Origin of the sequence: uncultured Cloacibacillus sp. (assembly GCF_963926575.1) — a bacterium.
Taxonomy (GTDB): Bacteria; Synergistota; Synergistia; order Synergistales; family Synergistaceae; genus Caccocola; species Caccocola faecigallinarum.
Window position 1 is genome coordinate 748283 of sequence record NZ_CAWUXW010000003.1, and the last position, 55525, is coordinate 803807.

Annotated in this window: 57 protein-coding genes and 1 pseudogene (2 of these 58 cut by a window edge); 6 read left to right on the plus strand and 52 right to left on the minus strand. The window is 61.3% G+C overall.

All coding sequences use genetic code 11. From position 1 onward, the window contains the following. The 3 genes in view from ABGT66_RS08665 to ABGT66_RS08675 are tightly spaced (at most 22 nt apart) and all read right to left on the minus strand, a layout consistent with a single transcriptional unit that may run on beyond the window. A protein-coding gene (locus tag ABGT66_RS08665) for a GNAT family N-acetyltransferase (protein WP_294195110.1) crosses the window boundary here: on the minus strand, positions 1–53 show its start. It extends 373 nt beyond the left edge of the window; 53 of the gene's 426 nt are visible here — the first part of the coding sequence; it begins with the start codon at positions 51–53; its stop codon lies off the left edge, out of view. Continuing rightward, a complete protein-coding gene (locus tag ABGT66_RS08670; RefSeq protein WP_346690167.1) occupies positions 37–291 on the minus strand; it encodes an alcohol dehydrogenase in 255 nt (84 codons plus the stop codon). Before ABGT66_RS08670 ends, ABGT66_RS08665 begins: the two co-directional genes overlap by 17 nt. A gap of 22 nt (positions 292–313) precedes the next feature. Beyond that, positions 314–1492, minus strand: coding sequence for a DUF3084 domain-containing protein (locus tag ABGT66_RS08675; protein ID WP_346690169.1), 1179 nt, complete (start codon positions 1490–1492; stop codon positions 314–316). 328 nt (positions 1493–1820) lie between these two features. Here ABGT66_RS08675 and ABGT66_RS08680 point away from each other — a divergent pair, with 328 nt between their 5' ends. After that, positions 1821–3491 (plus strand): diphosphate--fructose-6-phosphate 1-phosphotransferase, encoded by a 1671-nt coding sequence (locus tag ABGT66_RS08680; protein WP_346690171.1) that lies wholly within the window; start codon positions 1821–1823, stop codon positions 3489–3491. Between the two features lie 25 nt (positions 3492–3516). On the opposite strand, the gene ABGT66_RS08685 is transcribed toward ABGT66_RS08680, so the two are convergent. The 7 genes from ABGT66_RS08685 to ABGT66_RS08715 all read right to left on the minus strand — a co-directional run bounded on the left by ABGT66_RS08685 (position 3517) and on the right by ABGT66_RS08715 (position 10838). Further along, positions 3517–4734, minus strand: a complete 1218-nt coding sequence (locus tag ABGT66_RS08685) for an ABC transporter permease (protein WP_346690172.1) — start codon at positions 4732–4734, stop codon at positions 3517–3519. Continuing rightward, entirely contained in the window at positions 4731–5429 is a 699-nt protein-coding gene (locus tag ABGT66_RS08690; protein ID WP_346690174.1) for an ABC transporter ATP-binding protein, read from the minus strand. Before ABGT66_RS08690 ends, ABGT66_RS08685 begins: the two co-directional genes overlap by 4 nt. Positions 5430–5432: 3 nt before the next feature. Next, entirely contained in the window at positions 5433–6629 is a 1197-nt protein-coding gene (locus ABGT66_RS08695; protein WP_346690176.1) for an efflux RND transporter periplasmic adaptor subunit, read from the minus strand. Continuing rightward, on the minus strand, positions 6607–7872 hold the full coding sequence (locus tag ABGT66_RS08700) for a TolC family protein (protein ID WP_346690177.1): 1266 nt from the start codon (positions 7870–7872) through the stop codon (positions 6607–6609). Before ABGT66_RS08700 ends, ABGT66_RS08695 begins: the two co-directional genes overlap by 23 nt. A gap of 18 nt (positions 7873–7890) precedes the next feature. Further along, positions 7891–9279 carry a HAMP domain-containing sensor histidine kinase gene (locus ABGT66_RS08705; protein ID WP_346690178.1) on the minus strand — a complete coding sequence of 463 codons (1389 nt, stop codon included), beginning with the start codon at positions 9277–9279 and terminating at the stop codon, positions 7891–7893. 5 nt (positions 9280–9284) lie between these two features. Next, positions 9285–9986: a response regulator transcription factor gene (locus tag ABGT66_RS08710; protein ID WP_294195364.1), complete on the minus strand. Its 702-nt coding sequence runs from the start codon at positions 9984–9986 to the stop codon at positions 9285–9287. 147 nt (positions 9987–10133) lie between these two features. Further along, positions 10134–10838, minus strand: coding sequence for a hypothetical protein (locus ABGT66_RS08715; RefSeq protein WP_346690180.1), 705 nt, complete (start codon positions 10836–10838; stop codon positions 10134–10136). A gap of 319 nt (positions 10839–11157) precedes the next feature. On the opposite strand from ABGT66_RS08715, the gene ABGT66_RS08720 reads away from it, so the two are divergent. Both ABGT66_RS08720 and ABGT66_RS08725 read left to right on the plus strand, forming a co-directional pair. After that, the gene (locus ABGT66_RS08720) at positions 11158–11280 is read left to right on the plus strand and encodes a hypothetical protein (protein WP_346690182.1); all 123 of its coding nucleotides are present in this window, start codon (positions 11158–11160) and stop codon (positions 11278–11280) included. A 635-nt stretch (positions 11281–11915) separates the two neighbouring features. After that, a complete protein-coding gene (locus tag ABGT66_RS08725; protein ID WP_346690184.1) occupies positions 11916–12461 on the plus strand; it encodes a sigma-70 family RNA polymerase sigma factor in 546 nt (181 codons plus the stop codon). A 260-nt stretch (positions 12462–12721) separates the two neighbouring features. On the opposite strand, the pseudogene ABGT66_RS08730 reads toward ABGT66_RS08725, so the two are convergent. From ABGT66_RS08730 to ABGT66_RS08740, 3 genes and pseudogenes are all read right to left on the minus strand, one after another. Next, a pseudogene (locus ABGT66_RS08730) lies at positions 12722–13999 on the minus strand (IS256 family transposase). Positions 14000–14238: 239 nt separating this feature from the next. Further along, positions 14239–15147 (minus strand): IS3 family transposase, encoded by a 909-nt coding sequence (locus tag ABGT66_RS08735; protein ID WP_346688659.1) that lies wholly within the window; start codon positions 15145–15147, stop codon positions 14239–14241. Beyond that, positions 15114–15479: a hypothetical protein gene (locus ABGT66_RS08740; protein WP_346688532.1), complete on the minus strand. Its 366-nt coding sequence runs from the start codon at positions 15477–15479 to the stop codon at positions 15114–15116. Before ABGT66_RS08740 ends, ABGT66_RS08735 begins: the two co-directional genes overlap by 34 nt. A gap of 362 nt (positions 15480–15841) precedes the next feature. Between ABGT66_RS08740 and ABGT66_RS08745 the strand changes: the two genes are divergently transcribed. Both ABGT66_RS08745 and ABGT66_RS08750 read left to right on the plus strand, forming a co-directional pair. Further along, on the plus strand, positions 15842–16315 hold the full coding sequence (locus ABGT66_RS08745) for an OmpH family outer membrane protein (protein ID WP_346690186.1): 474 nt from the start codon (positions 15842–15844) through the stop codon (positions 16313–16315). A 253-nt stretch (positions 16316–16568) separates the two neighbouring features. After that, positions 16569–18707, plus strand: coding sequence for a YadA-like family protein (locus ABGT66_RS08750; protein ID WP_346690465.1), 2139 nt, complete (start codon positions 16569–16571; stop codon positions 18705–18707). A gap of 305 nt (positions 18708–19012) precedes the next feature. Here ABGT66_RS08750 and ABGT66_RS08755 read toward each other — a convergent pair whose 3' ends face one another. The 20 genes from ABGT66_RS08755 to ABGT66_RS08850 all read right to left on the minus strand — a co-directional run bounded on the left by ABGT66_RS08755 (position 19013) and on the right by ABGT66_RS08850 (position 37375). Continuing rightward, positions 19013–20302 (minus strand): amidohydrolase, encoded by a 1290-nt coding sequence (locus ABGT66_RS08755; RefSeq protein WP_346690188.1) that lies wholly within the window; start codon positions 20300–20302, stop codon positions 19013–19015. A 3-nt stretch (positions 20303–20305) separates the two neighbouring features. Beyond that, positions 20306–21553: an adenosylhomocysteinase gene (locus ABGT66_RS08760; protein ID WP_346690189.1), complete on the minus strand. Its 1248-nt coding sequence runs from the start codon at positions 21551–21553 to the stop codon at positions 20306–20308. Continuing rightward, positions 21553–22566 carry an S-methyl-5-thioribose-1-phosphate isomerase gene (mtnA, locus tag ABGT66_RS08765; RefSeq protein WP_346690190.1) on the minus strand — a complete coding sequence of 338 codons (1014 nt, stop codon included), beginning with the start codon at positions 22564–22566 and terminating at the stop codon, positions 21553–21555. Before mtnA ends, ABGT66_RS08760 begins: the two co-directional genes overlap by 1 nt. Further along, positions 22548–23801 (minus strand): exodeoxyribonuclease VII large subunit, encoded by a 1254-nt coding sequence (xseA, locus tag ABGT66_RS08770; RefSeq protein ID WP_346690192.1) that lies wholly within the window; start codon positions 23799–23801, stop codon positions 22548–22550. Before xseA ends, mtnA begins: the two co-directional genes overlap by 19 nt. Further along, positions 23785–24321: a transcription antitermination factor NusB gene (gene nusB, locus ABGT66_RS08775; protein ID WP_294193037.1), complete on the minus strand. Its 537-nt coding sequence runs from the start codon at positions 24319–24321 to the stop codon at positions 23785–23787. The genes xseA and nusB overlap by 17 nt, the downstream gene beginning before the upstream one ends. 10 nt (positions 24322–24331) lie before the next feature. Further along, the gene (locus tag ABGT66_RS08780) at positions 24332–24805 is read right to left on the minus strand and encodes a hypothetical protein (RefSeq protein ID WP_346690194.1); all 474 of its coding nucleotides are present in this window, start codon (positions 24803–24805) and stop codon (positions 24332–24334) included. Positions 24806–24880: 75 nt separating this feature from the next. Beyond that, positions 24881–25342, minus strand: coding sequence for an Asp23/Gls24 family envelope stress response protein (locus tag ABGT66_RS08785; protein WP_294193035.1), 462 nt, complete (start codon positions 25340–25342; stop codon positions 24881–24883). A 43-nt stretch (positions 25343–25385) separates the two neighbouring features. Continuing rightward, positions 25386–25799 (minus strand): CD1247 N-terminal domain-containing protein, encoded by a 414-nt coding sequence (locus ABGT66_RS08790; RefSeq protein ID WP_346690197.1) that lies wholly within the window; start codon positions 25797–25799, stop codon positions 25386–25388. A gap of 63 nt (positions 25800–25862) precedes the next feature. Further along, positions 25863–26435, minus strand: a complete 573-nt coding sequence (efp, locus tag ABGT66_RS08795; RefSeq protein ID WP_300262672.1) for an elongation factor P — start codon at positions 26433–26435, stop codon at positions 25863–25865. A gap of 134 nt (positions 26436–26569) precedes the next feature. Beyond that, entirely contained in the window at positions 26570–27511 is a 942-nt protein-coding gene (locus tag ABGT66_RS08800) for a prepilin-type N-terminal cleavage/methylation domain-containing protein (RefSeq protein ID WP_346690199.1), read from the minus strand. Next, positions 27483–27791, minus strand: coding sequence for a hypothetical protein (locus ABGT66_RS08805; protein ID WP_346690201.1), 309 nt, complete (start codon positions 27789–27791; stop codon positions 27483–27485). Before ABGT66_RS08805 ends, ABGT66_RS08800 begins: the two co-directional genes overlap by 29 nt. Then, positions 27788–28858 (minus strand): PilT/PilU family type 4a pilus ATPase, encoded by a 1071-nt coding sequence (locus ABGT66_RS08810; protein WP_346690203.1) that lies wholly within the window; start codon positions 28856–28858, stop codon positions 27788–27790. The genes ABGT66_RS08805 and ABGT66_RS08810 overlap by 4 nt, the downstream gene beginning before the upstream one ends. A gap of 19 nt (positions 28859–28877) precedes the next feature. After that, positions 28878–30539: a GspE/PulE family protein gene (locus ABGT66_RS08815; RefSeq protein ID WP_346690205.1), complete on the minus strand. Its 1662-nt coding sequence runs from the start codon at positions 30537–30539 to the stop codon at positions 28878–28880. Between the two features lie 31 nt (positions 30540–30570). Next, the gene (locus ABGT66_RS08820) at positions 30571–32289 is read right to left on the minus strand and encodes a hypothetical protein (RefSeq protein WP_346690206.1); all 1719 of its coding nucleotides are present in this window, start codon (positions 32287–32289) and stop codon (positions 30571–30573) included. 95 nt (positions 32290–32384) lie between these two features. After that, a complete protein-coding gene (locus ABGT66_RS08825) occupies positions 32385–32945 on the minus strand; it encodes a hypothetical protein (RefSeq protein ID WP_346690208.1) in 561 nt (186 codons plus the stop codon). A 2-nt stretch (positions 32946–32947) separates the two neighbouring features. Next, positions 32948–33466, minus strand: coding sequence for a hypothetical protein (locus ABGT66_RS08830; protein WP_346690210.1), 519 nt, complete (start codon positions 33464–33466; stop codon positions 32948–32950). Continuing rightward, positions 33466–33843, minus strand: coding sequence for a hypothetical protein (locus ABGT66_RS08835; protein ID WP_346690211.1), 378 nt, complete (start codon positions 33841–33843; stop codon positions 33466–33468). The genes ABGT66_RS08830 and ABGT66_RS08835 overlap by 1 nt, the downstream gene beginning before the upstream one ends. A gap of 217 nt (positions 33844–34060) precedes the next feature. Continuing rightward, the gene (locus ABGT66_RS08840) at positions 34061–34756 is read right to left on the minus strand and encodes a hypothetical protein (protein WP_346690213.1); all 696 of its coding nucleotides are present in this window, start codon (positions 34754–34756) and stop codon (positions 34061–34063) included. A 415-nt stretch (positions 34757–35171) separates the two neighbouring features. Further along, complete coding sequence (locus ABGT66_RS08845; RefSeq protein ID WP_346690214.1) at positions 35172–36587, minus strand: MATE family efflux transporter; 1416 nt, start codon at positions 36585–36587, stop codon at positions 35172–35174. A 128-nt stretch (positions 36588–36715) separates the two neighbouring features. After that, positions 36716–37375 carry a YitT family protein gene (locus ABGT66_RS08850; protein ID WP_346690215.1) on the minus strand — a complete coding sequence of 220 codons (660 nt, stop codon included), beginning with the start codon at positions 37373–37375 and terminating at the stop codon, positions 36716–36718. Positions 37376–37456: 81 nt separating this feature from the next. Here ABGT66_RS08850 and ABGT66_RS08855 point away from each other — a divergent pair, with 81 nt between their 5' ends. Then, entirely contained in the window at positions 37457–38302 is an 846-nt protein-coding gene (locus tag ABGT66_RS08855; RefSeq protein WP_346690217.1) for a MerR family transcriptional regulator, read from the plus strand. On the opposite strand, the gene ABGT66_RS08860 is transcribed toward ABGT66_RS08855, so the two are convergent. The 19 genes from ABGT66_RS08860 to trpD form a co-directional block, all read right to left on the minus strand. Next, a complete protein-coding gene (locus tag ABGT66_RS08860) occupies positions 38288–38887 on the minus strand; it encodes a DUF501 domain-containing protein (protein WP_346690218.1) in 600 nt (199 codons plus the stop codon). The two genes, ABGT66_RS08855 and ABGT66_RS08860, sit on opposite strands and share 15 nt — an antisense overlap. Positions 38888–38889: 2 nt before the next feature. Further along, the gene (locus tag ABGT66_RS08865) at positions 38890–39312 is read right to left on the minus strand and encodes a S1 RNA-binding domain-containing protein (protein WP_294193004.1); all 423 of its coding nucleotides are present in this window, start codon (positions 39310–39312) and stop codon (positions 38890–38892) included. Between the two features lie 115 nt (positions 39313–39427). Further along, a complete protein-coding gene (locus ABGT66_RS08870) occupies positions 39428–39793 on the minus strand; it encodes a response regulator (RefSeq protein WP_294193002.1) in 366 nt (121 codons plus the stop codon). Positions 39794–39814: 21 nt separating this feature from the next. After that, positions 39815–40648, minus strand: coding sequence for a GTP-sensing pleiotropic transcriptional regulator CodY (codY, locus tag ABGT66_RS08875; protein WP_346690221.1), 834 nt, complete (start codon positions 40646–40648; stop codon positions 39815–39817). A gap of 30 nt (positions 40649–40678) precedes the next feature. Further along, the gene (locus ABGT66_RS08880; RefSeq protein WP_346690223.1) at positions 40679–41593 is read right to left on the minus strand and encodes a tyrosine-type recombinase/integrase; all 915 of its coding nucleotides are present in this window, start codon (positions 41591–41593) and stop codon (positions 40679–40681) included. Positions 41594–41765: 172 nt separating this feature from the next. Continuing rightward, positions 41766–43109 carry a methylenetetrahydrofolate--tRNA-(uracil(54)-C(5))-methyltransferase (FADH(2)-oxidizing) TrmFO gene (gene trmFO, locus ABGT66_RS08885; RefSeq protein WP_346690225.1) on the minus strand — a complete coding sequence of 448 codons (1344 nt, stop codon included), beginning with the start codon at positions 43107–43109 and terminating at the stop codon, positions 41766–41768. After that, on the minus strand, positions 43093–45393 hold the full coding sequence (topA, locus tag ABGT66_RS08890; protein ID WP_346690227.1) for a type I DNA topoisomerase: 2301 nt from the start codon (positions 45391–45393) through the stop codon (positions 43093–43095). The genes trmFO and topA overlap by 17 nt, the downstream gene beginning before the upstream one ends. Positions 45394–45411: 18 nt before the next feature. Further along, on the minus strand, positions 45412–46509 hold the full coding sequence (gene dprA, locus ABGT66_RS08895) for a DNA-processing protein DprA (protein WP_346690228.1): 1098 nt from the start codon (positions 46507–46509) through the stop codon (positions 45412–45414). Beyond that, positions 46494–48008 carry a YifB family Mg chelatase-like AAA ATPase gene (locus tag ABGT66_RS08900; RefSeq protein ID WP_346690230.1) on the minus strand — a complete coding sequence of 505 codons (1515 nt, stop codon included), beginning with the start codon at positions 48006–48008 and terminating at the stop codon, positions 46494–46496. Before ABGT66_RS08900 ends, dprA begins: the two co-directional genes overlap by 16 nt. After that, positions 48005–48472 (minus strand): YraN family protein, encoded by a 468-nt coding sequence (locus ABGT66_RS08905; RefSeq protein ID WP_346690232.1) that lies wholly within the window; start codon positions 48470–48472, stop codon positions 48005–48007. The genes ABGT66_RS08900 and ABGT66_RS08905 overlap by 4 nt, the downstream gene beginning before the upstream one ends. After that, positions 48462–49046, minus strand: a complete 585-nt coding sequence (locus tag ABGT66_RS08910; protein WP_346690234.1) for a ribonuclease HII — start codon at positions 49044–49046, stop codon at positions 48462–48464. Before ABGT66_RS08910 ends, ABGT66_RS08905 begins: the two co-directional genes overlap by 11 nt. A gap of 2 nt (positions 49047–49048) precedes the next feature. Then, positions 49049–49882 carry a GTPase gene (locus tag ABGT66_RS08915; RefSeq protein WP_346690236.1) on the minus strand — a complete coding sequence of 278 codons (834 nt, stop codon included), beginning with the start codon at positions 49880–49882 and terminating at the stop codon, positions 49049–49051. A gap of 7 nt (positions 49883–49889) precedes the next feature. Continuing rightward, positions 49890–50405: a signal peptidase I gene (lepB, locus tag ABGT66_RS08920; protein ID WP_303147428.1), complete on the minus strand. Its 516-nt coding sequence runs from the start codon at positions 50403–50405 to the stop codon at positions 49890–49892. Between the two features lie 45 nt (positions 50406–50450). Next, positions 50451–51278 (minus strand): diaminopimelate epimerase, encoded by an 828-nt coding sequence (gene dapF / locus ABGT66_RS08925; RefSeq protein WP_346690237.1) that lies wholly within the window; start codon positions 51276–51278, stop codon positions 50451–50453. Positions 51279–51413: 135 nt separating this feature from the next. Continuing rightward, positions 51414–52190: a tryptophan synthase subunit alpha gene (gene trpA / locus ABGT66_RS08930; protein WP_346690239.1), complete on the minus strand. Its 777-nt coding sequence runs from the start codon at positions 52188–52190 to the stop codon at positions 51414–51416. Next, on the minus strand, positions 52183–53367 hold the full coding sequence (gene trpB, locus ABGT66_RS08935; protein ID WP_346690241.1) for a tryptophan synthase subunit beta: 1185 nt from the start codon (positions 53365–53367) through the stop codon (positions 52183–52185). The genes trpA and trpB overlap by 8 nt, the downstream gene beginning before the upstream one ends. Beyond that, positions 53368–53973 (minus strand): phosphoribosylanthranilate isomerase, encoded by a 606-nt coding sequence (locus ABGT66_RS08940; protein WP_346690243.1) that lies wholly within the window; start codon positions 53971–53973, stop codon positions 53368–53370. Next, the gene (trpC, locus tag ABGT66_RS08945) at positions 53966–54760 is read right to left on the minus strand and encodes an indole-3-glycerol phosphate synthase TrpC (protein WP_346690245.1); all 795 of its coding nucleotides are present in this window, start codon (positions 54758–54760) and stop codon (positions 53966–53968) included. The genes ABGT66_RS08940 and trpC overlap by 8 nt, the downstream gene beginning before the upstream one ends. Further along, positions 54757–55525, minus strand: partial view of an anthranilate phosphoribosyltransferase gene (gene trpD, locus ABGT66_RS08950; protein WP_346690247.1) — the 3' portion only. 242 nt of this gene lie beyond the right edge of the window; only the last 769 of its 1011 coding nucleotides appear in the window; the start codon falls outside the window, past its right edge; the stop codon is at positions 54757–54759. The genes trpC and trpD overlap by 4 nt, the downstream gene beginning before the upstream one ends.

Genomic DNA, 55525 nt, shown 5'->3' on the forward strand with positions numbered 1-55525 from the left:
GGGCTGACCGCGAGCTTGCTGTCGTAGAAGTAGTATTCAGGATTTAATTTCATCAGGAAGTCCTTCGCGTATGAAGCCGTATAAGCTTCTGCTCTTCGTCGGGACGAGCGCGAGGCCGCCGACTATTTTGCGGAGGTCGCCGCGCCTTGCGTCTTTAGCTACGTTCAGCTCCATGAGCTGCCCCGCGCCGCAGCGCGCGCACGTCCACATCGCGCGAGCTTTTCCGTCCGCGTCGGGCGATCCCGGGAGCACCTGTAGCTCGCCGCATTTCTGACATGCCAGTATCAACATCGTTTATGCTTCTTTCGTTGTGTTATTTCAATATGAATTTTACGCGCAGGGGGCCTTCGGTGTAGATGTCCCTCGCGGCGACGATTTCAAGGCTGATATTATTCTCCACTTCCGTTATGTGGTCAAGCGCGTCGAGGAATTCCGCCGTGTCTATAGAGCCGACGTTGCCGGAGATGGGGTCGCGAAGGATGCCGTGGCCTACGGCGTTCTGGTTGAGCGTTTTAAGGGCCTGGAATACGGTTTCCTCTATTTCCTGACGCGATGTGTCGGGCGTGAAGGTGTGAGAATAGAGCACTTCGTTCTCTTTGTATATGAGGCCGGAGGGATAGCATTCGAGCTTCGAGGCGACGGCCTCGCCCTCGACGGCGTTGCCTTCGGCGACGAGGCGCAGGAGCCATCGCCCGGGCTCGCGCGTCACGCGGTCTTTGACGTAGCGCTGGGATTCGACGGTCACGTTAGGCAGGCTGACGGCCTCCGGCCGCTTGCCGAAACGGTACGCCAGCAGCGCGCGCGCCTCGCTGCGCAGCCTGTATATGTACTGGTCCACCTGCGCGGGGTCTATTTCCGGCCCCGTGAGGACTCCCTGCGAGAGCACTTCGCCGGAGAGCGCCGCGATGCGCCCCTCGCGCAGCCGCTGCATTCCAGACTTCAGGTCGTCGGATTCTTTTTTGAGGCTCGCGACGGACTCGGCGAGATCTTTGCTCTCTTTCATGAGGCGGTCGTTTTCCTTCTGGAGCGCCGCCTGTTCCTTTTCCATCTTCGCGCGCGTCTTACTCATCTCTTCAAGCTGGCTGCGCGCGTCCTCGAGGCTCTTCGCTCCCTCGGCTAGCTGCGTCTCGATACGCGTCAGCTCCTCCTGCTTTTCCGCAAGGTCTCCGCGGCTTTCAAAGAGGTCTATCTCCATCTGCCCCATCGTGTCGCGGTTCTTCTGGAGCTCGACCGTCAGGTCGGTGAGCTGGCGCTGGACGAACTGCATGCTGAACAGAGCCGTCCGCACCTGTTCGGACGCTACACTGAGTATCAGCAGCGTGGCGACCGCTATGCCGACGCCCGTGACTACGGAGATTATCCTCGACGTGTATTTCGGGCGCAGGTTCAGGAACGTGATGCGCTTTTTGCCGAGGCGCATCCCGATGACGTCTCCGGCCCACGAGACGAGCGCGCTCACGACGATGAGCGAGCCGAGCAGTATCCAGTTCATTTCACGAAAAATCTCAAACAAAGAACGACCTCGCTGTCAATCTGTATTTTTAACGCATTACCAAAGGTATTATAACAGATGAATGTGTCGTCTTTGTGGAGATGGGCGGCCTGCGGCGCAAAATATTACAGTATCTTAAAATTTCGGGAAAATTATGAATTTAGTGGTAAAATTATGGCTTGGGCGGCTTCGCCGCCGCGTTCATGCGAATCGCTCATGGACGTAAGGTCCGACAAATTTTCCGGGGCAGCTCCCGCGCACCGCCGCAGCGCAGCGTATGCGCCGCCGTGCGGAGGCGCCGGAGAGGCCGCGCAAGGAGCAGAGATATATGGAATCCATTCTTTCGCCGCTTCAGACGGCACGATACGAGTATAAGCCGAAACTGCCGGAGATTTATACGCACGGCATGTGCGGCATCCTCGCCGCGGAGGGCGAGCCGTGCGTCCCGCCCGCGGACTGCGAGGCTATAAAGAACATCTTCCCCAACACCTTCGGGATGAACCGCGTCTATTTCCAGAAGGGCGAGAACTGCGCGCCGAAGAGGAAAATCAACGCCGGCGTCATACTTTCCGGCGGACAGGCCCCGGGCGGCCACAACGTCATTACGGGACTCTACGACGCGCTCAAGGAGGCCGACCCGTCGAACAAGCTCTTCGGCTTCAAGAACGGGCCTTCCGGGCTGATAGAGGACGACTGCGTCGAATTCACCGACGAGATGATAGACCGCTACAGGAACACCGGCGGCTTCGACATCATCGGCTCCGGAAGGACGAAGCTTGAAACGGAGGAGCAGTTCAAAATCGCCGCGGAGGTCTGCGCGAAGCGCGGGATATCCGCGATTGTGATAATCGGCGGCGACGACTCGAACACGAACGCAGCGATGCTCGCGGAGTATTTCGTGCGAGAGAAGACCGGCGTGCAGGTCATCGGCTGCCCGAAGACGATAGACGGCGACCTGAAGAACGACAGCGTGGAGATATCCTTCGGCTTCGATACGGCGACGAAGACATACGCCGACCTCATCGGCAACATAGAGCGCGACGCCTGCTCCGCGCGCAAGTACTGGCATTTCGTCAAGGTCATGGGGCGCTCCGCCTCGCACGTCGCGCTCGAGTGCGCGCTGCGCACGCAGCCGAACGTCTGCATCATCAGCGAGGAGGTCGAGGCGAAGAAGACTAGCTTCACCGAGATTACGGAGCAGATTGTGCGCTCCGTCTGCGCGCGCGCGGAGCGCGGCGACAATTTCGGCGTCGTCATAATTCCCGAAAGCCTGATTGAGTTCGTGCCGGAGCTCAAAGATCTCATCGCCGAGCTCAACGACGTGCTAGCGACCAAGTCCGACGAGCTCGCCGCGCGCGCGGGGTGGAAGAAGTACGCCTACCTCGAGACGCTGCTTTCGCCGGCCTCGTATAAAGTATTCACGCTTCTGCCCTCGAACATACAGAACCAGCTTCTGATGGACCGCGACCAGCACGGCAACGTCCAGCTCTCGAAGATAGAGACGGAAAAGCTTCTGATCGAGCTCGTGCGCAAGCGGCTCGCGGAGCTGAAGCACGACGAGGTCTATCACGGCAAGTTCAACCCGATAAGCCACTTCTTCGGCTACGAGGGGCGATGCGCCTTCCCGTCGAACTTCGACGCCGACTACTGCTACTCGCTCGGCTACAACGCTTTCATGCTCATAAGCTACGGCTACACGGGCTATCTTTCGACAATCTCCAACCTCGCGCGCCCCGCGGCCGAGTGGCACGCGGGCGGCATACCGCTGACCGGCATGATGAACCTCGAACGCAGGAGCGGGCGCCTGAAGCCGGTCATCAAAAAAATGCTCGTCGACCTGAACGGCGCGCCCTTCCGTTATTTTGCGGAGCGGCGCGAACGCTGGGCCGTCGAGACCTGCTACACCTTCCCGGGGGCCATTCAGTACTACGGCCCGTCCTGCGTCTGCGACACAGTCACAAAGACGCTGGAGCTCGAGCATATGGAAAAGAGGGGCTGACACAGCCCCTCTTTTTTTTCGTCCTTTATTCGTATTTGAGAGCGTCTATCGGGTTCAGCAGCGAGGCCTTGTAGGCCGGGTAGTAGCCGAAGCCGACGCCGACCATCGCGGAGAAGACGAAAGCGAGCATTATCGAGACGAGCGTGAATACCGGCGGCGCGGCGGTGAACGTCGAGAGCGCGTAGCCCGCGACGACGCCGACTATGATTCCGAGCGTCCCGCCAACCATCGAGAGGACGACCGCCTCTATCAGGAACTGCATGCGTATGTCGCGCTCCGTCGCGCCGACGGCCATCCTTATGCCTATCTCGCGCGTGCGCTCCGTTACGGAGACGAGCATGATGTTCATGATGCCTATGCCTCCGACGACGAGCGATATGAAGGCTATCGAGCCGAGCAGCATCGACATTATCGTCGTCGTCTTGCGGCGCGCCTCGAGCATCTGCGAGACGTTGCGCACCGCGAAGTCGTCGGGCTCGCCGGGCATTATCCTGTGGCGTTCGCGCAGAAGCGCCTCGGTTTCGTTCTGGATGTAGTTCAGCGCTGTCATCGAAACGCCTTTGATGTAGATGTTGCCGATGCGCCCTGCCTCGCGCCAGCGGACGAGGCGGCGCTGCGCCGCCGTTATCGGCACGAGCATGAAGTCGTCCTGGTCGCTGCCCATCGCGGAAAGCCCCTTCGCCTCGAAGACGCCTATGACCGTGAACGGTATTTTATTGACGCGGATGGATTTACCCAGCGCGCTTGTGTCGGGGAATAGCTTTTCCTCGACCGTGCTGCCTATCACTATGACCTTCGCGCCCTGGCGGACGTCGCTCTGGTTTACGTCGCGCCCGTAGGCTATGCTCCAGTCCTGCACGTAGGAGTAATCCGCGGTGCTGCCGACGACGCTGGTGTCCCAGTTGGTGTTTTCGTAGACCACCGTGGCGCTGAGGTTTATCATCGGCGCGACGGCGTCTATGCCGGAGACCTCGCGCGCTATCGCTTCCGCGTCTTCGTCCGTGAGGTAAGACCTGCTGCCCATCGTCGAGCGCGAGGAGCGGTCCGGGAAGACCATTATGAAGTTGCTTCCGAAGGAGGAGATCTGCTCGTCGATGCTCTTGTTCGCGCCGGCTCCGACGGCGAAGGCCGCTATGACGGCGGCGACGCCTATGATGATGCCGAGCGCCGTGAGCATCGAGCGCGTCTTGTTTCTGCGCAGCGCCGTTACAGATGCGGTGAATACTTCGGGCAGGGCTATCATACCGGCGTCCTCCTTTCGTTGATTTCGTCCTTCATTATCACTCCGTCCTTAAAATGGAGGATGCGTTTCGCGTAGAGCGCGACGTCGTACTCGTGCGTGACGAGGATTATCGTCATGCCCTCGTCGTTGAGGCGAGTGAAGAGCGCCATTATTTCGTCGCTCGTCTTGGAGTCGAGGTTTCCCGTCGGCTCGTCTGCCATCAGTATCGGCGCGCGGTTCACAATGCCGCGCGCTATCGCGACGCGCTGCTGCTGTCCGCCGGAGAGCTGCGACGGCTCGTGATAGAGCCTTTCAGAAAGCCCCATCTCTATCAGCGCAGCCTTCGCCTTCTCGTGGCGCTGCGCGCGCGGCACGCCCGCATAGAGCAGCGGGAGCTCGACGTTCTCTAGCGCCGAGGTCTTCGAAAGCAGGTTGAAGCCCTGGAAGACGAAGCCGATCATGCTGTTCCTGATGTGCGCGAGCTCGTCGGAGCCCATATCCTCGACGTTCACGCCGTCGAGCAGGTATTCGCCCGACGTGGGCCTGTCGAGACAGCCGAGAATGTTCATCGTCGTCGATTTGCCGGAGCCGGAGGGGCCCATCATCGCGACGAACTCGCCCTTATCGACCTTGAGGTTGACGCCGTGGAGTATCTCTACGGGCTCGCCGCCGAGGTTGAAGCTCTTGCGTATATCTCTCAGCTCGACGAGAGCCATATCTTAATCGTCCTCTCTCGGCAGGATGACGCCCGTTATTACGCGCTGTCCTTCCTCGAGGCCGGAGACGACCTCGGTGTTCTGCCCGTCGGTGATTCCGCGCTCGACCTCGGCCTTGACCGGCTTGTCCTTATCGCCGAGCAGGTAGACCGCGGGGGCCGTAACCGCCGCTATGTTGCTCTTGCGTCCCGGGCCGGGCGGGCCGACCTCGACGCTCTGCCCCGTCACGGGCTTGAAGCGGAAGGCGCTGTTCGGCACGACGAGGATGTCGTCGCGCTTGTCGAGTATCAGAGAGACGTTCGCGGTCATGCCCGGAAGCAGCTTGCCGTCGGGGTTGTCGACCTTGACGATGACGGTGTAGGTGACGATGTTGTTCTCCGTCGTCGGGGAGAGGCGCACCTGCGAGACGCTGCCAGTGAAGGAGTCGCGCGGGAAGGTGTCCACCGTGAACTCCGCCGGCTGCCCCTCGTGGACGCCGCCGATGTCCGCCTCGTCGACGTTGACCTCGACCTGCATCTGCGTGAGGTCGCGCGCTATCTCCGCGATACTCGGCGTCTGGTAGCTTGCGGCGACGGTCTGTCCCTCTTCGACGTTCTTGGCGACTATTACGCCGTCCACCGGAGAGTATATTTTCGTATATCCGAGGTTGATTTTCGACCTTTCGAGCGAGGCGCTCTGCTGTTTGACGCGCGCCTCGGCCGAGGCGAGGTTCGCCTTCGCCTGCAGCCACGTGCTCGTGTCGGCGTCGACGTCGGCCTTAGCGACGAGGTCGCGCTCCGCAAGCTCGCGCGTGCGGCGCAGGTTCTTCTCCGCAACGGTCAGAGCCGCCTGTGCGTTGAGCACCTCGGCCTTAGCAGACGCGAGCGACGCTTCGCCCTGCGCCACGTCGGCCTCCTGCGTCGCGGAGTCCATGAGCGCTATCAGCTGCCCGGCCTTGACCTCGCTGTTGTAGTCGAAGTAAAGCGCCTCTATCGTGCCGGATATCTGCGTACCTACGTCGACCGTCTCGACCGGGTTCAGCGTGCCTGTCGCCTGTATGGTCGACTGGAGCGTAGTGCGCACCACCGGCACTGACTTATATTGTATCGAAGGGGCTCGATTGAGCCACCACCATCCGCCGCCGCCCGCCGCCGCAGCGATTATCAGCAGCGCCGCCGCGAATCTGAATTTTTTGCTTTTAGTCGGCAGTCTGTTCGCCATAGCTCAGTCCTCCCATTGCTTTTTCAAGGTTTATCCGCGCGTTCTTGCAGTCGTAGAGCGCGAGCACGGTGTTCGCCGAGGCTACGGCGTAGCCGTCCACGGCGTCCGATATTTCAAGGTTGTCGCCCACGCCGGCCTTGTAGCGTCCGAGCGCGAGGTCGAGCGTCGCCTTCGCGGCGCGCTCCGCCTCCTGCGACGAGGTCAGCGATTCCTTCGCCTGGCGCAGGTCCTCCCACGCCGTGCGCACCTCGAGCGTCACGGAGTTCTCGAGGCCTACGAGCTCCGCCTCGGCCTGCCGCAGCTGCGCGCGCGCCTGCTCGACCATGCTCTTCGTCAGGCCGCCGTCGGTAAGCGGCACGGAGAGCGTCAGCCCGGCGTTCCACTGGTCGTGGTCGAAATAGGAATGATTTCCGAAGCTGTAGCCGGCGGACGCGGAGAGCGACGGAGACAATCCCTTCATCTGGAGAGTTACGTTTTCCGCCGCGGACTCGACGCGGAGCCTTCTGGCCACAAGCTCCGGGCGGTCCTTCATCGCGCCCGCGACCGCGTCGTCCAGGCTTATGCTCCAATCCTCGTAGCCGAGCATATCCTCGACGCCGCTTATTTCCATCAGCGGCACGCCCATGGCGTTTGCGAGCTCGGCGCGGCGCAGCTCCTCGTTGCTCTGCGCGCGGACGAGCGTCAGCTTCGACGATGCGAGGTCCGATTCGGCCTTTGTGACCTCGATTTTAGCCTTCGTCCCCACTTCGTAGTAGGAGCGCGCCCAGTCTAGGCGCTTTTCGTAGTTGTCGTACCTCGTCTGCGCTATATCCACGTCACGCACGGCGCGGTTGAGCGCGTAATAGGCGTTGTAGACCCGCTGCACGACGAGGTCGACGGTCTCTTCATAGTCCGCCTCCGCGGCCTCGGTGGAAAGGCGCGCGCGCTTTATCCTCGTCTCGCGCCGCCCCCAGTCGCTGATGGACTGATTCACGGAAACGCCGGTGCTGTAGCTGCCCTCATGGTCGTCGCCCGTGCCGCTGCGCCTGTACGAGCTGTTCGCAGAAAGCTGCGGGCGTCCGGGCGCCGCGGCCTGGTTTATCGTCGTACGCTCCGCGTTGAGGGACTCGCGCGCCGCCGTGATGTCGGGGTTGTTCTTCATCGCCGTCGCGAGGCAGTCGTCCAGCGTTAGCGTCCCGGCGGACGAGGCTCCCGCGCAGAACAGCGTCAGAGCCGCCGCGAAAAGCGCTGTTTTAAGTTTCATCGGACTGCACCACTCCTTTTACAGATAATTTCTCTTGGGTATCTTCACTGTGAAGCGCGTGCCCTTTCCGGGCTCGCTTTCGACCTCTATCGTGCCGCCGTGCGCTTCGACTATCGCCTTGACTATCGCGAGGCCGATGCCTATCCCGCCGCTCGTGCGCGCACGGGATACGTCCGTGCGGTAGAAGCGCTCGAAGATGTACGGAAGGTCCTTCGCCGCTATTCCTATGCCGGTGTCCGCGACGCTGACGGTCATCTCCTTTTCGCCGCCGGTCAGAGCGACGGTGACGGAGCCGCCCGCGTCGGTGTAGCGCAGCGCGTTCGACAGAAGGTTCTCGACCACCTGACGCATTTTCGCGCCGTCGAGCTGCATCATGACGCCCGGCTCTATATCGCGTTTCAGCTCGACGCCCTTGTTTTTATAGAGCGGGTCGAATACGAGCGAGGCCTTCTCCACGACAGACGACGCGTCCGTCTCTTCGACGGAGAGCGAGTGCGCCGCGCCCTCTATCGAGGTGAGCTTCTCCACCTCGCGTATAAGCTGCGACAGCCGGTCCACCTCGCTGACCGTGAGCCGTATCCGTTCCGGCGTCGGCTCCCACACGCCGTCCTCTATTGCCTCGAGGTGCGACTTTATGACGGCGACAGGGTTGCGCAGCTCGTGCGCTATGTCGCTCATGAGGCGCTTGCGCAGCTCCTCCTGCTCCTCGAGCCCGCGGCCGAGGCGGTCTACGCTCTCGATAAGCGTCTGAAGCTCTGTTATGTCGGAGGCGTTCTGCCCCTCGACCGTGTACTTGCCCATGCTTATCTGCTGCGCGCGCCGCGCCGCGTTGAGCACCGGAGTGCTGATCCTGTAGGCCATGAATATGGCTATCATCGCGGCTATTATAAGCATGACCGCGACCGCATAGTACATAATCTTATTGAAGTTGTTGAGGAAATTGCTCTCCGGGCTCTTGTCGAACGGCAGGACGGTGAAGAACACCTGCCCTACGCGCTCGCCGCGCGCGATTATGTCGCGGCTCCTGACCTGAAGCCCCTCGGGAAGGACGACGGGGCCGCGCTGGTGATGCCCGCGTCCGTGCATCGGGCCGGACTTCACCATAAAGCGGCTGTAGCTGCGGACGAGGTTCCCCTCAGCGTCCTTTATCTGAATCATAGCTATCGGCCAGCGTATAAAGTCGGAGCCGCGCGGGAATATCCCACGCGCGCGCCACGTGCCCGTCTCCTCGTAGAGCGAGGCGAAATAGTCCGTGAACTCCGTCTCGTACTCGTCAAGCCTGTCGTTGAGGAAATTCTTGAACTGCCATTCGAGCAGCTCCGATATCGCCGTCGGTATGACGAGCATACAGACGATGACGATTACCATATATTGAAAAATGAGCTGCGAACGGAGCGAGTGCTTCATGTCCGTTATTCCGAAATCTTATAGCCGAAGCCGTGGACGGTGCGAATGAAGCCGTTCTCGTGCTCCGGGTCCGAGAGCTTTTTCCGTATATTCTTGATATAGCTGTCTATCGAGCGCTCGAAGCCGTCGTATTCGTAACCGAGCGCGTAGGTGATAAGGTCGTCGCGGCTCCACGTCTTGTCCGGGCGGGCCGCCATCTTTGACAAAATCATAAATTCGTTGCGCGTCAGCGAAACCTCTTCGCCGTTCTTCTTCACCGTCAGGTTCTGCGGGTCAATCACGAGCGCGTCCCCGACGCGGATGAGCTCCGACGCGGAATCCTCCGCTGTGCCGCTCTTGCGCAGGTTCGCCCTGATGCGCGCCATCAGTATGCGCGGCGAAAAGGGCTTCACTATATAGTCGTCGGCCCCGGCGTCGAGCCCCGCGACGATGTCGTCCTCGCCGCTCTTCGCCGTAACCATGATTATCGGGGCGCTCGAGCTCCGCCGTATCTCGCGGCAGACGTCTATTCCCGACATGCCGGGGAGCATCAGGTCGAGAATGACGAGGTCGAACTGCTTCTCTCTGAACTTCCCTATCCCTTCGAGGCCGTCCGCAGCAATCTCCGCGGAATACCCGTCGCGCTCTATATAAGCCTTCTCGACCTCGGCTATCGCGCGCTCGTCCTCTACGATAAGTATCCTCATGTCCTCACCGTCTCTCGTCAAAGTTCTTCGCCCCCATTATATTCCCTTTTCGTCCGCTTCTACTTACAAGTTTGAGCGGATTTCAGCATCCGCCCAAACTTTTCCCGTCTGTTTGCGCCGCGCGCCGGAGATTCGCTCCGGCGGCGGGGTCAGATATTTCCGCGCCGCCTAGTAGGCAGGTCCGTCCCAGTGACGCGGGCCGCCGTGCCATCCGTCCGGGCCGCAGCCGTGACGGAAGTGTCCGCCGCCCCAGTGGTGACGCGGAGCCCAGCGTCCGTCCCTCGGCCCTTCGCGCCAGCCGTCTCTCGGGCCGTGCCATCCGTCGCGGGGGCCGGAGCGCCCGTCGCGCGGGCCGCAGTACCAGCCGCGCCATCCGTCGGGATCGTCGAGCATCGCGTCGAAGCGTTCCATCGCGAGCTCGCGGTTAATCTTCTCGGCCTGGCTGAAATATTCCCACGCGCGCACCTTGTTCGGCTTATCCTTGCTCAGCTCGTCGATGAACTTCACCCACGCGCCGTTGCCGTAGCCCATGCGCCTGTCGTGGCGTGCGATCCATCCGCAGCGCCCCTTGCTGTGGTCGTGATTCTCGATGCAGTTGCGGAAGCCCTTCTCGCGGAACTCCTGACGAAGGTCGAGCTCTTTCGCGAAGAGCGTGCGCGCGCGCTGCTTATCCGGCTTCTCCTTCCGGAGCTCGTCGCGCAGCTCGGCGCGGACCTTGCGCATCGCCTCGAAGTGCGCGCGGTCCTCCCGGCTCAGCTCCGGCCCGCGGCGGAAGTCTCCGCGCGGCGCGGGGCCTCCCTGCGGCTGATAAGCCGCGGCCGCCCCGGCAATTCCCAGCACCATTACGAAAGCTCCTATAACCTTTAATTTCATTGCGTCGTTCCTCCTCTATGTTATCTCCGGTTCGTGTCCGGCTCTCTTTGACGAGTTTATGATAACAATCCGCTATGACGATTTTATGAACGATTTATGGAGATTTTGTGAACGCGCGGCGGGGGACAAAGACCTGATGCACGCCGCTCGTGCCGATACCGAGATGCGACGGAAGATACTTCGGCGTGCAAGGCCGGATAACAAAATAGAATCATGTTGCCGCTCTGTTGTATAATAATCCACGGAAGGGGCCCGGGCAGTGTAGCCGGGCACTGCCGAGCAAGGGATTTCCCCCGGCTAGGAAGGGGGGAATGAACGGATGGCAAAAAACGAAAAAGGCCGCTCATTCTACGAATGGGCGACCCTCATCGTCAAGCTGCTTACAGCGTGTGCTGCGCTCGTAGCAGCTATTGCGGAATTACTCCGCTATGCCAACATGTAACTTGGCCTTAAATGTCTAGGCTGAGGTCCCACGCTCAGCTTAGGCAGGCCGGAGAGGAGTTTTCCCGCTTTCCCTTTCCGCGGGCCTCTCTCTTCCTATTTCGTATTATACCATCTTTCCCGCCTCGCGCTATCTATCGGACATTCACCCCCACAGCCCAACCGCACAGATTTGTAAAACTTCTGCCGGTATGCTCCCCACTATGTCGCCCCTGAATGCTTCTGTCAGTGGCCCCCATCCCAAACGCTAGAGACCGCATTCAAAAAAAGAGCCTATATATCCGGAAAGCGCCCGTTAATCGTCATTCCGCGCTCCGACGGAACGGCCTGTCCGCGCAGCGGACATTAAAAATTTCTTTAGGCCGTTCCTAGTATCGGCAGCGTTTGGCCGATGGACGCGGAATCTAGTGTCGTTAAATTCCGTTAGGTATGGGAATCTAACGACGCTGGGCCCCGCGTCAAGCGCGGGGCGACGGGAGGGCTGTTCCACGTATAGTTTAAGTAAGTAATGCTGCTCCGACACCGTTGACGTTTGCCGCCTCCGCGCTCTCCGCGCCTCCGCAATTTTTCGTTTTTGTAAAACCGCCGCCGTTTCCCCACCATTGGAGGCAATTTCATCCAAAGGAGGGGACTGTCATGTCCTTTACGGAAAATCCGCGGAGCGCGCTCTGCTCCGTTGGCGTGTGCTGTGAAGTGTGCGGCGTGGAGGCGGAGCTTGAAGCATACGCGCCGCTCGTGCGTTCGGTCGCTTGGCGTTACGCGGGGCGCGGCGCGGAATTTGAGGATTTGGTGCAGGAGGGGTGCCTCGCGCTGCTCGTGCTGATACCGAGGTGCCCGGACAGGCGCTGGCTCGAGCGCTATCTCAAAACCAACCTTCCGGGCTACGTGCGCGACGCGGCGGCGAGAATGAGAAAGCCGATAACGAACGGAGGCGAGACGATGACTGAAGAACTTGAAGCGACGCTCGGCAGAGACGAAGAGCGCTACGAAGAGACGGAGCTGCGCGAAACGCTCGAGCGTTTGCTCACGCGCGAGGAGCTCGACATAACGCAGGCGCTGGTCGAGGGCTTCACGCAGGCGGAGATAGCGAAGGGATTAGGCGTAACGCAGCAGGCCGTAGCCGCGCGCGTCAAGAAAATCCGCGCGAAGCTCCGCGGCGCGTTCTACGACGAACGCGGATGAAAGCCGCGAGAAAACAAAAAAGCGAGACGAACGAAAAAGCAAAGTCTTGCAAAAAATTGCAGCTTGTGTAAAATACTTCTAAATGGAGCCTGTGAAGTTCTTTCTGTAAGTTATCCAAGACTGCCGCTGCTGTGGCAGTTGATTTTGATGTGGCGGCGTCTTTTCGCCAGACGCCGTCACGTTTCTACTATAGGGTATAGGCCGCTAAGCGTCAATTTCTCAATTTGACGCCGGTATCGTTTTTTAGCATGAAGTCACGGCTACTCAGGCAGCCTCCCCTCGTACATTATCGACAGTTCTCCGTATATTTTGCCCCAGTCGCGTATTGGAAGCCTCCATTTCTTCGTGGCTTCCATTGTGGCGAGGTACAGCGCCTTGAGTAAAGACTGGTCTCCGGGAAATGAACTGCGCTGGCTGTTCAGACGCCGGTATATGGAATTCAGGCTCTCTATGGCGTTCGTCGTATATATGACGCGTCTTGTCTCTGACGAAAATTTGAAGATTGGAGATATGGCGTCCCAGTTCTTGTACCACGATTTCATCGAGTTAGGATATTTCTGCTGCCATTTCTCAGCGGCTCGGTCAAGCTCGCCAAGGGCGAGTTCTTCGCTGGGTGCGCCGTATATCCTGCGGAGGTCGTTCGCGAACGCCTTGCGGTCTTTGTCGCTTACATATTTCAGCGTGTTCCTGACTTGATGTACAATGCATCTTTGATATTCGGTCTGCGGGAAGGCCGCCTCTATGGCATCCTTGATGCCGGTAAGGCCGTCGGCACAGACGATAAGGATGTCTTTTACGCCTCGGTTCTTAAGCTCGTTAAGGATAGAAAGCCAGTACTTCGCGCTCTCGTTCTCCCCAATGTAGATGCCAAGAACGTCCTTGTGTCCGCTCGCAGATATGCCTAGAACAATATACGCAGCCTTCCTGCGTACGCCTACCTCGTCCCTTACAGCGTAGTGAATTGCGTCGATGAAGACTACCGGATATACATCTTCGAGCGGACGTGACTGCCATTCCTGTATCTTAGGCAGAAGCTTATCAGTAACGTCTGAAATGAATCCCTCTGACACCTCAAAGCCGTATATATCCATGATAGTGTCGGAAATATTGCGTGTCGTCATTCCTCGTGCGTACATGGCGATTATCTTCTGCTCGATAGCGTTGATATCCTTCTACGGCAGACGCCCCCGCATACTGCGCCGGCTGAGGATATTTTTGAATGCGCTCCGCGCAGCCGGCTTGTAATGTCCCTTCTTCACAACCTTTGGTTCAAAGGCTGAGTCTCGATCCTGAGGAACGTCTATAGTGATGCTGCCAGCGCTGCTCATGATTTCCTTTGATTTGTATCCGTTACGGCTGTCGGGGTTGTCTGAATGTTTATACTTCTCGTACCCAAGATGCTCGTTCATTTCCTCTTCGAGCATATCCTTGATGGTGTCTCCGAGAAGGTCCTTGACGGCATCTTGGAGATCCGCCGCCGTCTTGATATCGTACATACCGACGAAATTGCGGAGGAACTCGCGCTTTTCCGGGCTCATCTCGGAACGGCGCTGCCGCCTGGTTTTCTTAGGCTCATCTGAAGAACTCTGCTGTTTGCTGATGCGTGACATAATAAACCATCCTCCTAGCAAGTCTACCATAGCAGGGTGGGATGGATTTCAACTTACAGAATTCTGTTCACACTCTCTCTAAATGCGCGCAGACCGCGTGCACTAGTCAACAAAAATTGGACATTAGATTTTTCTAATCCTGTACAATAGGGGTATATCTCTTTACTTCACTTCTTCCTCTTAGAATTACCGTTTCCGCTATACGCCTCCCTATACTGTTTCGGCGTCATATATCCCAGCGCATAGGCGGGACGCTCTTCGTTGAAGAATTTTATGTATTCTTCTATCTCCCGTTCTATGCTTTCTTTGCCAGTTACGTGAAAGTCTGTAAACAGTTCCGATTTCAGCCAGCCGTTTATCGCTTCCATCGCAGCGTTGTCAGTCGGAGTCCCCGCTCTGGACATTGAATGTCCTATGTGGTGAAGGCGAAGTATGTCGTTGTATTTCTTGGACGCATATACCGCGCCCTGGTCTGAATGCAGTATCGTCTGCCATTCCGTTTCTTTTTCTCTGGTTTTTATCAGTCCTTCTAAACCGTTTATGTATGTCATCCTGTCTCCGCGTCTTGAAGACAACGCATGGCTCACTATTTCGTTGTTCCACAGGTCCATGTACAGCGTGAGTTCGTAATACGTCCCTTTGAAGCAGAACGCCGTCATGTCGCTCGCTATGTACTGCATCGGCGCGTATGCGGGAAGGCCGGCGAGAAGCAGGTTCGGAAACAGCCTGTACGGATTGCCTGGTTTTTTATAGCGGTAGTGTTTCGTCCTGCTTTTTATACCGGCAGCCCTGCAGCATTTATAGGCGTACGGATCGGAATGGACTATCCCGGTATCAAGCCTTATCTTCGCGTTGAGCCATCTGTATCCGTGCGATGGGTACTTCTTATGGTATTCCATAAAGAGCATTATGTTTCCGGCAAAGTCTCTCGCCCTCTTGGATGGTTCAAAAATGCTGCGCTTCCAGTTATAGAAGCTGCTTCTGGGGATTCCGGTTACGCGGCATAGGAGGATTACCGGAAAATATTCGGAGAGTTCGAGGATTACTTGGTATTCGAGCTGTCTAAAAGAATATATTCCTTTGTTCGACCATCTCCTTTCACCTCGTAGCCTTTTTTTAATCTTGCTTCAGCCACTTTTGATTTTATCAGCTCGATAATGAGTTCTTTTTTAGTCATAGACTCATAATCTGAGATGTCCGGTCGGCTTTCGGAAGGCTTGTAAACATAGCAGCCTGTGTTATTCCCCGAGGATTTAGGCGGCAGACTGTTGGAATCACGATACATGCGCATGTAGTCCCTTGCAGTGTCGTCGCTGATGCCGTAGGCTTCCGCAGCCTCATAACGGCTCATTGTACCTTCATAAACCTTTCGCCCTATCTCAAGACGTTCTTCCTTCGTGTACCGCATGGCAGGCCTCCTGTACATATAAGCACTATGCTTATGACTCAAGATATGATTGTCATGTACCGAGAACAATTATATCTTGTCCCATTTCTACCCCCTGCGTGTACAGGATTAGTTTAGCAGTGCATATTTTTCTATTAAATATGCTATACTACCCCCCCCCGTTTACATTCTTCTAAGCATGTCAACAATAGCTATACGATAACGGAATTCGCATCGGGCGAAGAAGGGCGCGAAAACGCCGTTGTTTTCGCGTGCCGTTTCCCCGTGCAGTATCTCCCGTATTTTGACGACGGATAGGAAGCGCGGGGCTTCGCGCCCCGTTTCCTCCGCCGTCAATTTTTTTTGAAAGGATGACAAAAGCAATGCGTTTGATAAAGGCAGTTACGGCACTGCTGTTGGTGGTGTGCGCTCTCGCCGCCCCGGCCTTCGCGGAGGTCGCCGTCGTCGACGTGGCGCGCGTGATAGACGCGAGCGCGCCGGGCAAGGCGGGACAGAAGTATGTAGACAACCTGAAAGCCTCGCTCGAAGCGGAGCTTGAGCGCTTCGTCAAGAAAACGGCGAAAGACAAGGACGCGCAGGCGAAGGCCGCGCAGGCGAAGGCCGCGAACAAGCAGGCCGAGCTCAATGCGCAGTTCGCCGCTGAATACGACCGCGTTACGGCGCGCGTCATGGACGAGCTGAGAAAGGTCGTCGCGCAGTGGATAAAGACGAACAAGAAGGGAATCACCGTCGTAGTCCCCGCGCACACCGCGCTCGGCTACGCCCCAGCCGCCGACGTGAGCGGCGAGATTTTGAAGAAGCTCAACGCCGTGGCGATTGATTTCACGGCGAAGTAGAAAATACAAAAGTCAGATGAGAGGAAAAGCTATGAGGAAATTTTTTGGAAAATTCTTGTTTTGTATGCTCGTAACAATGTTGACAATCTTTTCGTGTTATAGGGCAGACGCCGCTAAATATGAATTTCAAGGCGGAAATATCACTGGGCTTAACCCTATAGCGATAGATAAGGACGCAACATCAAACGGTGACTACGCAATATCGATAGGATACTACGCAAAAGCTTGGGCCAATAATGCAATAGCAATGGGAATGTGGTCTCAAGCTAACGGTCAGGATGCTTATGCATTAGGCTCAAACGCGCACGCTTTGGCAGATAACTCTCTGGCTATCGGCTATGTCGCCAGAGCAACGGCAGAAAACAGCGTTGCAATAGGTTACGGAGCTGGCTCGCTGTATGATTACATTGGAAGCCTTACACGAAGCGTCGGAGAAAATTCTACTTCGGTCGGCCACAGTGCACACGCATTGGGGCAAGCGAGTACGGCGCTGGGATACTACACATATGTATACGGAGATAACAGCGTTGCCGTCGGAGACAATGCGACTGTAGGTACAGCAAATACGGACGTTGACGACGCAGTCGCGCTCGGCAGCAATTCTAAAGCGACCGAGTCCAACACAGTATCCATAGGAAACAATACAACCAAACGTCGTCTAGTAAATCGCGCGGCTGGGAAAGCGGACACTGACGGCGTGAACGTGAGCCAGCTTAAGAAGCTCGGCACCGCAACTGCGAATGCGCTCGGAGGAGATTCAGAATTTTCTTTCAGTACATCAGGCAACGGAACGCTGAAAACATCCCTTAAAGTCGGAGACGATACTTACAGTTCCGTTCAGCGTGCGCTTGATGCGCTCGCCGGCAGCACCGTTGCATACGACGCTGACGACAAGTCCACCATCACGCTCGGCGGCACGAACGGCACGACGATAACAAATCTCGCCGCGGGCGTGAACGCTTCCGACGCGGTGAATTTCGGTCAGCTTTCGTCGCTCGGCGATAAGATTGCGAGTACGTTCGGCGGAGATTTCAAATTTGAAAACGGCACGCTTACCGGCGGCTTTACTTACGGCAACGAGACGACTATACAGGGCGCGTTTAACAGCATACGCGACGAACTGGACAAGCTTTCAGATGGCTGGACGTTCAACCCCGTCGACGACGCTCAGCAGTCCGGCGGCGACGGCGGCGCGGGAACAGGCGAGGGCGCGACGCCTCCGGCATCTTCGACAATCAAGCCCGGCGACAGCCTGACGGTGAACGCGGGCAGCAATATCGAAATCACGGGCTCGGATAAGGATTATACGGTTAGCGTGTCGGATAATCCAAAGTTCGACAGCGTTTCCGCCGCGGACGGCAAGGTTACTGCCGATGAGGACGGTCTGACGGTCGCAGGGACAGACGGGAACAGCGTGAAAATCGACGGCGATTCCGTGACGGTCGCGGATAAGGTGACGATTGACAAGAACGGAATCGACATGGACGGGACGAAGCTGACTGGGCTCGGCGCAGGCAGTATATCCGAGGGAAGCACGGACGCGGTGAGCGGCGGTCAGCTCTGGGAGACGAACCAGACGGTCGATGAAATCGGTTCCGTCCTCGGCGGCGCGGAGAACGGGTATAAGAAGCCTACGTTCGACACTGTGACGGCGAACGATATAAACGTCGGCAAAATCAATATCTCCGGCTCCGGCATCAACATGGGCGGCGCGAATATAAATACCGGCGGCGGCAATATCGATATGGGCGGCGGCAGGATAACGAACGTCGCGGGCGGCGCGATTGCGCAGAACAGTACGGACGCGGTGAACGGCGGACAGCTCTGGGACGCCTATCAGCGCATGGACGCGATGGGCGGGGACATCTATCGCCGCATGGACGACCTGCGCGAGGATGTGAATATCGTCGGAGCGCACGCGGCGGCCCTCTCCGGCCTGCACCCGATTCAGTACAACCCCTATGAGCCGACGACGCTCTCCGCGGCGATAGGCACATACCGCGACGAGTACGCCGTGGCGGTCGGCGTTTTCCACTACGTGCGCGAGAACCTTATGTTCAACGTCGGCGCGTCGCTCTGCTCAGACGGCGACCTCATGGGCCGCGCGGGCGTGAGCCTCGCGGTCGGCAGGAGCACGAAGCGCAAACCGGAGCTCGCGCGCGACATGGCGGGCATGCAGAGGCAGATGTACGTGATGCAGGCGAAGCTCGAACGGCTCGAGGCCGAGAACAAGCAGAGCGAAACCGCCGAAGCGAAGCTCCGCACGGAGAACGAGCAGAACAGGCGCATAATCGAGCAGAACGCCGCGACCCTGCGCAAGAACGAGGAAATCATGAAGAAGAACGCGGAGCTGATCCGCGAGCTGACGAAGAAGCTCGAAGCGCAGAAGTAACGGCTTCGGCACAACCGCGCCGGCACGGCGCACGGCGGGGAGCCCCCGGCGCTCCCCCGCCGTTTTCCAAAATGTCGCGTCCTCCCGGGCGCGTGAGTTGAAACGCTTATGTTGCTTTTTAGGCGCAAGCCAAGCGCGCGCCCCGCGCCCGGGAGCGGGGCGCGCCCCAAGCCATCCCCCAGCGCCGTCCCCAACGGCGCGCAAAGACAAGAGCCGGAGCGGCGTAATACCGCTCCGGCTCTGCCATATAGAGAAAAGCCCCGGGACGTGCCGGGGCTTTTGTGGTTTTTGGGATTGCGCTGAAGTTACGCCTGCGAGGTGAGGCGTTTGCGCGCGGCGTTGGCTTGCGCCGTTATTTTTTCTTTGTCGAGGCGCGCGAAGCTGCCGTTTTCGTAGAGCGTTTCGCCCGCGACGACGTTCGCTTTTACGTCCGCAGAGCTTCCGGCGTAGACTATGCAGCCCGGAAGGTTTTCCAAATCCCAGCCGACGTAGTGCGGCTTGTCGAGGTCGACAAGCATGAAGTCCGCCGTCCAGCCTTCACGCAGCAGCCCGGTCTTTTCGAAGCCGAGGGCGCGCGCCCCAGCGACGGTCGCCATGCGGAAGGCGTCGCGCGCGGAGAGCAGCGTCGGGTCGAGGTTCGCGCCCTTCTGCGCGAGGGAGGCGAAGCGCATTTCGTCCCACATGTCGAGGCGGTTGTTGCTCGACGCGCCGTCGGTGCCGAGCGAGACCGCTATTCCGGCCTCCGCCATCGCGCAGACGGGCGCGGTGCCGCTGCCGAGCTTCCAGTTGCTTTTGGGGTTGTGCGCGACTGTTATGTTCGGGCGCGCGTAGAAGGGGAATTTCTCTTTTTCCATCCAGACGCAGTGCGCGAGCAGGAGGTGCTTCACGCCGGTCATCCCGGTCTTTTCGAGGTATTCCTCGGGGTTCATCGTCTTCGAGCCGTCGGAGAGTGGCCAGTCGCTTTTGGTCTCAAGCCAATGGAGCTGGACGCCGAGGCCGTTTTCCTTCGCCGCGGCCGCTATTTCGGTCATGAAGGCCGTAGGCACGGTGTAGGGCGCGTGCGGGCCGAGCTGGACGTGTATCAGCCCATTCGCGCCGTCGTAGTCGCGCGCGAGCTTGAGGTTTTCGTCGAGTCTTTCGCGCCCGCCGTCCTGCGAGGGCACGATGCCGCGCGAGAGGCCCGCGCGCATTCCGCCCGCGAGCACGGCCTCCGCCACGCTGTCCATGAAGAAGTACATGTCGGCGAAGCAGGTCGTGCCGGTCGAGAGCATTTCCATGAGCGCGAGCTGCGCGCCAATGTATGCGGTCTCCGCGTCGAGCTTGTTTTCGACGGGCCAGATTTTCTTTTGCAGCCATTCCATGAGCGGCAGCTCTTCGCCGAGGCCGCGCAGCATCGTCATCGCGGCGTGTCCGTGGGCGTTGACGAAGCCGGGGAGCATCGCCGTGCCGCCGCGCCCGTCGAAGGCCGCTTCGCCGTCAAGCGTTCCCGCGGGCGCTATTTTCGCTATTTCCGCGCCCTCCGTGAGCACGTCGCAGAGGCTTGCGCTCTCGCGCTCCGCGTCCCAGAGGACGACGTTTTTATAGAGCTTCGGCATTTTTTATTCTCTCCAGCTCGCCATGTACTCTTCCTGCTCGGGCGTGAGCTTCTCTATCGTTATGCCGAGGGATTCGAGCTTGAGCTCCGCAATGCGGCGGTCGAGCTCCTCGGGCACGTTGTAGAGGCCGGGCTCGAGCTTGTGCGTGCTTATGTAGAGCGCGGAGAGGAGCTGCATAGCGAAGCTGAGGTCCATTATTTCGACGGGGTGTCCGTCGCCCGCCGCAAGGTTCACGAGGCGGCCTTCGCCGAGAAGGTGGAGCCTGCGCCCGTCGGCCATGACGTAGGTGTCGATGTTGTCGCGCGACTGGCGGACCTCCTTCGCCATCTCCTTGAGGTCGGGGACGTAGACTTCGACGTCGAAGTGTCCCGCGTTGGCGAGGAGCACGCCGTCCTTCATTACTTCAAAATGCTCGCGGCGGATGACCTTAGTGTTGCCGGTAACGGAGACGAATACGTCGCCGAGCTTCGCCGCGTCGTTCATGTTCATGACCTCGAAGCCGTCCATGAGCGCTTCGAGCGCTTTGTGCGGGTCTACCTCGACGACTATGACGCGCGCGCCGAGGCCCGCCGCGCGTTTCGCAGTCCCCTTGCCGCACCAGCCGTAGCCCGCGACGACGACGTTTTTGCCCGCGACTATGAGGTTCGTCGTGCGCAGTATCGCGTCCCAGACGGACTGGCCCGTGCCGTAACGGTTGTCGAAAAGATGCTTGCTCTGCGCGTCGTTGACTGCGAGCATCGGGAAGGGCAGAACGCCCTCGTTCGCCATCGCGCGCAGGCGCTTGATGCCGGTCGTTGTCTCTTCGCAGCCGCCCATGATGTTCTTGATGAGGTCGCGGCGCTCCTCTATCACCATAGAGACGACGTCGCCGCCGTCGTCGATGATGACCTGCGGGTCCCACTTGAGCATTTCGCGTATGTTGTCGCTGTATTCCTCGGCGCTCATGCCACGGCGGCTGAATACGTGCACGCCCTCCTCGACGAGCGCGGCGCATATCGGGTCCTGCGTCGAGAGCGGGTTGCTGCCCGCCGTGACGACGGTCGCACCGAGCTGGCGGAGGACCTTCAGCAGGCAGGCCGTCTTGGCTTCGAGGTGAAGGCAGGTGCCGACGACGACGCCCGCGAGCGGCTGGTTCGCCGCCTCTTTTTCGGCTATGAGCTTGAGCACGGGCATGTATTCCCACGCCCATTCCATGCGCCTGTGGCCTTCCGGCGCGAGCGCTATATCGGCGATCCTGAATTCGTTTCTCATTATGCTTTTCCCCCCGGGAAGATTTTTTCTATATTTTCTTTATACGGCGCGCGTATCACTCCGCGCTCCGTTATTATTCCTGCTATCAGCTCCGACGGCGTAACGTCGAAGGCGGGATTCCAAACTTTAACGTCGGGCGGCGTTATGTATTGTCCGCCGATTTTGCGCACTTCGTCCGCGGCGCGCTCCTCTATCGGGATTTCCGCGCCGCAGGGGCATTTTACGTCGAAGGTAGAGAGCGGAGCCGCGATATAGAACGGGACGCCGTGGTGCTTCGCCGCTATCGCGAGGCCGTAGGTCCCTATCTTGTTCGCCGCGTCGCCGTTCGCCGCTACGCGGTCCGCGCCGGTTATCACGGCGTCTATCTTCGTGCGCGACATCAGGAAGGCCGCCATCGAGTCCGTTATCACGGTGACGTCGAGGCCGTCCGCCATGAGCTCGTAAGCGGTCAGCGACGCGCCCTGCAAACGCGGCCTCGTCTCGTCGGCGTATATTTTGAGCTTCTTCCCCGCTTCGGCGGCTGCGCGGAAAACCCCGAGCGCCGTGCCGTAGCCCGCAGTCGCGAGCGCGCCCGCGTTGCAGTGCGTAATAGCGGCGCATTCGTCGGGCAGCAGCGCCGCGCCGTAACGGCCTATGCTTTTATTTATTTCTGCGTCTTCTTCGTGGATTTTGGCGGCTTCGAGCGCGAGAAGTTCCGCGAGATTTTTTTCATTTTCGTGCTCCGCGCGCGTCTCCTCCATGCGCTTTATGGCCCAGAAGAGATTTACGGCGGTCGGGCGCGTCGCGGCGAGGCGCTTCGCGGCCTGCGCGAATTCGCCCTCTCTTTCCGCGAGCGCGAGGCCGTAGGCGGCGGCCACTCCTATCGCGGGAGCGCCGCGCACGGTCATGTCTTCTATCGCCGCGGCGACTTCCTCGTAATCGCGGCAGATTCTGTATTTCGTTTCGAGCGGCAGCGCGCGCTGGTCGAGCAGACGAAGCGCGTCCCCCTCCCATTTCAGCGTGGGCGGCAGCATGGCTGCGATGCCTCCTTGAACGGCGTTTCGCCGGATATGTTTTCGACGACGGCTCCCGCCGTGCCGTCTCTCATTATGATGTTTACGCGCGCGCCTTCTTTGAGCGACGAGACGGAACGCAGCACTTCTCCGCGTCCATCCTCGCATATCGAGTAGCCCTTAGCGAGGAGCGACAGCGGGGAGAGGCCGTCGAGACGCGCTGCGGAGGCCGCAAGGCGCGCCGTTTCGTTTCTGAGCTTCGCTCCGATTCCCGCGGCAAGCGATTCTTCGGCTCTTTTGAGCGCAGCCGAGGCAGGGGCGACGTGTTTCAGATTCATCGCCGTCTCCATTCTTTTGCCTGCGGTTTCAAGCGCGCGCGACATGAGGCCGATTCGTCCTTCGAGCATTCCGCGCATGGAGCGCTCCGCGTCGCAGAGCGCCGCTTCAAGCGCGCGGCGGTCGGGGAAGAGCCGCTCCGCCGCTCCCGACGGCGTAGGGGCCGCCGCGTCTGCGGCGAGGTCGGCGAGCGTGCTGTCTATCTGGTGGCCGAGGCCGGTTATCACGGGGACGGGACAGAGGCGCACGGCGCGCACGACGGATTCTTCGTCAAAGATGTCGAGGTCGTCGCGGTTTCCGCCGCCGCGCACGAGCATGAGGCACGAAAGGCCGCGGATGCGCCGTGCGCGCTCGAAGGCCGCCGTAATTTCCTCGGGCGCGCCTACGCCCTGCATGAGGCTCTGGATTACGACTATTTCGGCGCACGGGTAACGCAGGGCGTGAAGCTTGAGCACGTCCTGGAGCGCCGCGCCGGTCGGCGAGGTTATGACGGCTACGCGCTCTGGGTAGCGCGGCAGCGGGCGCTTAAGGCGGGGGTCGAATATCCCCTCGCGCTCAAGCTTCATGCGCAGCGCCTCTTTCGCGCGCGCCTTCGCCCCCGCGCCGAGCGGGAGCAGGCTCACGGCGTATATCTGGTACGAGCCGCGCGCGCCGTAGACGTCGACCTTGCCGCGCACGAGCACCTCGTCGCCGTCCTTCGGCCAGACGAGCACGGAGCTCGCGTAGGAGCGGAAGAGCACGCACGAGACGCGCGAATTTTCTCCGAGCAAAGTAAAATATGCGTGGCCGCTGGTGTGCAGTTTGAAGCCCAGCAGTTCGCCGCGCACGGAAAGATTCTGAAGCGACGGTTCGCGGAAGAGAGCCTCCTTGACGGAGGCCGTCATCTCGTCGACCGTGATTATTTTATTGTTTGTTATCATCCGAACCGCGCACTATGCGGCCGAGCACGCCGTTGACGAAGCGTCCCGACTCCTCCGTCCCGAAGGCCTTCGCTATCTCGACGGCCTCCGATATGGCGACGTTGACGGGGACTTTCTTCGCTATCGTGCCCTCGTAGAGCGCGAGCGATATGACGGCCTTGTCGAGCGCGACGAGGCGCTCTGGACGCCATTTGCTCTCCATGTTGACGCGGATGACGTCTTCTATCTCGGCGGCGTTCGCGCGCACGCCGCGAAGAAGGTCCGCCGCGTAGGTCATGACCTCGTCCTTCTCCGCGTCGGAGAGCGAGAGGTCGAAGGCCGCGACGAACGGGAATTCAGCCTTCGAGGGCTTTTCGTCCTCTTCGGCCCTGAGCTCGCCGTCGAAGAGCGTCACGGCCTCGTCGACCGGGAATTCCTCCAGCATCTCCGCGACCGTCGTCCCGGGCCTCATGTCGTTCATATATACGAGCTGCAGCGCGATTTCGCGCGCCCTGTGGCGCAGCTGCGTTTTTCTGGACATTACCAAAAAATCATCTCCTAAAGAGTTCCCCCAGGGCGTTTATCTGCTTTCTGCCGTCCTCCGTGAGGACGAGCCACGCGACGCCGTAGCCTATCACCGCGAAGAAGATGGACCAGAGCACGCCGCCGAGCCCCATGTGGAAGAGCGCGGTGACGCCCGCCGCGGCCGCGCCCCAGAAGACGGGGAGCATCCAGACCGGCGTGGCCTTCCTGTTGTCCTGCGGCGCGACGTTGACCCAGTTTATCTGCACGGATACGCCAGATGGGCCGAAGAGGCCGGAAAATTTCGCTTCAAGCGCGGCTCTCTCGGCCGCGGGCCAGTCGTCGGGCGCGGCGATGTAGATGTTCAGAAGGGCCTTTTCCCCTATGAAGGAAACTTCCTGCACGTACAGCTCCTGAGGAAGGCGCCTAGCTATAATCTGCTTGACGGCGTCGCCGTCTATCCAGATTTTTCCAAGTTTAGTTGTCGTCCATAGAAAGAGCATAGTATATGCACCGCCTCTCAAAGAAGAAGGCCGGTTCGCGTGAAACCGGCCTTTCGGTAATCAACTGCTGTGAAATCAGGCCTCGTCGACGCTGGGGAACTCCGGCTCCGCCTCGCCGCCTTCCTGAGCTTCTTTCTTCTCGGCGAAGGTTATGCCCTGGACGTAGATGTTGACGCCCTTTATCGCGTAGCCCGTGAAGCGCTCTATCTGATCCTTCACGGCCTCCTGCACGTCCCAGCAGACGTCGGGAATCCTGAGACCGTACTTCACCGTTATATAGGCGTCCACGACTATCTCGGGCGGCTCGCCCTCGGAGATGAGGATGCGCACTCCGTTGGCGGTCTTTCTGCCGAGCCTGAGATTCGCCATCAGCCCCGGACTCGCCGGGGCGACGCCCTCTACGCTGTTGAGCGCCTTCGTCGCAAGCTGGGCTATAACGTCTTCCGATATGCGTATTTTGCCCTCAAGGTTCGACTGTCCTATGCCGCTTTCCTGTTTCTCCTCGGCGGCAAAATCGTCTCTCATGGTTTCGTCCATTCGGCGGCTCCTCCTTTACCGGTAAATACCCAGACGCGCCCCTTTACTCTTCGGGAAGCTTGAACGGCTTGCCGCAGTGCGGGCAGACCAGATCTTCGTCCTCTTCGTAAAGAGCCGGCTCGTAATAGAAATCGTTGCCGCAGTTCGGGCACGTCACGGACTCGTACTCTTCTTCGTCGAAGTCTTCGTACTCGTCCTCTTCGTCGTCATCGTCGTGGCTGTGGCATCCGCATTCGCCGCCTTCAAGCTCGTCCTCGATGTCCGAAACGTCTTCGTCGAGCTGTTCAAGGTAGGCGTTCAATTCCTCGTGAACGTCCTCGTGCTCCTCAATCGCAACAGCCAGGGAATCCAACGCATCGACCAGTGCCGCGTAAAATTTCGCCTTGTCCGGCGTGTCCGTCAAGTTCTGTCCGTCGATAAGCCCTTTCAAATATGCTATTTTCTCACGTGCGCTCATTTGAACCCCTCCTGTTGGATAATAAGGCAGCCTGCGGCCGGCCAGTCCGGCCCCTGCGGTGCGCTATTTCTTCGCCCGTTCCAGATACTCCCCGGTCCTCGTGTCGACGACGATCATTTCGCCGTTCTCGACGAAGAAGGGAACCGTTACGACGAGGCCGGTCTCCGTCGTGGCGGGTTTGCCGCCGCCGGAGGCGGTATCGCCCTTGAATCCGGGCGGTGTGTCCGTGATTTTCATAGTGACCTGGTTCGGAAGCTCGATGCCCATGACGCGGCCCTCGAACATGTCGAAGCTGACCTCGAGGTCGTCGACGAGGAACTTCGCCGCGTCGCCCAGGATGTCGGGCGACAGGCTGACCTGGTCGTATGATTCCATATCCATGAAGACGTAGTCCTCTCCGTCGCGGTACTGGTACTGCGCCGGCTTCTCGTCGAAGACTATTCTTTCGAAGCGCTCGCCCGACTTGAAGGACTGGTCCACGCTCGAACCGGTCTCAAGGTTGCGGAGCTTGCCGCGGACGATGGCGCCGCCTCTTCCCATTTTATGGTGCGAGCATTCGAGGATGACCCACATTCCGCCTTCCCATCTGATTTTGAGTCCCGGGCGGAAATCGCTCGTATCAACAACTTGTCCCATACATATGCCTCCCTAACGTCTTATGGGCGCACACGCGCCCATTCGCATCAATCTCTGACTATGCAATGAAATCATAACATAAAACGAAGGTATTTTTCAAATTTTGCACGGGAAATATGAAAAAATGCGCTAAATTACAACCCCGCGCCGCGGCCTCCGGCGTTCGGCAGCCGCCAGACGAAGCGGAAAGCGTAGAGCGCGCAGGGGTATGCGGCAGCGTCCCATTGCGCGACGAAATCGTCGGGACAGCCGCGGTTTTTGATCGGCTCACCGGACAGCCCGCGTTCTTCGCCGCGCACCATGAGGCAGAGCGTCAGCAGATTTTTTTCGTCGTTGAGCTCAAAGCGCGCGCCGATTACTCCGTCCGCCCTCGGCTGGCCTCCGGTCGTGCGGAAGTCGCGCGTGTAGAATTTTTCCCCGTCGGACCAGCATTCGAGCGCGCGGAACAGAAAGAGCGGCGCGCCCTTCGGGATGTCGTATTCCTCTTCCGTATAGCTGCGGAGGCGCAGCGTCCGGCCCGATATGCCCGCGACGGTCAGCGGCGTTTTTTCGGGATATGCGTCGGGGAAGAGCACCCAGTTTTTGACGGAGCGGCTTTTGTCGAACAGCTCCATGTCGAAATGGTTTTCGTCGGGTTCGCGCGTCATGCGTGGCAAGGCCGAGCCGCCCGCGCCGGAGCACGCTTCAGCGGCGCGCGAGCCTTCGGGGAAGGCGTAGGCTATGCGCAGGCGGCCGGATTTTCCGCTTTCGCCGGTTACGGAAACGGGGCCGTCCCAGTTGAACGGCTCGATTATCTTGGAGCCGAAGGCTTTTTTGTATTCTTCCGCGCGCGGCGGGATTCCGAGGCCGCAGTGGCGCAGCGGCATTTTCAGCACCGCGGCGACGGTCTCTGCGCGCCGTTCGGCTATGCGCTCGTCGCGGCAGATTTTGTAGAGGCGCGAGGCGTTTTTGAGCGCGGCGGCCACGGGCGGCGTGACGGCGGCCGCGAGCGCCACGGCGATTATCAGCTCGATCAGCGTGAAGGCGCGCAGCCGGCGCGCGCGTCGGCTAGCGGAAATTTCTCTCGGGAAGGACAACGACGGAGGTCCCTTCGCCGTGCGGGTTTTTCAGCGTCACGCGACGGAACGTCAGGCCGCCGCCGTAGACCGTCTCGCTTGAAACGACGCCCTCCGGTTCTTCGCCGGACAATATCGCGGAGATCGCAGCCGACGCCGCGAGCTCCGAGGCGAGCCGCGCGCGCGAACGCGACAGCAGCCCGGCGCAGGCGGAGAACATCGACAGCGCGGCTGCGAGGAATATCGAGGCTGCGACGAGCGCGGCGAGCGTCTCGACGAGCGGAAAACCGCGCCGTCTCACAGCGCCGCGAGGCACGTCCGCAGCCCCTCCGGCGACGGCGCGAGCGACAGCGCCTCGTCAAAATCTACCGCGCCTTCCCGGCAGAGCCGCGCGAGGCTCTGCTCCAGCGTTGTCATGCCGAGCTGCGCTCCGGAGCGCATTATGTCCGCAAGCTGCGCGTTTTTGCCCTCGCGTATGCAGCTTCTGACGGCGTTCGTAGCGATCAGAAGCTCCGCGGCGGCGGCGCGTCCTCCCCCGGCGCGGCGCGCGAGGCGCTGCGACATGACGCCGGTCAGAATCTGCGCGAGCCGCGCGCGTATCTGCGGCTGGGCGGACGGCGGGAAGAATCCCGCTATTCTGTCCGCGCCGGACGCCGCTCCGCCGGAGTGCAGCGTCGAGAGGACGAGATGGCCCGTCTCGGCGGCGCTTACGGCCGCGCTCACGGTCTCCGCGTCGCGCAGCTCGCCTATCATTATCACGTCTGGGTCCTGTCGCATCGCGCGGCGCAGCGCCTCGGCAAAGCCGCTCGTGTCGCGCCCGGCCTCGCGCTGGTGGATGAGCGCGCGCTTCGGCTCGAAGACGTATTCGACTGGGTCCTCGATTGTCACGATATGGACGGCGCGGCTCGCGTTTATCTCTTCTATCATCGCGGCGAGCGTCGTCGATTTGCCGGAGCCGGACGGCCCCGTGACGAGGAACAGGCCGCTGCGCCCCGCCGCCAATTCTTTGAGGACGGGCGGCAGCCCGAGCTCTTCTATGCTCCGCACACGCGGCGGGATGATGCGTATCGCGGCGGCGGGCCGTCCGAGGCTGTACGACAGATTTACGCGCAGGCGAGTTTTTGTTCCGTTTGCCGTGATTTCGCATCCGAAGTCAAGCTCGCGCTCTTTTTTGAATTTCTCCGAGCCGCGGCAGCCGAGCTCCTCGAGCATCAGCTCAAAGCCCTCCTCCGAAAGCGGCGTCTCCCCCGCCGCGCACAGGAGCCCGTCGACGCGCATCAGCGGACGTTCGCCCGCCCCGATATGGATGTCGCTCGCGGAATTTTTCAAAGCTTTATCAAAAATCTCCGAGAAGATGGATTTTTCCATTTTTGTCTCCTTCGCTCCGCTATTCGGCGAGCGTCGTGAAGAGCATTTCTTCCGCGCTCGTTTCGCCGGAAAGGACTTTTTTCGCCGCGGCCTCGCGCAGCGTCTCCATGCCGAGCCTTCGCGCCTCGCTGCGCAGCTCTCCAGCGGGCGCGTTTCTGTATATCATTTCAGCTATCTGCGCGCTCACCGGCATGATTTCGGCGACGACCGTGCGTCCGGAATATCCCGTGGAACGGCACTCGGCGCAGCCCGACGGCGCGAATATCTCCGCGCCCTGCGGCAGTCCGGACGCTGCGGCGAGCTCCGCCGCAACTTCGGCGCGCGCGCGGCACGACGGGCAGAGCCGGCGCACGAGGCGCTGGGCCGCGACGGCGCGCAGCGACGATGCGAGCAGGAAGGGCGGCACGCCCATGTCGGCGAGCCTACCGACGGACGACGGAGCGTCGTTCGTGTGGAGCGTGCTGAGCACAAGGTGGCCCGTCAGCGCCGCGCGCACTGCGAGGTGCGCAGTTTCCGCATCGCGGATTTCGCCAACCATTATGATGTCCGGGTCCTGGCGCAGAATGGAGCGCAGCGCGCCGCCGAAGGTCAGGCTGATTTTTTCGTTTATCTGCACCTGCGATATGCCGTTTATCGTATATTCGACTGGGTCTTCTATAGTTATGATGTTTTTGGACGGGTCGTTGAGCATGTTCAGGAGCGAGTAAAGCGTCGTCGATTTGCCGGAGCCTGTCGGCCCGGTCAGCAGCACGATGCCGTTCGGCGCGTTTATCGCCTTTTGCAGCAGCTCCCGCTGTTTCGCGTCGAAGCCAAGGCTTTCGAGGCTCGCCGCGCCGCCGCCCTGGCGCAAGAGGCGCAGGACGAGCTTCTCTCCGAATATCGACGGCAGCGACGAAACGCGGATGTCTATATCCGCGCCGGAGGCTTTGATGAAGATGCGTCCGTCCTGCGGGCGGCGCTTCTCCGATATGTCCATGCCGGCGAGTATTTTTATGCGCGCGGCGAGCGCCGGATGGAGCGCGGCGGAGATTTCCGCGCCGCGGACGAGCCGGCCGTCTATCCTGAAGCGGACGCGCGTGCCCTCGTCCGACGGCTCGATATGTATGTCCGATGCGCGTTCGCGCGCGGCCTGGTCTAGCAGGCTGTTCACGAGCCGGACGACGGGCGCGGCCCCGGCCTCCGCCTCGCTCACGTCGCCGAAGCTTTCGCGCGCGGCGGTAATTTCATGCGGCGCGCTTCCGGCGGCTTCGCTGGCGCTGCCCTTCACTCTGTAATAGGCGACGGCGGCGCGCTCCAGGTCGCCACGCGCCGCTACGCTCATCTCCGGCTCGCGTCCCGTGATGAGCCTTATCTCGTCCGCCGCCTCCATGTCGAGCGGGTCGGCCATTGCGACGGATATTTTCCCGCCTGCCGCGGCGAGCGGCATGACGCACAGCCGCGCGGCCGCGCTTTCGGGAATCAGCGCGAGCGCCTCCTCCGTCGGATGAATTTCGTCAAAAGACAAAAGCGGCAGGCTGAGACGCGAGGATAGCGCCGCGGCTATGCGGTTGTCCGTCGCGTATCCGCCGCGCACAAGCGTTTCGTCGAGCCGCAGCCCGGCGCGCTTCTGCTCCGCGAGCGCCGCGTCGAGCTCCCTGCGCGACAGTACGCCGCTGTCAAGCAGTATATCAGCCAGCGGCAAAACTCCGAATTGACGGCGGCTCACGGCGGCCTCACATCCGCAGCCCGCCGCCGGGCATGTCGATAACCTCGACCGCGCCGGAGGGGATGTCGAGAATATAGGGCACGGCGATGAAGGCCATCTGCGATTTCGAGTGCTGCGTCGTGCGCGTCTTGAAAAGCTCGCCGAGCAGGGGAATGTAGCCGATGACTGGGACGCGCGTGACGTTGTTCGTCTTGTTCTCCTGGTAGAGGCCGCCTATCACAAAAAGCTCGCCATCGCGCACGCGGATTCTTGTGTCGACCTCGCGCTTCGTCGTCTCCGGCGCTTCCGAGTCGCCGGAACGGCGGAAGGCGACTATCTCTCCCGTCGAAATCTTCATATTTATAGTGATGAAGCCGTCGCGCCCCAGCGCGGGCGTGAATTCGAGCATCGGCCCCGTCTCCTGGTTCGTGAACTCGGGGTTGCCGTTCTCGTCGACGCCGGACTGATAGAGGTAATTGTGCGTCAGGCGGACGGAGGCCTTCTGTCCGTCGAGCGCGACGACCGACGGCGACGCGAGCACCTTGCCCTTGTTGTCGGACTCCATCGCGCGCAGGGCCGCGTCCACCATCTTCATCGCGGAGTCGGCGACGTAGCCGGGAAAGCTCGTATCCGTGTCCGTACCTCCGATTATGGGCAGTTCTCCGGGCCTCGTGCTGCCGGTCGGGTCTACGTTCGGCGTCACAGCGCCGTTGCCGTAGGTGTAGCGCCCGCCGAGCCCGGCCGAGCCGTAGGAGAATATCCAGCCGTTGTAGACCGCGGCGAGCGTCGACTCGAACTCCTGGCGCGCGCCGTCGTTTATCTCAACGAGCCGCGCCTCTATCATTATCTGCTTGCCCGGACTGTCGAGGCGGTTCAGCAGCGCTTCGACGCACAGGTGGCCCTCAGGCGGCGCCGTTATGTAAAGGCAGCGCATCCGCTCGTCGGCGACGGCCTTGACCTCTAGCGATACAAGCGACGTAATCAGAGCGGGAAGCTTTTTAATATCGGCGTATGAGACGCTGTAGCGGCGCGTCGTAACCGTGCCGAGCGTCTTCGCCACGGCGGAGGGCGAGCCGACTACAAGAGTTTTTCCGGAAACGCCGTACGAAAGGCCGTGCATGCGCAGCAGATACGCGAAGACCTCGCGGAACGGCGCGCCGTCGAACGATATCGTGGCCAGAGGATTTGGTACGGAAGGGTCGAGGATGAGGTTGAGGCCGCGCAGCTTCGCGAGCATTCTGAACGCGTCGTGCAGCAGAACGTCGCGCAGCTCGAGCGCGACAGGTTCGGAGACGGAGAGCGGGTCGCCGGGCGGCAGAGGCTTCTGCTTAGGCGCGGGCGCAGCGGGCACATCCGGCGGCGCTTCAAGGATGAGCCTGTGGCGGCTCGAGCCCGCCATGCCGGAGATGCTTTTGACGGCGAGCCTGCGCGGGCCGATTATTTCCATAATTACGCCGCCATCCGAAGACAAGACGCGGATTTCGTCGACGAGCGGGATATCCTCGTAGCGCCGCGTCCAGCGCTCGCTTTTCCCCTTTTCTATCCTGAGCACGTCCCAGCCGAAATCGTCCCACCAGTCCTTGCGGTCGGTGTTCTGCGGGAAACGCGCGCCGCGCCAGTAAAGCGCGATCGCCGCGCCGCCGGCGTTCGACGCCGCGGGAAGCGGCATATCCGTCCCGCGAAGCTCGACGAGTATCTGGCTCGAACCTATCTGATGCACGCGAACGCCCTCGACGAGCGGCGCCATTGGGGCAGTTTTTCTCGCCGTCGCGGCCGCCGCGTAAGCTTCGCCGCATAAGGCGAGCACACAAAGCAGAACGGCCGCAAGCGCGGCGAAATACCTTACAGCCCCGCGGCGTATTCCCTGTCCGCCCATCGCCACGTCACACCGTCCGCGTTTATCTTCACGACGCGTCCCTTGCCGCCGCCGAAAACGTCGCCGGCTCTGAAAACGCGCCCCGGCTCTTCGCCGTCGATGTCGAGCACGCATACGCTTTCGCCTCCGAGCACCGCAAGCGCCTTGAGAATGACCGTCGGCGCGTAGCCCGGCATGCGCCGCGCACTCTGCGCGCGGTCAGAAGCGTTCATAACGAATACAGGTGAAAGAGCTCCGACCGCGCGTTTGGAATCGTTTGCCGACTTTAGAAAATCCTCATAAAGCACGCGGTCGAGCGCGAACTTCTTCGCTTCGTCCATAATTTCCGAACCGCACACGGGAGCGCAGGACGCGGCTTCGGATATCGTACATTCCGCGTTGATGCGGGCCGCGCAGAAGAGCATAAAGACAGACGAAGCGAACAGCAAAACCACGACGAATACGGCCCTGGCGTAAACATCCGCGCACATGCCGCCGCGCGGCGCGCGCAGCCGGGCAAGCAGCTTTTCGAAATTTTCCGCTGTCACGCTCACCGTTCCGCGCCGCCCCCTTCCGCCGTCCGCGTTGAAATTTCTACAGAATACGCGACCTTGCCGTCCGCGCTTCCTTCAAGCAAGAGCCGCGACACTCGCGAAGAATATTGAAGCCCGCGCAGCAACGCTAAAAAATGCCGCAGTTTGCCGTAATCAGTACGCCCGGATATCGTGAAGAGCGCCTCCGCGTCTCGTTCGGAAGCGCCTGAGACGCGCGCGCCTTCCATTCCGCTCTCCGCGACGGCCGCAAGCAGCGCGGCGTAGAATTTATTCGCCGACTCCGGACGCGACGGCGTTTTCGCAGAGCCGCCGTTCAACAGCTTTTTATACCTCGCCAGCTCGGCCTCGCGCGCCTCCGCCGCAGCGCGCAGCGCCGCCGACTCGCGCATCGCGGCGTTCGCCGCGCGATACTCGCCGCGAAGATATCCAAGCGCCCAAAAGCCGGCTGCCGACGACAAGACGGCGGCCGCGGCAGCCGCGAAAAGACAGCGGCGAAAACCGTCACCGGCCGCCATCACGCGGCGGGCTTCCCGCTGAAACAGAAACGCCGGCCCGCGGCATCGAACGACAGCAAAACGTCCCTGACGCTGCGAAGCTTTACGTCAAGCGAAAAAATCTTTATCTCCGCGCCGCCGCGTTCGGCCGAAGTCACAGCCGGAATACCGACCTTCTCGACTGCGGAAAGGCGCGCGACCGCTTCGGCGAAAGCGAGCACACCGCCGTCGGACAACGCCGCGCCCTTCAGCAAAGCCGAAGCCGAGGAAATTTCTATCGATTCGACCGTCACGCTCTCGTTCTGACAAACCGCGACGCCGTCAAGAAATTCCAGCACCGCCGCGCAGCTCAGGACGAAATCGACATCCTCCGCCGCGCGCAGATCAGCCGCGCGCAAAGCCCTAAGCTCCGCGCCCGCGGAAGCTGCGCGTGCTTCATACATTTTATTCAGCTGGGAAAAATCAGGGAAACTTTCTATTTTATATAGCGAGCTTACAGCCGCAGCAACGAAAACAATCGCGCATAAAGCGAAAACACAGAACGAAGCGCCGCACACACGCCCGGCGCGCTTTGCAGCAAGCTCCTCCTCGCCGTCGAGACGGTCCGGCCTGAGATCAAGCCTGACAGTCATATCCTCTGAGGGCGAGACCGAGCGCCGCCGTCCATCCCTCTTCGTGCGGGAAATCCAGACCGAAACGCCGCTCCGGGAAAATAGCTTTCACGGTCCGCTCCGGAAAACAATCCTCAAGCGCGGCCCTCAAACGTCCCGACGCGCAAGGGCCGAAAAGGCAAAGCTCGTCGAAACTGAAGCCGTCGTTGCGCGAAAGGCCGAACTCCACAGAACCGCGCACTTCGTCCGCCAGCGCAGCGGCCGCGTCGTCGAGAGCGCCCGGCGCGTCCTTCGTGGAGACGGGACTGTTCCTGTAAAAAATCCCCTTGCCGCGCCACGAAAAGAGAACCAGCAGATTTTCCTCTCCGGCGTAGACATAAACGCGCCCGTCCACACGCCCAAGCTCAGAAGCCGCCGCGCGCTCGAGCGCGACCTGCTCCGGCTCCATCGCCGCAAACCTCAGCCCACACGCCCGCGCCGCACCATATACAGCCTCGGCCTGAGCGCGACGCGCTGCGGATACGACAAAGCGGCGCTCACAGGAGCCGCCGCCGAGAGGGTAATCTATTTCGTCAAGGTCGAAGACGCAGTCCTCCGCGTTAAACGGGAAATGACGCTCCACCTCATACCGGAACGCCTTCCGCGCCTCGTCGCGGGTAAGCCCGGGCATCGACGCGACGCGCAGCAACGACGCGTTCATCGGAACAGCGAAATTCAAGCCGCCCCGCGCCGGCTTCGCCGTATCGGAGACAAAACGAAATATGTCTTTCAGCTCTTTAGCGGAAGCAGAAAAAAGCGAAGCTCCGCATGCGACGGACTCAGGCAAAGCTCCAGCCGACGAAGCAGAAACCTTCGCGCTCCCGCCCTCGCCTTCAAGCGCCAGATAAACATAAGACCTATTACTGACAAAGAGACCGGCCGACACGTTTCTTCTCCCAAACAGCACGGCACCAACCTCCTCGCAAAGATAAATCTCAAAATATCGGAACTACGTCGGATTATATAATACTGGCGCCTCCGCGGCAAGTACCTGAAGCATAATAAAAAGAAAAAGCCGCGCTGCATGAAATCCCGTGCGGCGCGGCTTCTGCCTTTATATTCCGATATTCTTCTATTTACGCGGCCTTCGCCTGATACTTCGACAGCACGTGCTTTTTGACCCAGAGGAAGCAGGCGAGGTGCGCGCCGAAGGTCAGCGCCCAGGAGACTGGGTACGAGACGTAGACGGTTATGACCGAGTGGAAGGCCGGGATCGAGAGCAGGCCGACGACCCAGATGACGCGGAAGACGCAGACGCCGAGGAGCGTGACTACGGTCGGGAGCACGGAGTAGCCGATGCCGCGCATTACGCCGCCCGTGACCTCCATGAGGCCGCAGAGGCCGTATGTCAGGATGATGATGCGCAGCCTTTCGATGCCGACCGTCTTGACGGCTTCGCTCGTCGTGTATATTCCGAGCAGCTGATGGCTGAACAGGACGACGGCCAGGCCGAAGGCTATTCCCGTGACGACGCTGCATATCATGCCTGTCTTGAGCACTTTGTAAACGCGGTCGACCTTGCCCGCGCCCATGTTCTGGCTTGTGAAGGATATCGTCGCCTGATAGAAGGCCTCCATCGAGAAGTACACAAAGGTCTCTATGTTGTCGGAAGCGCTGCTGCCCGCCATGACCGTCGCGCCGAAGGTGTTTATCGACGACTGTATGACGACGTTCGAGAACGAGAAGAGGACGCCCTGAAGGCCGGCGGGGATGCCTATGCGCAGTATCTTCAGCAGGTTTTCGAGGTCTATGCGCGCGCCATTCAGCGTGAGGCGCATCGGCCCCGTTTCGCGCGAGAGGCAGCGCAGCACGAGCGCCGCGGAGACGCATTGCGATATGACGGTCGCTATAGCGACGCCCGCGACGTCGAGGTGCAGATAGATTACGAAAAAGAGGTTGAGTATCACGTTGATGACGCCGGCGACAGAAAGATAGAAGAGAGGCCGCCGCGTGTCGCCGCTCGCGCGCAGCACCGCCGCGCCGAAGTTATAGATCATCATCGGCGTCATGCCGAAGAAGTATATGACTAGGTAGAGCGTCGCGAGGCCGAGAACCTCGGCGGGCGTGTGCATGAGGATGAGAATTTTGCGCGCGAATACGACGCCAAGTATCGTGAGGAATATTCCGCTGAAAATAGCGACGAGTATCGAGGTCGAGACGGCCTTGGATATCCCTTCGTCGTTCTTCGAGCCGAAGTAGCGCGAGACGAGGACGTTCGTACCTATCGAGATGCCGACGAAGAGGTTCGTCATGAGCCCTATCAGAGACGAGTTCGAGCCGACGGCGGCGAGCGAATTGTCCCCCGCGAAGCGGCCCACTACTATGATGTCCGCGGCGTTGAAGAGCAGCTGCAGAATGCTCGTGAGCATTACGGGAATGGCGAAGAGCAGCATTTTGGGCATTATGCGCCCGCTGCACATGTTGATGGTGTATTTGCGCCGGCTGTTTTTATTCTGGTGAATCGACCTGGCCCGTCCTCTGAACAGCAGCATTTTACCCGCTCCCGATAAAAAAATTTTTTCGCCCGATGCGCGCGCGCACTGGGCGAAGGTATTCTAACACCTTAAAGTTTTTTTGCAAGCTTCTGCGGATTTTTGTTAAATTTCCTTTAACGTGCGCGTTACGCCTCAGCTCCCTCGCGGCAGGCGCCGCGGCTCTGTATGAAGTCTATCAGGAACGACGAGACTGTGACCGTGACGAGCGAGAAGACGATGCGGCTCACGGGAATGTACGAGAGCGAGAGCACGAGCACCGTGATGTCGGTCAGCAGGTACGCGCGCGCGATGCGCCATTTCGTCAGGTGAGCTATCGTGAGCGCGAGCGCGTCGTCGCCGCCGCACGAACCGCCGCCGCGTATGACGAAGCCGACGCCGGTGCCTACGAAGAGGCCGCCGAGCAGAGCGGCGATAAGCGGCGAGCCGGAGAGGTTCGGGAGAAGCGGCGGGAACTGTTCCCATATACGGAAGAGCACCGTGAGGCTCGCCGTGCTCGCGACGGAGAGGCAGAGGAAGCGTCCGCCGAGGAACCTGAAGGCGAAGAGATAGCATGCCGCGTCGAGCACGGGCGTCGCTATCGACGGCGAGAGGCCGAGCCAGCGGTTCGCAAGCAGGATGAGGCCGATGACGCCGCCCTCCGTTATGCCGGACTGCTGGTGGATGTTGTAGACTCCGAAGGACGATATCGCCGTCCCCACCACGATGAATGCGACCTGGCGCAGCGACACCGACGCCGCGTAAGCGCGCAGAGCTTTTGAAATTCGGGCTATGTTCGTCATGAACATCTTAACTACCCCCTGTGAGGATAATATAAACTCTGGCATAATACTAAGGTCAAGCGAAGAATTTCTGCGGAGGGCGAGAAGATGAAGGATTATTATAAAATCAGCGAAATCTCAAAGCTCTACGGCATAGGCGCGGACTCGCTGCGCTATTACGAGCGCGCGGGCATCATAACGCCGAAGCGCGGCGAGAACGGCTACCGCCTCTACGGCCTCAAGGACATATACAAGCTGAGCGTACTGCGCGACCTGATGGCGCTCGACTTTTCCGTCGCGCAGGCTAAGGAGTACCTTGACGGGCAGAACGTAGGAAAGACGCTCGCGCTTCTGCGGCGCGAGAGCGGCATACTGTCGGAGCGGCTGCGTGAGCTCGCGCAGAAAAAAGAGCTGATAGAGGAACGCATCGCCGTGCTCTCCGCGGCGCGGACGATAAAGGCGGGCGAGGCGACGGTCAAGACTCTGCCGGAGCGAAGCTGCGTCAGGATAAGCGAGCGCATAACGCGCGACGAGGAGATGGACTTCGTTATAAAGAAGCTCCACATGAAGCACGCGGACAAGATACGCGACCTCGGCAATCAGACGATAGGGGCGTTCTTCTCATCAGAAGCTCTCGCCGAGGGGCGTGCGAACGTCTACGACTCCGTCTTCTTCGTCCTCGACGAGCCGTGCGCCGGCGGCTTCACGCTGCCTGCGGGAGAATATCTCTCGTACTTCTATCGCGGCGGCTACGCGCAGAACGCCGCGCGGCTGCGCGAGCTCGCGGGCTGCGCGGCGGCGAGGGGATTTCGCGCCGCGGGCGAGCCGTTCGAGCTCTACGAGATAGACAACAGGGACACGATGCTCGAGGAGGAGTTCCTCACCGAGATACAGATGCGCGTGGAGCGCGCCGCGCCGGATAAAATTCAGGAAAATTCGTCAGTTGAAGGCTGAGCAGGAGCCCGAGGAGCATTCCAGCGGGCCTATCTCGGCTTCGAGCCACGCCGCTGCGGGATGGCGGCCCATGCCGAGCCACGCGGCCGTCTGGAGGTGCAGGCACTTCGGCGCGCAGCAGCCGCCGGAGTAGTTTATGCCGCCGACGCCGCTTTCGGCGAGAACGGCGAACTTCGCGGGATTTTCGCGTTCGAGCGCGAGCTTCGCGCCGTCGGGTATCAGCGACAGGCGCAGCGCCGCATAATCCGCGTGGTAGCGAGCCACGTCGTCGGGCATTGAGGCGAAGAGCTTTTCAAGCTCCGCTATTTTCTGCATGGATTCGAGCTCGCCGCAGCGCCGTTTGAGGAACGGGCAGGTGAGCCAGAAGAGGGTCGGGAACGGCTTCATGCCGCGCGAGAGCGGCGCGGAGACGACGACCTGCGGGAAGCCGAAGCGGCAGCGCCGCGCGACGGCGAGGACGTCGGCTTCGCCGAAGGCGCGTCCCCTGTTCTGCACGGTGAGCGCTGAGGCGTCGCCTTCTTTCAGGGCGTTCCAAAAAGCCGGAGGAGAAATCCCCTCCGGCTTAAATTCAGCAGCTTCCGCCAACGTTATCTTCTTCCCGAGAAGCTGTTGCCGCTGCGGCGCTTCGTGCCGCGCGGGTCCTTGCTCTTGCTGTTCAGGTCGGCGATCTTCTCGTCGCTGAACTTCATGAAGCCCGCGAGCTTCTTTTCGAAATCTTCCTCGCGGCGTGCCGGCGGGCGCACTTCTCTCACCTGCATGGCCTTGATAGACAGGTCGATACGTCCCTTGTCGTCGATCTTGATGACCTTCGCCGTCACCTTCTGTCCCTGCTCGAGGACGTCCTCGACCTTCTTCACGTAGTTGTGGGAGAGCTCGGAAATATGGACCATCGCCTTCTGTCCCGACTCAAGCCTTACAAAGGCTCCGTACGGCGCGATGTGCTCCACCGTTCCGCTGACCGTTTCTCCCACGCTTACCGCAGGCGCCGCTGCAGCCGTCTTTTCTGCCATCTGTGGTTTTGACCTCCAAAAAATGTGTGTTAGATAAATGCCGACAAATCTATAACTCCGCCTTTTCAGGCTACAAGGCGAATTTTATCATATTTTCGGCGTTTTGAGCCGTATTTCAGCGTTTCAGAGCACGCTGCAAAGCTTCGTCCACGCGCTCGGACTGGAACGGCTTCAGGAAGAAGTCGCTCGTCCCCGCGCGCACCGCCTCGATGACGAGATTCTGCTGGTTCATCGCTCCGACGGTGACGATTTTCGCGTTCGGATGCGCCGCCTTTATCGCCTTGAGCGCCGCGATACCGTCCATCTTCGGCATGCTGATGTCTATCGTCGCGACGTCCGGCAACAGCTCGTTGTACATCTTGACGGCTTCGGCTCCGTCCTCGGCCTCGCCTATCACCTCGTAGCCGCATTTTACGAGGATGTCCTTCAATATCATGCGCATGTGGACGGAGTCGTCCGCGATCATAACCCTCGCCTTCATTGCAGCGAGACCTCCTTCCGGCTATTTTGCCGCTATGCCGAGCTCTTCGAGGAAGAGCGGGCTGAGCACCTTGATGTAGGTGCCCTTCATGCCGAGGCTGCGGCTTTCGATGATTCCCGCGCTGCCGAGCTTTCTCAGCGCGTTGACTATGACGCTCCTCGTGACGCCGACGCGGTCCGCGACCTTGCTCGCGACGACTACGCCTTCGGGGCCGCCCAAATCTTCTATGATGTGGCGCACGGACTCGACCTCGGAGTACGAGAGCGCGCGCATCGCCATCTGAACGACGAGGCGTTCGCGTCCGCGTTCCTCTATCGACTTGCCCCTGTCGTTGAGTATCTCAAGGCCGACGACGGTCGAGAGATATTCCGCAAGGACGAGGTCGCGCGTGTCGAACGGGTAGCCGAAGCGCGCGAGTATCAGAGTCCCGAGCCTGTCGCCCGCGCCGTTGATGGGCACCATGACGACGTGCTTGTTCGAGTAGGCGCAGGGCTGGTCCGCGTAGGCGCAGAGGCCGTGGTCGGTGTGGTTGAGCACCGACTCGTGTATCTGGTTGACCTTATCGACGTATCCGGGGGGCATAGCGCCGTTCATGAGTATCTCCGCCATCAGTTGGCAGTCGTACTCGCTCGTCCACGCGTAGCCGAGTATGCGTCCGTCCTTGCTGATTATGTAGACGTTCGCGGCGGAGAGGTCGCACATGAGGCGCGCGAGCTTCGGATAGTCCGGGTTGCCGCGGTCCTTGCGCGCCTGGAGCACGCGGCTCACGACGCGCGTCTTCTCAAGAAGGTCCTGCATTGCCGCTTCGTCCGTTATCTTCGGGCGGTTCTCAAAAAGTTCCCTCGGTGTGTTCATGAAAAAATCGTCCTCCTTGACTTATGCCTCTTATGCTGTTTCCGAACTCTCGTCCGCCGATGCGAGCGGATGAGCAGATAAATAGCTTTTCTTAATCTGCGACGGCGTTATCCTCAGATAGCGCTGCGTCGCGGCGATGCTGTCGTGGCCCAGAAGGTCCTGAACGACCTTGAGCGGCGCGCCGTTCTCAAGCATGTGCGTCGCGTAGCAGTGGCGCAGCGTGTGCGGCGTGACGCCGTGGAGCCCGACGCGGCGCGCTGCGCGCGTTACGATTCTGTCTACCGTCCTGACTGTGAGCCGCTCCGCGCCTTTTTTGTCCGACGGGAACACCGGCCCGCCGCCGTCGACGCAGGTGATGTCGCGCCACTCCTCGAGCAGCTTCTGCGCCGGGACGCCGAAGGGCGCTATCCGCTCCTTCGAGCCCTTTCCCATGACGCGCAGTATTCGCTCGTCAAGCTCTACGTTCTCCCACTTCAGCCCTATGAGCTCCGAGACGCGCAGCCCCGCGCCGTAAAGCAGCTCGAGCACGAGCCGGTCGCGCCGGTATTGCTCCGCGCGTTCGTCCGGGCCCTGCGTCAGAAGCCTTTCGACGTCGGTGTACGATATGGCGCGCGGCAGAGCGTCGGGCTTCTTCGGCCCCTTCATGCCGGCCGACGGGTCGTTCGCCGCCCTTCCCGTCTCGGCGAGCCACGATGTAAATCCGCGGACGGCGGAGAGCCTGCGCGACGCCGACGTCTTCGCCTCGCCGACGCCGAGGATGCTGCGGAGAAATATGCTCACTGCCCTCGTGTCTATCCGTGCGACGTCTGTTATGCCCTGTCCTTCGAGATAATCTCTGAAATGTCGGAGGTCTACACGGTAGTTTATCCTCGTGTTCTCGGACCTGCCGAGCGAGCGAAGATAGTCTATGTATAGCTCGATGCATTCAGAAATATTCTCCGTCATGACAGGTATTCTAGCATGAAAATTGTAAATATCAAGGGAAATTTTAAGAAAATTCGCAAGTAAACGTCAAATATAAAAGATTCAGCAAAATGTCAATAGTTTTGGTCGAAAATGGAAAAAGCCGGACTTTTGCGTCCGGCTTTGCAATCCTCGCAGTTTTTGCGGCGCGGCGTCAATCCTGCGCGCGGAAGAGCGCGGCGCGCTCCTCGATGAATTTGTCGAGCGCCTCGAGCGAGCGGCGCGCGTAGGCCTCGCAGCGCTCGGTGCGCTTGCGTATCTTTTTCTTGCCGAGGCGCGGGAAGATGCCGAGGTTGACGTTCATCGGCTGGAAGCTCTCGGGCAGCGCGGTCTTGAGGTAATTCAGCAGCGAGCCGACGGCGGTCTCCTTCGGGAACTCGGGCATCTCTTCGCCCGCGAGCTGCGCGTAGGCGAAGACCGCCGCTGCGAGCCCCATCGCCGTGCTTTCGAGGTAGCCCTCGACGCCGGAGGCCTGTCCCGCTATGTAGAGCGCCTCGCGTCCGTTGAAGCGCAGGAAGCCGTCGAGCACGCGCGGCGCGCAGACGAAGAGGTTCCTGTGCATCACGCCCTTGCGCACGAACTCCGCGTGCTCGAGCGCCGGTATGAGGCGGAATACGCGCTCCTGCTCTCCCCACTTGAGGTTGGTCTGGAAGCCGACGATGTTGAAGAGCGTCCCTTCTGTGTTGTCCTGCCGCAGCTGCACGACGGCGTAGGGAGTTTCTCCGGCGTTCGCCGCCTCGAAGCCGACGGGGCGCAGCGGGCCGAAGAGCAGCGTCTGCTCGCCGCGCTTCGCTATCACCTCGACCGGCAGGCAGCCGTCGAAGTGGCGCATCTGCTCCTCCTCGAAGTCGTGGCGCGGCGCGGTCTCGGCGTTCACGAGCTCGCGCCAGAAATTTTTATATTCCTCTTCGTTCATCGGGCAGTTGATGTAATCGCCCTCGTCGCCGTAGCGGTTGGCCTTGAAGGCCTTCGTCATGTCGACGGTCGAAACGTCGACTATCGGCGCGACCGCGTCGTAGAAGTAGAGAAATTCCTCGCCGGTCAGCGAGGCGAGCTTCTCCGCCATCGGCGCGCTCGTCAGCGGCCCGGTCGCGATGATCGCGGGCTCTTCGGGAAGCTCCGTAAGCTCCTCGCGCACCAGCTCGATGTTCGGGTGGTTTGAAATTTTTTCGTCTATCATCGCAGCGAAGCGTTCGCGGTCTACGGCGAGCGCGTTGCCCGCGGGAACGCGCGAGCGTTCGGCGCATTCCATTATGAGGCTGCCCATGCGCGTGAGCTCGGCCTTCAGGATGCCGGCGGTGGTCGTCGTCTTTTCGCCGCCGAGCGAGTTGCTGCATACGAGCTCGCCGAGCATCCCCGTCTCGTGCGCGGGCGTCATCTTGTTCGGGCGCATCTCGTAGAGGCGCACCTTCACGCCGCGGCGCGCGAGCTGCCACGCAGCCTCGGAGCCGGAGAGGCCGCCGCCTGCGACCGTTACGGTCTTACATATCGCCGGCATCGTCCGCCGCCTCCGTTTCGCCCGCGTTCTGCGCGTTCTCTTCCTTGCCGGGCTTCTTCCACGCCACGTAGTCGCAGTCGGGGTAGCGGTTGCAGCCGTAGAAGAAGCGCCCCGCCATCTTGCCCTTCGTCGCCTTGCGGCGTATCAGCTCGCCTTCTCCGCACTTCGGGCACTTGATGCCCGTGCCCTTGACTATCTTGCGCGTGTAGCGGCACTCCGGATAGCCGGTGCAGGCGATGAACTCGCCGAAGCGCCCGCGCTTTATGACGAGGTCGCGCCCGCACTCGGGGCACTGCTCGCCTATGAGCTCCGGCTCGGGCCTCATGCTCTCGCCGTGCGCCGCGACTTCGTCGACGGCGGGCTTGAACTCGTGCCAGAAGTCGGCCATGAGCTTCTTCCACTCGATGTCGCCCGACTCGACCTGGTCGAGCTCCTGCTCCATCTCCGCTGTGAAGCCGACGTTGATGAGCGTCGGGAAATATTTGACCAGGAAATTATTGACGAGCCGCCCGAGCTTCGTCGGGTTCAGCCGCTTGTCCTCCTCGCCGCGGTCCACGTAGCCGCGCGCGAAGAGCGTCTCTATTATCGTCGCGTAGGTCGACGGACGGCCTATGCCCTTTTCTTCGAGCGCCTTGACGAGGCCGGCCTCTGTGTACTGCGGCTGCGGCTGCGTGAATTTCTGCTCTTTCTCTATCGCGTCTATGTTGAGCGTCTCGCCCTTGACGGCGGGCTCTATCGTCACGTCCTTGATGCCGAGCGGGTAGACGCGGCCCCAGCCGTCGAAGGTAACGACGACGCCGGACTGCTTCATCTGGTAGCCGCCAGAGCTGCATACGACGCTGGTGCGCGCTACGACGGCGTCCTTCATCTGGCTCGCTATGAAGCGGCTCCATATCAGCTCGTAGAGCTTGTACTGCTCGGGCGTGAGGTATGGCTTCACGGACTCGGGCGTCAGAGACGCGTCGGTCGCGCGTATCGCCTCGTGCGCGTCCTGCGCCTTTCCCTTCGGCGTGTACTCGTTGGGCGACGCGGGCAGATATTCCTCGCCGAAGCTCTCGCGTATGAAGGAGCGCGAGGCTTCGAGCGCCTCGGGCGCGAGGCGCAGGCTGTCGGTGCGCATGTAGGTGATGAGCCCCGTCGGGCCGCGGCCCGGAATTTCGACGCCCTCGTAAAGCGCCTGCGCGATGCGCATCGTGCGGCGCGGAGCGAAGCCGCAGCGGCGCGACGCCTCCTGCTGGAGCGTGCTGGTCTTGAAGGGCGGGTTCGGCTGGCGCTTGCTTTCCTTCGTTCCGAAGTCGTCGACGACGAGCCGTCCCGCGCGTATCGCGGCCTCGGCTTTGTCCGCCTCCTCCTCGCTGCTTATCGTAACGGGCTTGCCCTCGAATTTTTCCACGCGGAGCTTGTAGCCGCGCTTCGCGTCGAGGCTCGAAGCCGCCACGTCGAGCAGCCAGTATTCCTCTGGGATGAAGCGCTCTATCTCTTCCTGGCGCTCGCAGACTATGCGCAGCGCGACGGACTGCACGCGCCCGGCGGAGAGGCCGCGCTGCACCTTGTACCAGAGCAGCGGGCTGAGCTCGTAGCCGACGAGGCGGTCGAGCACGCGGCGCGCCTGCTGCGCCTCGACAAGGTTCATGTTTATCACGTCGGGCTCGGCTATCGCGCTTTTGACGCCGTGGCTCGTGATTTCGTGCATTCTTATGCGGCACTGTTTATTTGTGTCGATGTCAAGCAGCGTCGCGAGGTGCCACGCTATCGCCTCGCCCTCGCGGTCGGGGTCGGAGGCGAGCAGCGTCCCGGCGCTCGCCGACGAAGCGCCCTTGAGCGTCTTTATGAGGTCGGCCTTGCCGCGCACCTGTATGTACTCGGGCTCGAAGCTGTTCTCGATGTCTATCGCCATGCGTCCCTTCGGAAGGTCGCGCACGTGGCCTATGCTCGCGAGCACGCGGTATTTCGGGCCGAGTATCTTTTCGAGCGTCTTGGCCTTCGCGGGGGACTCGACTATTACGAGCGTCTTTCCCTCGTACTGCGCAAATTTCTGGAGCTTCGCGGACGTTTTCGACGCGGCCTTCTTAGCCGGAGCTTTTTTCGCCGCGCTTTCCTTCGTCGTCTTTTCGGCGGCGCGCTTGGTCGCGCTCTTTTTCGCCGTCGTTTCTTTTTTAGCGGCTGTTTCCTTTTTCGCAGCGGCGCTCTTCGTAGTTTTCTTCGCGGGAGCTTTCTTCGCCGCGCTCGTTTTTGTTTCGCCGGTCGCCGCCGCTTCCTCCGCGGCTTTTTTTCTGACGGCCATCGCAGCCACACCTCTCTTTTATAAGTTGCCCTTTACGCCGTAGCGTCCTGCCGAGGGCATATAGACGAGCCCTTTCGCGGACATTAGCGTGATGTTTTTCAAGATGTCAGCGGCGCTCATTTTAACGGCAACAGATATATTGTCAATCGTCTTTTCGCCGTTCGCCGCAAGATAGTCGAAAATTTTCCTTTCTTCATCGCCGAGCGACGCCGCGCGCGCCTCGGGACGCGCCGTGCCTTCGTCCTCCGCGGCCTGCGCGCCGCAGGCGGAGAAGAAGGTCTTTTCGTTTATGTACGGATACGCGCCGTCGTAGATGAGCGCGTTCGTCCCCTCCGCGTTCGCGTCGGTGATGCGTCCAGGCACGGCCCATACCTCGCGCCCGAGCTCGAGCGCGAGCCGCGCCGTTATCATGGAGCCGCTTTTCAGCGGCGCTTCGACGACTACGACCTTTTCCGCAAGCGCCGCGACTATGCGGTTGCGCTGCGGGAAGTGCCACGGGTCGCCGCCCGCGCCTATCGGGAATTCCGTGACGAGAGCGCCGCGTTCGCAGATTTTTTCAAAGAGCGCGCGGTTCGACGCGGGATAGGCGACGTCGATGCCCGTGCCCATCACGGCGAAGGTCGTGCCGCAGGCCTCGGCGCAGGCCGACTGCGACTCGCAGTCCACGCCGAAGGCTCCGCCGCTGACGAGCGTCACGCCGTAACGCGCGCAGGCCTCGCCTATCGAGCGCGCGGCGTTTTTGCCGTAAATGCTCGCGCGGCGCGTGCCGACCACCGCGACGCATTTGTCCGCGGTGCTTAGCCGTCCGCGCACGTAGAGCGCGAGCGGCGCGTCGCGCAGGTCGAGCAGCCGAGCGGGGTAATCCTCGTCGTCTATCGTAATTATGCGCGCCCCAAGCTTCGCGGCGCGCTCCGCTTCGTTTTCCGCCCACGCGCGCGCTTCAGCCTTGCGTATGCGCGCGAGCTGCTTTTCGGTGAAGAACATCGCAGCGGCGTCTATCTTCGAAGGGCTCCACAGCTCGCGCCACGGGACGCCGAGCGCCGCGAATTTCGCGAGCGCCTGTGAGTTCGCATTGACGTAGTTGAGCAGCAGCAGAAATTTCAGCCGTTCATCCACGACGTGGCCTCCCCTTCCCTGTACCCCGCCGCCTCGGCGACGTGGCGCACCTCTATCCGCGGCGCGGCTTCGAGGTCCGCAATCGTGCGCGCGACGCGCAGCACGCGCGAGAGGCCGCGCCCGGAGAGCTTGACGCGCTTGAGCGTTTCGAGTATGAAATCGCGCACCTCGGGCTTCATCGACGCGTTGCGCCGCAGGAATTTTTCCGGAATTTCTGAATTATATGAGAAGCCGAAGGGCTTCCACCTCGCGCGCTGTATTTCGCGCGCCGCCGTTACGCGCGCGCGCACCTCCGCGCTCGTCTCCCCGCCGCTCTCGCCGAGCGAGACGAGCTCCTCGGGCGTGAGCCGCGGCACGGGGATGTGAAGATCTATTCTGTCAAGTATCGGCCCCGAGAGCTTGCGGCGGTAGCGTTCGAGCGACGCGGCGCTGCATATGCACTTCTGCTCAGGGTCGCCCGCGTAGCCGCAGGGACATGGGTTGCATGCCGCGACGACGAGCACCTTCGCGGGATACGTGACGCTGCCCGAGACGCGGCTGACGGTTATCGAGCCGTCCTCAAGCGGCTGGCGCAGCGCCTCTATCACGTCGCGCTGGAACTCTGGGAACTCGTCGAGGAAGAGCACGCCGCGCGAGGCGAGGCTTATCTCGCCGGGGCGCAGCCACGAGCCGCCGCCGCATATCGCCGCGGTCGTCGCCGTGTGATGGACGGCGCGGAACGGGCGCTCGCGGCTCAGCACGAAGGGCAGCCCCGCCGTGCTGCGCAGCATCATAACCTCCATCAGCTCGTCGTCGGAAAGCGGCGGCAGTATGCCCCTCAGCGCCTTCGCGAGCATCGTCTTGCCAGAGCCGGGAGAGCCGATGAACAGTATATTGTGGTGGCCAGCGGCGGCTATTTCGAGCGCGCGCTTCGCCGCGGCCTGCCCCTTAATTTCGGAGAAGTCTGGGTCAGCGGCCGGCACCGCGCATTCTATTTCGCGTTTTTCTATCGTTTCAAGGGATTTCTCGCCGCGCAGGTGCATGACGAGGCTTTGGAGGTCCGGCACGCTCCACGCGCGGACGCCCTCGACTATCGAGACCTCGGCGGCGTTCTCCGGCGGCACGAAGAGCTCCATGCCGTTCTCGCGCGCGAAGAAGGCCGCAGGCACCGCGCCGCGCACGCCGCGCAGCCTGCCGTCGAGCGCAAGCTCGCCGATGTAGAGCGCGGGACGCTCCGTCCGCACGCGCCCCGCCTTCTCGGCGAGAGCTACAGCTATCGGCAGGTCGAGCATCGCGCCCTCCTTGGGCAGGTCTGCCGGGGCGAGGTTGACCGAAACGCGCCCGCGCAGCAGGACGTTCACGGTACGCAGCGCCGCGCGCACGCGCTCGCGCGCCTCCTTGACCGCCGTGTCCGGCAGGCCGACGACGGCGAAGGCCGGCATTCCGCCCGTTATCTCCGCCTCGACCTCCACAGCGGCCCCGGTCATGCCACGAAGCGTAAGTCCCGCGACGTTCCTCATATTACCGACTCCGTTATGCTCTTAATCAGCTCTATGTTCATTTCGCCGCCGTCGTACAGCGTCACGGCGACGAGGTCGATGCGCCAGAAGCCCATGTAGTTCGCGTCCTGCGTCCAAAGCTCCGCCGCGCGCGTAAGCCTTTCAAGCTTGACCGGGCCGACGGTGTCCTCGGGCGCGGCCACGGGGTTCGCGCGGCGCGCGCGCACCTCGGCGAAGACGAGCTCGTCCCCGTCGCGCGCGATTATGTCTATCTCGCAGCGGCCGACGCGGACGTTTCTGTGCAGAATCGTATAGCCGAGCCCGGCGAGGTAACGCGCCGCCGTTTCCTCCGCCGCGGCGCCGAAGGCCAGATGCGCGGGCCGTTCCTTCGTTTCGCGCGGTTTTTCCGCAGCGCGCGACGCGCCGCAATTTTCGCGCGCGACGGATTTTTCAAGCGCGCGCATGACCTTCGCGTTAATCCTCATCGCCGCCAGCCCCTCTGAAAGAAAGACGATGGACGGGCGATGGCCCGTACTCGGCGACGAGCGCGCGGTGCAGCGCGCTCGGATAGCCCTTGTGCTTCGCAAACTGATACTGAGGATAAATTTTGTCGAGCGATTCCATCACGCGGTCGCGCAGCACCTTCGCGGCTATCGATGCCGCGGCTATGGCGGGCACGCGCGAGTCGCCCTTTATCACTGCCTTCTGGCGGACGGCGAGCCCCGGCACGAGACGGTTGCCGTCGACAAGCACGAGGGTCGGGCGCACGCGCAGCCGCTCGACGGAGCGCTTCATGCACCAGAGCGAGGCGTTGAGGATGTTTATCCTGTCTATGACGCGCGGCGAGGCGGCCTGCGCGCGCCATTCGACGCCCGCTTCGCACATCGCCGCGAAGATTTTTTCGCGTTTTTTAGCTATCAGTTTTTTTGAATCGTTGAGGCCGAGCGATAAAAGCAGCTCGCGCTGCTCTATTGTCAGGACGGCGGCGGCCGCGACGACCGGCCCCGCAAGGGGGCCGCGCCCCGCCTCGTCCGTCCCCGCTATGACGTAGGGCGGCACGCCTACAGCTCCTCCCAGAGCGGCGCGTCGCCGGGGCGCTCGAAGCTCATGCGCCCGAAGCGCCCGTTCGCGAGCGCGTCGAGGAAGGCGCGCCCAGCGCCCTCCATGTCGACCATCCCGCCTTGCGCGAGCCGTCCGAGCCTGCGCCCGACCTGTTCGAGAATTTCGACCGGCGCGCCCTCGGCGCTAATGCCCCAGAGCTTTTCGACGCCGTTCCATAAATTTTTTCTGATGAGGAATTCTATGCAGTCCTTCGCGTGCTCCTCGAAGCTGCCGATCACCTGGCTGCGCGAAGAGCCTATCCACGAAATCATGCGGTGCGCGCGCGCGTCGGCGTGCGGGTCGAGGATGCCCGGCGAGTCCACGAGCAAAAATCCGTTGCCGCCGAACCACGATACGCCCTTCGTGACGCCAGGGATGCCTCCGACGCGCGCGGCCTTGCGTCCGACGAGTTGGTTTATCAGCATGGACTTGCCGACGTTCGGCGTGCCGACGACCGCGACGCGAAGCTCGCGGAACGACGGCTTTTTCTTCGCGAGCGCAACGCGCACGCTTCCGGCCCCGCCCTTGCGCAGGTCAAGCGGCCACGCGGGAAGCCCGCCGCCTTTAAGGTAGGCGGCCCATTCTTTCGTAATCTTTTCGTCCGCGAGGTCGGCCTTTGAAAGCACCGCCATCGTCTCTATTTTCCCTTTGAAGAGCGATAGCATCGGCGACGAGGTCAGCCGCGGCGCGCGCGCGTCGCGGACCTCGATGAGCAGGTCGACCGCCGAGGCGAGCGCCTCGAGCTGACGCCGCCCCTTCGCCATGTGGCCGGGGTACCATACGGTGCGCGGCATCGTGCGGCTATTCCATGAATCCTATGCGCGAGACGGGCCAGTATCGGAATACCGCCGGGCCGCGCATGAAGCTCTCGGGCACGAAGCCCCAGAAGCGCCCGTCCTGCGAGTTCGGCCTGTTGTCGCCGAGGCAGAAATAATGCCCCTCCGGCACCTTGACGGGGGCCATGTTGTAGCTGTCTGTGTTCTTGACGTAGGGCTCGAAGACCTCCGTGCCGTTGACGAAGACCGTGCCGTTGCGCATCTCGACGGTGTCGCCCGGCAGGCCTATGACGCGCTTCACGAAGTCGCGCCGCGGGTCGACCGGATATTTGAATACCGCGATGTCGCCGCGCTCCGGGCCGTTGTTCGGAAGATGGTACCAGAATTTAAGGACGAGCACCCTGTCGCCTATCTCGAGCGTCGGTATCATGGAGCCGCTCGGAATCCAGAAAGCCTGCACTACGAATGTGCGGAGTATCAGCGCCAGGACGACAGCCCAGAGTACCGTCTCTATCGTCTCTCGCCACCACGGTTTAGGCATTGCATCTACCTCCATAAATCTTTTGCCAGCGGCAATGATTTTTCATTATAAGAGCGCCTCGGGGAGAATCTCAAGCTCCGCGGTCATCAGCATCGCGCCTTCGAGCTTCGGGAAAACCGTGCGCCCGTCCTCCGAGAGCGCGAGCTTCACGACGTTCACGCCGCCCGGGTTCGTCACGCGCACCTCCGCGCCGCAGAGGCCGAGCTGCATCGCGGCGATCGCAGAGGCGGTCGAGCCCGTCCCGCACGAGAGCGTCATATCCTCGACGCCGCGTTCGTATGTCATTACGTCGAGGCCGCCGTCCGCGGCGACGGCGAAGTTCACGTTCGTACCGCGCGGGAACAAGTCCGCGCGTCCGCGTATCGCGCGCCCGAGCGGGGCGTAGTCCGCGAAGGCCCGGCTGCGTTTCTCCTCGAATATGACCGTGTGCGGCACGCCTACTATTATATATGTGTATTCGTAATCGACGCCCTCGACAGTGACGCAGCCTCTCTCAACACCGTCTAGCGATACCGGCGCGAGCTCGAGCGCGGCCATGCGGCCGTCGACCGAGGCGCACACCTCGCCGCCAAGCGTCTCGAAGCGCATCGACGGAGATTTTACTATTCCCTTCTCGAAAGCGTAGCGCGCTATGCAGCGCGCGCCGTTGCCGCACATTTCGCCCTCCGAGCCGTCGCTGTTGAAGAGGCGCATACGGAAGTCCGCGCGTTCAGACGGCTCGACGACGAGCAGCCCGTCCGCGCCGACCGAGAGGCCGCGGCGGCAGAGCAGCCGCGCGAACCGCGCCAGCTCCTCCGCGCCGTATGCGAGCGTCCTGTTGTCAATCATTATGAAGTCGTTGCCGTTTCCGTTCATCTTCGTGCAGCTGAGCATAGCGGGGCGAGCCTCCTTCCGCTCTCTTAACAAAGGTATTTTAGCATAAAGATTACAGTGCGGCGTCAGCGCAAAAAAGCGGACGAAGCCGAAAAGCCCCGTCCGCCGCGTCGTTTTGTTCCTCGCGCGAAAAATTTACGCGCCGTGTACGGCCTCCGCCATCTCGCGCACGTACTGCGCGACCTGCGGCACGCACTCCTCGCCGTACTTTTCGCAGAGCTTGACTATCGCGCTGCCGACTATCGCGCCGTCGGACTGCGAGGCCATCTTTGCCGCCTGCTCCGGCGTCGATATGCCGAAGCCAAAGGCGCAGGGGATGTCTTTCTCGCGCTTGACGAGGCGCACCATCGCGCCGACGTCCGTCGTTATCGCGCCGCGCACGCCCGTAACGCCGAGCGACGAAACGCAGTAGACGAAGCCCTCGGCTTCGCGCGCTATCGTCGCTATGCGCTCGTGCGAGGTCGGCGCAATCAGAGAGACGACCTCGACGCCGTGCCTGCGGCACGGGACGGCGAACTCTTCCTTCTCCTCAAACGGCACGTCTGGCAGTATGAGGCCGTCGACGCCCGCCGAGGCCGCGGCTTCGGCGAAGCGCTCTATGCCGTAGGAATAGACGACGTTCGCGTAGGTCATGAAGGCGAGCGGCGTATCCACGCGCGCGCGGATGCGGCGCGCAGTCTCGAGTATCTTGTCGGTCGTCGCGCCGCCGCGCAGCGCGCGGACGTTCGCGGCCTGGATGACCGGCCCCTCCGCGGTCGGGTCGGAGAAGGGTATGCCGAGCTCTATGAGGTCGGCTCCGGCCTCCGCCATCGCGCAGGCGAGCTCCTCCGTTACGGCGAGGCTCGGGTCTCCGCAGGTGATGAATGGTATAAAGGCTTTGCCCTTTTCAAAGGCGCGTCTGATGTTACTCATGCAAATCCTCTCCTCTGTACCGCGCTATCGCCGCGCAGTCCTTGTCGCCGCGTCCCGAGAGACAGACGACGATTATTTTGTCCCTTCCCATCTGCGGCGCGATCTTCATCGCGTGCGCGACGGCGTGCGCGCTCTCGATTGCGGGGATTATGCCCTCCGTGCGCGCGAGATACTCGAAGGCCTCGACTGATTCGTCGTCGGTGACGGGGACGTACTCGGCGCGGCCCGTGTCGTGCAGGTAGGCGTGCTCGGGGCCGATGCCGGGATAGTCGAGCCCCGCGGAAATCGAATAGACCGGCGCGATCTGCCCGTAGGCGTCCTGACAGAAGTAGGACTTCATGCCGTGGAAGATGCCGAGCCGCCCCGTCGCTATCGTCGCCGCGGTCTCGGGCGTGTCGACGCCGCGCCCAGCCGCCTCGCAGCCGATGAGCTTCACGGACGGGGCCCCGATGAAGTTGTAGAAGGTCCCGATGGCGTTCGAGCCGCCGCCGACGCAGGCGAGCACGGCGTCGGGCAGCCTGCCCTCGGCCTGCGCAAGCTGCTCTTTTATCTCCTTCGATATGACAGCCTGGAAGTCGCGCACTATCGTCGGGAAGGGGTGCGGCCCCATGCACGAGCCGAGGACGTAATGCGTGTCGGCGATGCGGCGCGTCCACTCGCGCATCGTCTCGCTGACGGCGTCCTTCAGCGTCCCGGTGCCGCTCTCGACGGAATGGACGGTCGAGCCGAGCAGTCTCATGCGGTAGACGTTGAGCGCCTGGCGCTCGATGTCCTCGCGCCCCATGAAGACTTCGCACTCCATGCCGAAAAGCGCCGCCGCCGTCGCCGTCGCGACGCCGTGCTGCCCCGCGCCGGTCTCGGCGATGAGGCGCGTCTTTCCCATGCGCTTCGCGAGGAGCGCCTGCCCGAGCACGTTGTTTATCTTGTGCGCGCCGGTGTGGTTCAGGTCCTCGCGCTTGAGATATATCTTAGCGCCGCCCAAGTCCTCCGTCATGCGCTTCGCGAAGTAGAGCCGCGACGGCCTGCCCGCGTAGTCGTTAAGCAATGCAGCGAGCTCGCTCCGGAAATCCGCGTCGTCCTTGTACCTATTGTAAGCCTCTTCAAGCTCGATGACGGCGTTCATCAGCGTCTCGGGAATGTACTGCCCGCCGTGTTCGCCGAACCTTCCTCTGCTCATCTATGAAAACCTCCTGACGGCGGCGACAGCCGCTCTGATTTTTTCCAAGTCCTTAAATCCGTCCGTCTCCACCCCGCTGCTCATGTCGAGCGCGAAGGGGCGCAGCTTTTCCATAACCTCCGCGGCGTTCTCCGCGCCGAGGCCGCCCGCTATGAAGCAGGGGCGCGGGAAATTTTCCGCGAGCTTCCAGTCGAAGCGCCGCCCCTCGCCCTGCCCGCCGTCGAGCAGGACGTAATCCGCGGAGCTTTGCGCGGCGCGCCGCACGCCCTCTTCGTCCTTCACGCGGAAGGCCTGAATAATCTCGCAGCGGCAGAGCGCGCGCAGATTTTTTATATATTCCTCATCCTCGGAGCCGTGGAGCTGCGCCGCGCGGATTGTGCCGCAGCTTACGAGCTCCGCTATAACCTCGGGCCGCTCGTCCACAAAGACGCCGACGGGCGTAATTTCAGGCGACAGCCGCAGAGCGAGCTCGCGCGCCCTGTCGGGGGAGACGTTCCTGCGGCTCTTCGGGAAGTTCACGACGAATCCTGCATAGTCCGGTTTCGTTTCGTTGACGAAATCTATATCGCACTCGCGCGAGAGGCCGCAGATTTTTATTTTAGTCATCGCGCCGTCCTCTCAGTTCGTCGAGCGCCGCGCGCTTGTCCGCCGCTCGCATCAGCCGCTCGCCGACGAGCACGGCGTCCGCGCCGCAACGGCGCAGCTTTTCTATATCCTCGGGGCCGTTCACTCCGCTCTCGGAGACGAAGACTATTTCGCGCGGGACGAGCGGGCGCAGCCGCAGGCTTACGTTCATATCCACCTTGAAGGTTTTCAGGTCGCGGTTGTTGACGCCGACGATGCGCGCGCCCGCGCCGAGCGCCAGCTCCGTCTCCGCCTCGTCGTGGACTTCGACGAGCGCCGAGAGATTCAGCTCGTGCGCGAGGGCTATATAGTCGCGCAACGCAGCGCCGTCAGTCAGCGAAACTATAAGCAGCACGGCGGAGGCCCCGAGCACCGAGGCAGAGTATATCATGTACTCGTCAACCGTGAAATCCTTGCGCAGCACGGGGATGCGCGCCTCGTGCGCTATCTCGCGCAGATATTCGTCGCTGCCCCTGAACCAGAAGGGCTCCGTCAGGCACGATATCGCGGCCGCGCCCGCCGCCTCGTAGCCGCGCGCGATGTCGAGGTAGGGGAAATCCTCAGCGATGAGCCCCTTCGACGGCGAGGCACGCTTCACCTCGCAGATGAACGAAACGTCGCCGCCGCGCAGCGCGTTCTCGAAGGCGCGCGGAGCTCTAGCCTTCGCCGCCTCTTCCGCGGCGCGGCGCACATCCGCGAGCGGCGCGCGCTTTTTATCCTCCGCGACGCGGATTTTAGTTCTTTCTGCTATTTTCTCTAAGATGTTCATTTATTGCTCTCTTTTATAAATTCTTCGAGCTTGCGAGCCGCCGCGCCGGAGTCGATTATCTCCTCCGCGGAGCGGACGCCCGCTTCGAGGCTGTCGGCCTTGCCGCCGATGTAGAGCGCGGCACCGGCGTTGAGGCATACGGCGCTGCGCTTCGGCCCGCGATCCGCGCCGCCGAGTATCGCGCGCGTTATCTCCGCGTTCTCGGCGGGCGTGCCGCCGACGAGCTCGGACTTCGCGCAGCGCTCGTAGCCGAAACGCTCGGGCGTAAGCTCGTAGGACTGGAACCAGCCGTCGCGAATCTCGCATACCGTCGTCGGTGCGCTCATAGAAATTTCATCGAGGCTGTCCTGTCCGAAGACGACCATGCCGCGCGAGACGCCGAGGCGCGACATGACGTGCGCGAGCGGCTCGACGAGCGTCTCGTCGTAGACGCCCATCAGCTCGCGCTTCGCGCCCGCGGGGTTCGAGAGCGGGCCGAGGATGTTGAATACCGTCCTGATGCCGAGCTCGCGGCGCACAGGCGCAACGTATTTCATCGCGATGTGGTAGTTCTGCGCGAAGAGGAAGCAGATGTTTATCTCCTTCAGCAGCTGCGCGCTGCGTTCCGGCGAAATCGTGATGTTCACGCCGAGCGCCTCGAGCACGTCCGCGGCTCCGCACTTCGACGAGGCGGCGCGGTTTCCGTGCTTCGCAACCGCGACGCCGCCCGCCGCCGTGACGAGCGCCGCCGTCGTCGAGATGTTGAAGGAGTTCGCGTGGTCTCCG

Coding starts and splice junctions, on each gene's coding strand:
- ABGT66_RS08755 (WP_346690188.1), bottom strand. CDS start 20,302: ATGCCGAAGCTCTATAAAAACGTCGTCCTCTGGGACGCGGAGCGCGAG.
- ABGT66_RS08680 (WP_346690171.1), top strand. CDS start 1,821: ATGGAATCCATTCTTTCGCCGCTTCAGACGGCACGATACGAGTATAAG.
- ABGT66_RS08785 (WP_294193035.1), bottom strand. CDS start 25,342: ATGGACGAAACCATGAGAGACGATTTTGCCGCCGAGGAGAAACAGGAA.
- ABGT66_RS08685 (WP_346690172.1), bottom strand. CDS start 4,734: ATGATAGCCCTGCCCGAAGTATTCACCGCATCTGTAACGGCGCTGCGC.
- ABGT66_RS08695 (WP_346690176.1), bottom strand. CDS start 6,629: ATGGCGAACAGACTGCCGACTAAAAGCAAAAAATTCAGATTCGCGGCG.
- ABGT66_RS08905 (WP_346690232.1), bottom strand. CDS start 48,472: ATGAGGATTAACGCGAAGGTCATGCGCGCGCTTGAAAAATCCGTCGCG.
- ABGT66_RS08855 (WP_346690217.1), top strand. CDS start 37,457: ATGAAGGATTATTATAAAATCAGCGAAATCTCAAAGCTCTACGGCATA.
- efp (WP_300262672.1), bottom strand. CDS start 26,435: ATGGGACAAGTTGTTGATACGAGCGATTTCCGCCCGGGACTCAAAATC.
- dapF (WP_346690237.1), bottom strand. CDS start 51,278: ATGCTCAGCTGCACGAAGATGAACGGAAACGGCAACGACTTCATAATG.
- ABGT66_RS08725 (WP_346690184.1), top strand. CDS start 11,916: ATGTCCTTTACGGAAAATCCGCGGAGCGCGCTCTGCTCCGTTGGCGTG.
- ABGT66_RS08915 (WP_346690236.1), bottom strand. CDS start 49,882: ATGCCGCGCACCGTATGGTACCCCGGCCACATGGCGAAGGGGCGGCGT.
- codY (WP_346690221.1), bottom strand. CDS start 40,648: ATGAACACACCGAGGGAACTTTTTGAGAACCGCCCGAAGATAACGGAC.
- ABGT66_RS08720 (WP_346690182.1), top strand. CDS start 11,158: ATGGCAAAAAACGAAAAAGGCCGCTCATTCTACGAATGGGCGACCCTC.
- trpC (WP_346690245.1), bottom strand. CDS start 54,760: ATGAACATCTTAGAGAAAATAGCAGAAAGAACTAAAATCCGCGTCGCG.
- ABGT66_RS08840 (WP_346690213.1), bottom strand. CDS start 34,756: ATGAACGCGTCGTTGCTGCGCGTCGCGTCGATGCCCGGGCTTACCCGC.
- ABGT66_RS08810 (WP_346690203.1), bottom strand. CDS start 28,858: ATGGAAAAATCCATCTTCTCGGAGATTTTTGATAAAGCTTTGAAAAAT.
- lepB (WP_303147428.1), bottom strand. CDS start 50,405: ATGCCTAAACCGTGGTGGCGAGAGACGATAGAGACGGTACTCTGGGCT.
- ABGT66_RS08780 (WP_346690194.1), bottom strand. CDS start 24,805: ATGCTCTTTCTATGGACGACAACTAAACTTGGAAAAATCTGGATAGAC.
- ABGT66_RS08670 (WP_346690167.1), bottom strand. CDS start 291: ATGTTGATACTGGCATGTCAGAAATGCGGCGAGCTACAGGTGCTCCCG.
- mtnA (WP_346690190.1), bottom strand. CDS start 22,566: ATGCTGCCGCCCACGCTGAAATGGGAGGGGGACGCGCTTCGTCTGCTC.
- trpB (WP_346690241.1), bottom strand. CDS start 53,367: ATGAGCAGAGGAAGGTTCGGCGAACACGGCGGGCAGTACATTCCCGAG.
- ABGT66_RS08845 (WP_346690214.1), bottom strand. CDS start 36,587: ATGCTGCTGTTCAGAGGACGGGCCAGGTCGATTCACCAGAATAAAAAC.
- ABGT66_RS08870 (WP_294193002.1), bottom strand. CDS start 39,793: ATGAAGGCGAGGGTTATGATCGCGGACGACTCCGTCCACATGCGCATG.
- topA (WP_346690227.1), bottom strand. CDS start 45,393: ATGGCCGTCAGAAAAAAAGCCGCGGAGGAAGCGGCGGCGACCGGCGAA.
- ABGT66_RS08940 (WP_346690243.1), bottom strand. CDS start 53,973: ATGACTAAAATAAAAATCTGCGGCCTCTCGCGCGAGTGCGATATAGAT.
- ABGT66_RS08900 (WP_346690230.1), bottom strand. CDS start 48,008: ATGAGGAACGTCGCGGGACTTACGCTTCGTGGCATGACCGGGGCCGCT.
- ABGT66_RS08745 (WP_346690186.1), top strand. CDS start 15,842: ATGCGTTTGATAAAGGCAGTTACGGCACTGCTGTTGGTGGTGTGCGCT.
- ABGT66_RS08830 (WP_346690210.1), bottom strand. CDS start 33,466: ATGGCGGCCGGTGACGGTTTTCGCCGCTGTCTTTTCGCGGCTGCCGCG.
- ABGT66_RS08865 (WP_294193004.1), bottom strand. CDS start 39,312: ATGGCAGAAAAGACGGCTGCAGCGGCGCCTGCGGTAAGCGTGGGAGAA.
- ABGT66_RS08750 (WP_346690465.1), top strand. CDS start 16,569: ATGTGGTCTCAAGCTAACGGTCAGGATGCTTATGCATTAGGCTCAAAC.
- ABGT66_RS08705 (WP_346690178.1), bottom strand. CDS start 9,279: ATGAAGCACTCGCTCCGTTCGCAGCTCATTTTTCAATATATGGTAATC.
- xseA (WP_346690192.1), bottom strand. CDS start 23,801: ATGATAACAAACAATAAAATAATCACGGTCGACGAGATGACGGCCTCC.
- ABGT66_RS08715 (WP_346690180.1), bottom strand. CDS start 10,838: ATGAAATTAAAGGTTATAGGAGCTTTCGTAATGGTGCTGGGAATTGCC.
- nusB (WP_294193037.1), bottom strand. CDS start 24,321: ATGTCCAGAAAAACGCAGCTGCGCCACAGGGCGCGCGAAATCGCGCTG.
- ABGT66_RS08790 (WP_346690197.1), bottom strand. CDS start 25,799: ATGAGCGCACGTGAGAAAATAGCATATTTGAAAGGGCTTATCGACGGA.
- ABGT66_RS08700 (WP_346690177.1), bottom strand. CDS start 7,872: ATGAAACTTAAAACAGCGCTTTTCGCGGCGGCTCTGACGCTGTTCTGC.
- ABGT66_RS08850 (WP_346690215.1), bottom strand. CDS start 37,375: ATGTTCATGACGAACATAGCCCGAATTTCAAAAGCTCTGCGCGCTTAC.
- ABGT66_RS08740 (WP_346688532.1), bottom strand. CDS start 15,479: ATGCGGTACACGAAGGAAGAACGTCTTGAGATAGGGCGAAAGGTTTAT.
- ABGT66_RS08690 (WP_346690174.1), bottom strand. CDS start 5,429: ATGGCTCTCGTCGAGCTGAGAGATATACGCAAGAGCTTCAACCTCGGC.
- trmFO (WP_346690225.1), bottom strand. CDS start 43,109: ATGCCGGCGATATGTAAGACCGTAACGGTCGCAGGCGGCGGCCTCTCC.
- ABGT66_RS08760 (WP_346690189.1), bottom strand. CDS start 21,553: ATGAGAAACGAATTCAGGATCGCCGATATAGCGCTCGCGCCGGAAGGC.
- ABGT66_RS08675 (WP_346690169.1), bottom strand. CDS start 1,492: ATGAACTGGATACTGCTCGGCTCGCTCATCGTCGTGAGCGCGCTCGTC.
- ABGT66_RS08880 (WP_346690223.1), bottom strand. CDS start 41,593: ATGACGGAGAATATTTCTGAATGCATCGAGCTATACATAGACTATCTT.
- ABGT66_RS08820 (WP_346690206.1), bottom strand. CDS start 32,289: ATGGCGCCGCTCGTCGAGGGCGTTCGCGTGCATCAGATAGGTTCGAGC.
- trpA (WP_346690239.1), bottom strand. CDS start 52,190: ATGAGTAACATCAGACGCGCCTTTGAAAAGGGCAAAGCCTTTATACCA.